The sequence below is a fragment of the Rhodopirellula sp. UH5 genome (assembly GCF_056839225.1).
This window is the reverse complement of record NZ_CM166390.1, coordinates 6,829,533-6,887,203: the sequence shown is the minus strand read 5'-3', so window position 1 is coordinate 6,887,203 and position 57,671 is coordinate 6,829,533. Positions and strand designations below refer to the sequence as shown.

At 56.4% G+C, this 57,671-nt stretch carries 41 protein-coding genes and 1 tRNA gene (2 of these 42 cut by a window edge); 20 read left to right on the top strand and 22 right to left on the bottom strand.

Annotation, left to right across the window (positions count from 1 at the left end; genetic code table 11):
• On the bottom strand, positions 1–984 hold the 5' portion of the coding sequence (locus UH5x_RS24725; RefSeq protein WP_482636069.1) for a PSD1 and planctomycete cytochrome C domain-containing protein. It extends 1,683 nt beyond the left edge of the window; only the first 984 of its 2,667 coding nucleotides appear in the window; the start codon lies at positions 982–984; its stop codon lies beyond the left edge, outside the window.
• Between the two features lie 321 nt (positions 985–1,305).
• On the opposite strand from UH5x_RS24725, the gene UH5x_RS24720 reads away from it, so the two are divergent.
• The 5 genes from UH5x_RS24720 to UH5x_RS24700 all read left to right on the top strand — a co-directional run bounded on the left by UH5x_RS24720 (position 1,306) and on the right by UH5x_RS24700 (position 9,867).
• On the top strand, positions 1,306–3,978 hold the full coding sequence (locus UH5x_RS24720; protein ID WP_482634008.1) for a sulfatase-like hydrolase/transferase: 2,673 nt from the start codon (positions 1,306–1,308) through the stop codon (positions 3,976–3,978).
• 242 nt (positions 3,979–4,220) lie between these two features.
• A complete protein-coding gene (locus UH5x_RS24715) occupies positions 4,221–4,901 on the top strand; it encodes a transposase (RefSeq protein ID WP_482634007.1) in 681 nt (226 codons plus the stop codon).
• A 292-nt stretch (positions 4,902–5,193) separates the two neighbouring features.
• Positions 5,194–6,834, top strand: a complete 1,641-nt coding sequence (locus UH5x_RS24710) for an arylsulfatase (protein ID WP_482634006.1) — start codon at positions 5,194–5,196, stop codon at positions 6,832–6,834.
• 206 nt (positions 6,835–7,040) lie between these two features.
• Positions 7,041–8,528: an aldehyde dehydrogenase family protein gene (locus UH5x_RS24705; protein ID WP_482634005.1), complete on the top strand. Its 1,488-nt coding sequence runs from the start codon at positions 7,041–7,043 to the stop codon at positions 8,526–8,528.
• Between the two features lie 46 nt (positions 8,529–8,574).
• Positions 8,575–9,867, top strand: a complete 1,293-nt coding sequence (locus UH5x_RS24700; RefSeq protein ID WP_047815172.1) for a class II aldolase/adducin family protein — start codon at positions 8,575–8,577, stop codon at positions 9,865–9,867.
• Between the two features lie 96 nt (positions 9,868–9,963).
• Here UH5x_RS24700 and UH5x_RS24695 read toward each other — a convergent pair whose 3' ends face one another.
• Positions 9,964–10,815: a lysophospholipase gene (locus tag UH5x_RS24695; protein ID WP_482634004.1), complete on the bottom strand. Its 852-nt coding sequence runs from the start codon at positions 10,813–10,815 to the stop codon at positions 9,964–9,966.
• Positions 10,816–10,859: 44 nt separating this feature from the next.
• Positions 10,860–11,141, bottom strand: a complete 282-nt coding sequence (locus tag UH5x_RS24690; protein WP_482634003.1) for a hypothetical protein — start codon at positions 11,139–11,141, stop codon at positions 10,860–10,862.
• A 274-nt stretch (positions 11,142–11,415) separates the two neighbouring features.
• Between UH5x_RS24690 and UH5x_RS24685 the strand changes: the two genes are divergently transcribed.
• The 3 genes from UH5x_RS24685 to UH5x_RS24675 all read left to right on the top strand — a co-directional run bounded on the left by UH5x_RS24685 (position 11,416) and on the right by UH5x_RS24675 (position 14,718).
• Positions 11,416–12,285: an EcsC family protein gene (locus tag UH5x_RS24685; protein WP_173442679.1), complete on the top strand. Its 870-nt coding sequence runs from the start codon at positions 11,416–11,418 to the stop codon at positions 12,283–12,285.
• Between the two features lie 244 nt (positions 12,286–12,529).
• Entirely contained in the window at positions 12,530–13,021 is a 492-nt protein-coding gene (locus UH5x_RS24680; RefSeq protein ID WP_047815170.1) for a hypothetical protein, read from the top strand.
• A 323-nt stretch (positions 13,022–13,344) separates the two neighbouring features.
• The gene (locus UH5x_RS24675) at positions 13,345–14,718 is read left to right on the top strand and encodes a prenyltransferase/squalene oxidase repeat-containing protein (RefSeq protein ID WP_482634002.1); all 1,374 of its coding nucleotides are present in this window, start codon (positions 13,345–13,347) and stop codon (positions 14,716–14,718) included.
• Between the two features lie 221 nt (positions 14,719–14,939).
• Here the strand turns inward: UH5x_RS24675 and UH5x_RS24670 are convergent, their stop codons facing one another.
• Positions 14,940–16,199: an outer membrane protein assembly factor BamB family protein gene (locus UH5x_RS24670; RefSeq protein WP_482636068.1), complete on the bottom strand. Its 1,260-nt coding sequence runs from the start codon at positions 16,197–16,199 to the stop codon at positions 14,940–14,942.
• 292 nt (positions 16,200–16,491) lie between these two features.
• Here UH5x_RS24670 and UH5x_RS24665 point away from each other — a divergent pair, with 292 nt between their 5' ends.
• Entirely contained in the window at positions 16,492–18,852 is a 2,361-nt protein-coding gene (locus tag UH5x_RS24665) for a peroxidase family protein (RefSeq protein WP_482634001.1), read from the top strand.
• Between the two features lie 113 nt (positions 18,853–18,965).
• On the opposite strand, the gene UH5x_RS24660 is transcribed toward UH5x_RS24665, so the two are convergent.
• The 3 genes from UH5x_RS24660 to UH5x_RS24650 form a co-directional block, all read right to left on the bottom strand.
• Positions 18,966–19,286, bottom strand: a complete 321-nt coding sequence (locus UH5x_RS24660; protein ID WP_482634000.1) for a hypothetical protein — start codon at positions 19,284–19,286, stop codon at positions 18,966–18,968.
• Positions 19,287–19,299: 13 nt separating this feature from the next.
• A complete protein-coding gene (locus UH5x_RS24655) occupies positions 19,300–21,303 on the bottom strand; it encodes a serine/threonine protein kinase (protein ID WP_482633999.1) in 2,004 nt (667 codons plus the stop codon).
• Between the two features lie 301 nt (positions 21,304–21,604).
• Complete coding sequence (locus tag UH5x_RS24650) at positions 21,605–22,150, bottom strand: EF-hand domain-containing protein (RefSeq protein ID WP_482633998.1); 546 nt, start codon at positions 22,148–22,150, stop codon at positions 21,605–21,607.
• A gap of 362 nt (positions 22,151–22,512) precedes the next feature.
• Here UH5x_RS24650 and UH5x_RS24645 point away from each other — a divergent pair, with 362 nt between their 5' ends.
• Positions 22,513–23,154: a hypothetical protein gene (locus UH5x_RS24645; protein WP_047815166.1), complete on the top strand. Its 642-nt coding sequence runs from the start codon at positions 22,513–22,515 to the stop codon at positions 23,152–23,154.
• 37 nt (positions 23,155–23,191) lie between these two features.
• Positions 23,192–23,755 (top strand): ECF-type sigma factor, encoded by a 564-nt coding sequence (locus UH5x_RS24640; protein ID WP_482633997.1) that lies wholly within the window; start codon positions 23,192–23,194, stop codon positions 23,753–23,755.
• A gap of 27 nt (positions 23,756–23,782) precedes the next feature.
• Here the strand turns inward: UH5x_RS24640 and UH5x_RS24635 are convergent, their stop codons facing one another.
• Positions 23,783–26,737 carry an SHD1 domain-containing protein gene (locus UH5x_RS24635; protein ID WP_482633996.1) on the bottom strand — a complete coding sequence of 985 codons (2,955 nt, stop codon included), beginning with the start codon at positions 26,735–26,737 and terminating at the stop codon, positions 23,783–23,785.
• A gap of 222 nt (positions 26,738–26,959) precedes the next feature.
• Here UH5x_RS24635 and UH5x_RS24630 point away from each other — a divergent pair, with 222 nt between their 5' ends.
• Positions 26,960–28,120 carry a transposase gene (locus UH5x_RS24630; RefSeq protein WP_482633995.1) on the top strand — a complete coding sequence of 387 codons (1,161 nt, stop codon included), beginning with the start codon at positions 26,960–26,962 and terminating at the stop codon, positions 28,118–28,120.
• A 446-nt stretch (positions 28,121–28,566) separates the two neighbouring features.
• On the opposite strand, the gene UH5x_RS24625 is transcribed toward UH5x_RS24630, so the two are convergent.
• The 3 genes from UH5x_RS24625 to UH5x_RS24615 form a co-directional block, all read right to left on the bottom strand.
• Positions 28,567–28,839, bottom strand: a complete 273-nt coding sequence (locus UH5x_RS24625) for a hypothetical protein (RefSeq protein WP_482633994.1) — start codon at positions 28,837–28,839, stop codon at positions 28,567–28,569.
• Positions 28,840–28,951: 112 nt separating this feature from the next.
• Complete coding sequence (locus UH5x_RS24620; protein WP_482633993.1) at positions 28,952–30,268, bottom strand: outer membrane protein assembly factor BamB family protein; 1,317 nt, start codon at positions 30,266–30,268, stop codon at positions 28,952–28,954.
• A 247-nt stretch (positions 30,269–30,515) separates the two neighbouring features.
• Complete coding sequence (locus tag UH5x_RS24615) at positions 30,516–31,448, bottom strand: LamG-like jellyroll fold domain-containing protein (protein ID WP_482633992.1); 933 nt, start codon at positions 31,446–31,448, stop codon at positions 30,516–30,518.
• A 237-nt stretch (positions 31,449–31,685) separates the two neighbouring features.
• Here UH5x_RS24615 and UH5x_RS24610 point away from each other — a divergent pair, with 237 nt between their 5' ends.
• Positions 31,686–33,836, top strand: a complete 2,151-nt coding sequence (locus UH5x_RS24610) for an alpha/beta hydrolase family protein (protein ID WP_482633991.1) — start codon at positions 31,686–31,688, stop codon at positions 33,834–33,836.
• A gap of 165 nt (positions 33,837–34,001) precedes the next feature.
• On the opposite strand, the gene UH5x_RS24605 is transcribed toward UH5x_RS24610, so the two are convergent.
• The 9 genes from UH5x_RS24605 to UH5x_RS24565 form a co-directional block, all read right to left on the bottom strand.
• Positions 34,002–35,798: an arylsulfatase gene (locus tag UH5x_RS24605; protein ID WP_482633990.1), complete on the bottom strand. Its 1,797-nt coding sequence runs from the start codon at positions 35,796–35,798 to the stop codon at positions 34,002–34,004.
• Positions 35,799–35,853: 55 nt separating this feature from the next.
• Positions 35,854–37,350 carry a sulfatase family protein gene (locus UH5x_RS24600; RefSeq protein ID WP_482633989.1) on the bottom strand — a complete coding sequence of 499 codons (1,497 nt, stop codon included), beginning with the start codon at positions 37,348–37,350 and terminating at the stop codon, positions 35,854–35,856.
• Between the two features lie 75 nt (positions 37,351–37,425).
• The gene (locus tag UH5x_RS24595; RefSeq protein WP_482633988.1) at positions 37,426–38,913 is read right to left on the bottom strand and encodes an ankyrin repeat domain-containing protein; all 1,488 of its coding nucleotides are present in this window, start codon (positions 38,911–38,913) and stop codon (positions 37,426–37,428) included.
• A complete protein-coding gene (locus UH5x_RS24590) occupies positions 38,913–40,253 on the bottom strand; it encodes a DUF1552 domain-containing protein (protein WP_482633987.1) in 1,341 nt (446 codons plus the stop codon). The genes UH5x_RS24595 and UH5x_RS24590 overlap by 1 nt, the downstream gene beginning before the upstream one ends.
• Positions 40,254–40,288: 35 nt before the next feature.
• Positions 40,289–43,996 (bottom strand): DUF1592 domain-containing protein, encoded by a 3,708-nt coding sequence (locus tag UH5x_RS24585; protein WP_482633986.1) that lies wholly within the window; start codon positions 43,994–43,996, stop codon positions 40,289–40,291.
• Positions 43,997–44,475: 479 nt separating this feature from the next.
• Positions 44,476–46,005 (bottom strand): transposase, encoded by a 1,530-nt coding sequence (locus UH5x_RS24580; RefSeq protein WP_482632748.1) that lies wholly within the window; start codon positions 46,003–46,005, stop codon positions 44,476–44,478.
• A gap of 217 nt (positions 46,006–46,222) precedes the next feature.
• Positions 46,223–46,468 carry a hypothetical protein gene (locus tag UH5x_RS24575; RefSeq protein ID WP_482633985.1) on the bottom strand — a complete coding sequence of 82 codons (246 nt, stop codon included), beginning with the start codon at positions 46,466–46,468 and terminating at the stop codon, positions 46,223–46,225.
• A 1,209-nt stretch (positions 46,469–47,677) separates the two neighbouring features.
• Positions 47,678–48,337, bottom strand: a complete 660-nt coding sequence (locus UH5x_RS24570) for a 3-keto-disaccharide hydrolase (RefSeq protein ID WP_236696702.1) — start codon at positions 48,335–48,337, stop codon at positions 47,678–47,680.
• 324 nt (positions 48,338–48,661) lie between these two features.
• On the bottom strand, positions 48,662–48,829 hold the full coding sequence (locus UH5x_RS24565; RefSeq protein ID WP_482633984.1) for a hypothetical protein: 168 nt from the start codon (positions 48,827–48,829) through the stop codon (positions 48,662–48,664).
• Between the two features lie 251 nt (positions 48,830–49,080).
• Between UH5x_RS24565 and UH5x_RS24560 the strand changes: the two genes are divergently transcribed.
• The 4 genes from UH5x_RS24560 to UH5x_RS24545 all read left to right on the top strand — a co-directional run bounded on the left by UH5x_RS24560 (position 49,081) and on the right by UH5x_RS24545 (position 52,298).
• Entirely contained in the window at positions 49,081–49,674 is a 594-nt protein-coding gene (locus tag UH5x_RS24560) for an exopolysaccharide biosynthesis protein (protein ID WP_047817210.1), read from the top strand.
• Between the two features lie 370 nt (positions 49,675–50,044).
• Positions 50,045–50,923, top strand: a complete 879-nt coding sequence (locus tag UH5x_RS24555; protein WP_482633983.1) for a YciI family protein — start codon at positions 50,045–50,047, stop codon at positions 50,921–50,923.
• A gap of 90 nt (positions 50,924–51,013) precedes the next feature.
• Positions 51,014–51,487, top strand: coding sequence for a DUF1579 domain-containing protein (locus tag UH5x_RS24550; RefSeq protein WP_482633982.1), 474 nt, complete (start codon positions 51,014–51,016; stop codon positions 51,485–51,487).
• A 49-nt stretch (positions 51,488–51,536) separates the two neighbouring features.
• Complete coding sequence (locus tag UH5x_RS24545) at positions 51,537–52,298, top strand: YciI family protein (protein ID WP_482633981.1); 762 nt, start codon at positions 51,537–51,539, stop codon at positions 52,296–52,298.
• A gap of 274 nt (positions 52,299–52,572) precedes the next feature.
• Here the strand turns inward: UH5x_RS24545 and UH5x_RS24540 are convergent, their stop codons facing one another.
• Together UH5x_RS24540 and UH5x_RS24535 are read right to left on the bottom strand one after the other, a co-directional pair.
• Complete coding sequence (locus UH5x_RS24540) at positions 52,573–53,832, bottom strand: RNA polymerase sigma factor (RefSeq protein WP_482636067.1); 1,260 nt, start codon at positions 53,830–53,832, stop codon at positions 52,573–52,575.
• Positions 53,833–53,964: 132 nt separating this feature from the next.
• Positions 53,965–54,207, bottom strand: a complete 243-nt coding sequence (locus UH5x_RS24535; protein ID WP_008658394.1) for a hypothetical protein — start codon at positions 54,205–54,207, stop codon at positions 53,965–53,967.
• Between the two features lie 255 nt (positions 54,208–54,462).
• Between UH5x_RS24535 and UH5x_RS24530 the strand changes: the two genes are divergently transcribed.
• The 3 genes from UH5x_RS24530 to UH5x_RS24520 all read left to right on the top strand — a co-directional run.
• A complete protein-coding gene (locus tag UH5x_RS24530) occupies positions 54,463–56,349 on the top strand; it encodes an alpha-amylase family glycosyl hydrolase (RefSeq protein WP_482633980.1) in 1,887 nt (628 codons plus the stop codon).
• Between the two features lie 550 nt (positions 56,350–56,899).
• Positions 56,900–56,973, top strand: a tRNA-Arg gene (locus tag UH5x_RS24525).
• A 307-nt stretch (positions 56,974–57,280) separates the two neighbouring features.
• Positions 57,281–57,671, top strand: partial view of a group I intron-associated PD-(D/E)XK endonuclease gene (locus UH5x_RS24520; protein WP_482633979.1) — the 5' portion only. The gene runs 2 nt beyond the window's last position; the window shows 391 of its 393 coding nt (coding positions 1–391); its start codon is at positions 57,281–57,283; its stop codon straddles the right edge of the window (only 1 of its three bases is visible, at position 57,671).

Sequence of the window (57,671 nt, the reverse complement as noted above, 5' to 3'; positions counted from 1 at the left end):
GAATCCCGACGCGACGAACTGGTCCCGGGTCGGTTGCGGGTGCAAATCGCCAGCGATCTGGTCTCGAACAAATTGATCGTACGGAAGGTTTTCGTTGAACGACTGAATCACCCAATCCCGATAAGCGACGTGGTTGCGATAGAAATCTTTGTGCATCCCGTTGGTGTCAGCGAATCGCACCAGATCCAACCAGTGGCGGGCGATGTGCTCTCCAAACTGCGGACTTGAGAGAAGGTCATCCACCAATTCTTCCCAGGCCAACTCGGGGGAATGGGCGTAGTCCGATTCGAACTGGCGGATCGCTTCTCGGCGGGGTGGCAAACCGGTCAGGTCGAATGTCAACCGTCGCAACAGAGTTCTCGCATTGGCTTCTTCCGAAGGCAGACGCTGCAGTGACTCCAGCTTTCGAAGAACGAATCGATCCACCGCCTGAGTGCTCCACTCCGCATCGCTCGTGATCGGTGGCAGCGGATGTTCGGGGGCACGGAATGCCCAGAAGTCTTCGTAAACGGCTCCGCTTTCGATCCATCGCCGAATCAGTTCCGTTTCTTCTTCGTTGAACGGCTTCAAGTGTGAATCCGGCGGCGGCATCAACATCGATTCGTCATCGCTGGTGATCCGGTGCCAGACCTCACTCTCTTCGACCGCTTGTGGTTCGATCGCGTTTCCGATGGCCCCCTCATCCCCATCGGGCTGGTCCAACCGCAAACCGGCTTCTCGTGAACCGGCATCTGGACCGTGGCAGGCAAAGCATCGGTTCGAAAGCAACGGCCGGATGTCGCGACTGAACGAAACCGATGGCTCGCTTGTAGCCGAGCCAGGGCCGGCGTTCTCCGTTGGGCGAGCGATGTCCTCGGCATGCGAACGCGAATGCAGGAGCGAACAGACGATGAATGAGCAGAGAGCCACAGCCAGCATCAAAACTCGTTGCAACCGCGTCTCGCGTGCAAACACGGATGGGAAGCGGCCCCGGTGGAATGGCATAGATGATGACCAGCGTTCGGCGGCGGGATAGTTGGCAGGATTCAATCAGTGTAGATCGAATGGGATCACTTGCTAGCACAGCAGCAAGCCACAATGGACGCCAGACTGGCACGATGCGGCAGTGATTGCCCTCGATTTTGTCCGAAAAGGCCATCCTTTTCTTGGAATCGCTGCAATGTCACGCTAGAACGTTCAACGGTTGTTTGTCACAAAGTGACTCAGCCAATCATCATGATCCATTGGCAGGTCGTTTGCCAAATCCCCCCACACCTTGCCCATCCGGCCGCAACACTGGCTGCCGATCCCACCAGGACAAACTCCATGAAACGACTTCCTCTTCCTTTGCTCGCTCTCGCGATGTGCTTCTGTGCGAGCCATTCTGCTGAGGCGGGTGAACTCGACCCTCAGCAGCATGCGTGGCATGCAAAGTACAAAGACCAAGCGAATGCTCCTTTGCCCGAGGAGATGCTGCTCAACACAGACCCCGAGCCGGATCTGTCGAAAGGTTTCACCTCGTTGTTCAATGGCAAGGACCTGAGTGGCTGGACTCCGAAGGGAGGCACCTGCAAGTTCACGGTGCAAGACGGGATCCTTGTTGGCCAAGTCGTTCCAGGTTCCAACAGCACCTATTTGTCGACCGAACGAGATGACTTCGACGACTTTATTTTCACCTGCGACATGAAGTGGGAAGAGTCCTGCAACAGCGGTGTGATGTTCCGTGCTCAATCCAAGCCAGGCAAAAACGAAACTGAAACGGTGTTTGGCCCTCAGGCAGAGATGGAGGGATTCAGTCAAGATCGCCATTGGTCGGGTGGCATCTATGGACAAAGCTGCGGCGGTTACTTTTACCCGCTGTGGTTGAAAGAGCACCAGGCAGCGAGAGCGGCCACCAAGGAAGACATTTGGAATCGCGTGACGATTTCTGCCCAGGGCAACGTCGTCAAAACCTGGATCAATGGTGTGCCAGCCGCCCACTGGATCGACGACGGATCCTACCCCAAAGGCTTCTTCGGCCTGCAGGTTCACAAAGGTGCAAAAGGCACCGTGCTGTGGAAGAACCTCCGAGTGAAAGAACTGGCGAACAAGCCCGCTGCGTCGGCAAACACCAGTGCATCGAAGCGTCCCAACGTGCTGTTCATCCTGGCCGATGACCTGGGATGGAGCGACACGACTCTGTTTGGAACGACGAAGCTCTATCAAACTCCGAACATCGAACGGCTTGCGAAACGCGGGATGACTTTCACGCGAGCTTACTCGTCCAGTCCGCTTTGTTCGCCAACACGGGCGAGTGTTTTGACCGGACTCAGCCCAGCACGGCACGGCATCACTTCGCCGACCTGCCACTTGCCGAAGGTCGTTTTGGAACCCCAAGAGACCGCGAAAGGGCCCCCCAACAAGTTCTCGACCGTCCCCGAATCGGTGACACGACTGGACACCAAGTATTACACGCTCGCCGAGATGTTCCAGGACAACGGTTATGCCACCGGTCACTTCGGAAAATGGCACTTGGGACCGGAACCCTACTCACCGCTGGAACATGGTTTTGCCGTCGATGTCCCACACCATCCCGGCCCCGGTCCTGCGGGCAGCTACGTCGCACCGTGGAAGTTCAAGGACTTTGATCACGATCCGATGATTCCGAATGAGCACCTCGAGGACCGGATGGCGAAAGAAGCGGTCCGGTTTCTCGAGCAGCACGCGGATGAGCCTTTCTTTCTGAACTACTGGATGTTCAGTGTTCACGCGCCGTTTGACGCCAAGAAAGAGTTGATCGAAGAGTATCGAGATCGCGTCGATCCGAACGATCCTCAACGCTGCCCGACCTACGCCGCAATGATCGAAAGCATGGACGATGCGATCGGCACCTTGCTGGACACGTTGGATCGCCTCGAAATCGCCGACGAAACCATCATCGTGTTCGCGTCGGACAACGGCGGCAACATGTACAACGAAGTCGATGCCACGACCGCGACCAGCAACGCTCCGTTGCGAGGCGGCAAAGCGACGATGTATGAGGGCGGCGTGCGTGGACCGGCGATCGTTGTCCAGCCCGGTGTGGTGAACGCCGGATCGCGAAGCGATGCGATCATTCAAAGCATCGATTTCTACCCGACTCTCCTGGAGATGCTGTCGATCGACGCTCAGCCAAACCAACGCTTCGATGGTGTCAGCATCGTTCCCGCTTTGCAGGGGAAGCCACTGCAGCGAGACGCCATTTTCACCTACTTCCCTCATGATCCTCCCGTGCCGAATTGGATCCCGCCTTCGGTCAGCGTGCATCAGGGCAATTGGAAGCTCATTCGCATTTTCCATGGTGGCCCAAACGGTTCGCATCGATACAAACTTTTCAACTTGAAGAACGATCTCGGTGAACGAACGAACCTGGCGGCAAAAAATCCCGATCGAGTCCAGCAAATGGATACGCTGATCGAGCAACATCTGGTTGAAACCAATGCCGTCAGACCGCTGATCAATCCAAAATTCGATCCCGCCCGATACAACCTCGCCGCGGAAGGCAAAGGCGTTCTGAAACGCACCGGCAACACACCGAAGAGGACCAAACCGCGAGTTCACCGAAAACCGGTCGCCGGTTGGTTGCCCGGTGGGACGTGTGACCTTTCCGTTTCCAACAGTGTGCTGCAAGTCGAAAGCACCGGCGGTGACCCGCACTTGAGTTTCTCGCTTCCCGAAGTGGTGAAGGCATCTCCGATGACGTTCACTGTTGAAATGCAATCGAATTCTTCGGGCAGTGGGCAAATCTTCTGGAAAGAGATCGGCCTTCCCTACAATGCGGTGCGAAGCCAGGTGTTTGATGTGACTCATAATGAAAACGTCCACACCTATTCCATCCAACTTTCGCCGAAGGGCCCGGTACAAGGCGTCCGAATCGATCCATCGAATGGCCCCGGCCAAATCGAAATCCGGCAAATGCGTTTGCTCAACGGCGACGGCGACACCATCCAAGAATGGACCTTCGGAGCCGCAAGTCACTGACCCCGTACGATGGTCTTCCAAGACCGTCGAAAAAAAACGCAGCGTCCTTTGCCCCACTGGTCGGGCTTAGAAGCCCAACCTACGAAAACGGCCAGTCTAGGAAGCCCAACTTACAAAATCGCTTGGACGCCCAACCGACAGAGTATCTGGTTTGCGTTGCCACCCGACGTCGCCTGCCAGATTGCAGTACAGTAGCCACAAGAATTCCTGCTTCCGCCAGTCACTGTCTTTGGGAGTATCACGTGAGCGAATCCTTTCACCTGGACGCTCCGCCCGGCTTTCGCGGACTGCATCCTGATTTGCCGGTTCGAATTTACCACCGGCACCTTCCACATTGGCGGCAGGCGGGAGCGACCTATGCGATTACCTTTCGACTTGCCGACTCCATTCCGCAAGGTCAACTTCGCAGCCTTCAGCGTTGGCGAGAAATGTGGGAACGATCCCACCAGGAGCCGCGGACCGAATCGGACTGGGACCTCCTGGCGAGAGAAATCACGCACCGCACCGAAGCGTGGCTGGACCAAGGGTACGGCCAATGCGTGTTTCAACATGTCGGCTTGGCGAACGAGATGGCCAAGTCAATGCAGCACTTTCAAGACCAACGTTACCTGACGTCTTGCTATTGTGTGATGCAAAACCATGTTCATCTGGTCATGAAGCCGCTGGGTAATTATGCATTGGAAGACCTGCTGCGCGACATCAAGGGGTTTGTCAGCCGAAAGGTCAATCGTGAACTCGGTTTGGAAGGGCCGCTATGGGAGCAAGAAAGCCACGACCGAATCATCCGCGATGAAGAGCATCTTTATCGCCTCGTTCAGTACATCGGCAACAACCCGATGAAAGCTGGTTATGCGGAAGATCAATGGGTTCGATGGGTGCACCCGGACTGGGAATCACTGGGATGGGGCTTCCGCGATTCGTGAAATGAACAATGAAGTCCAAGACTGCTCCAAGGCAACGCAAAAAATGTACGATGGCCTTCCCGGGCCGTCGACGTCGCCCCGTACGATGGTCTTCCAAGACCGTCGAACTGTACGTTGGTCTTCCAAGACCGTCGGAAAAAAACGCAGCGTCCTTTGCCCCACTGGTCGGGCTTAGAAGCCCAACCTACGAAAACGGCCAGTCTAGGAAGCCCAACCTACGTAATTGAGCCGGAAGGCCGCCCCACAAGACACCACCTCCTCCAATCGCAATCAACTTCCAGAGACAACGGACATGAACTTTCGAAACGTGCGAGGGATGTTTTGCTTGATGGCAGTCGCCTGTTTGGGCGTGGCTGGCAATCCCTTGATGGCATCCGAACGACCAAACTTCCTTGTCATTCTCGCTGACGACCTTGGGTTCTCGGATCCCGGATGCTACGGCGGTGAAATCGAGACTCCCAACTTGGATGCACTGGCGGCGGGCGGCTTGCGGTACACCCAGTTCTACAACACGGCGAGGTGCTGGCCGACACGAGCCGCCGTGATGACGGGGTACTACCCACAACAAGTGCGTCGCGACAGCATGCCAGGGGCGACGCGGCAATATGGCGGCGGTGGAACACGTCCCGAGTGGGCTCAGACGTTGGCGGAATACCTTCGTCCAGCCGGGTATCGAACCTATCACTCTGGCAAATGGCACATCGATGGAAAGCCGACCGACAACGGATTCGATCTCTCCGACGAAGCCACCCGAAGCCCAGGATTCTTTGACTCCATCCGCAAACAGAACCGAGATCCGAAATTCTACCGGACGACCGCGACCGCTCAGCACGCGATTGAATGCTTGCAAGACCACGCGGAGGAACATTCCGATCAGCCGTTCTTTCACTTCCTCGCATTTCATGCCCCTCACTTCCCGCTGCATGCGTTGCCGGAAGACATCGAGCGATACCGCGACCGCTACATCGCAGGTTGGGAGGCATTGCGGAAAGAACGCAAGCAACGACAGCGTGAACTCGGCTTGAACGTTGGTGCTCTGTCTCCGATCGAGCAAGAAGTAGGTCCGCCCTATGCCTTCCCCGACCAACTCAAAGTGCTCGGCGAAGGAGAGGTCACTCGCCCGTTGCCATGGGATGAAATGAGCGAAGAGCAACAACAATTCCAAGCGACCAAGATGGCCATCCACGCGGCCATGGTGGACCGCATGGATCAAGAGATCGGGCGCGTGCTCGCTCAGCTCAAAGAAATGGGCGAATTCGAAAACACCTGGATCTGTTTTCTGTCCGACAACGGTGCCAGCGCTGAGATCATGGTCCGAGGCGAAGGCCACGATCCTTCTGCGTCACCCGGATCGGCCGCGACCTATTTGTGCTTGGGCCCCGGATTCAGCAGCGCCGCGAACACTCCTTTTCGTCGGCACAAGACCTGGGTACACGAAGGAGGGACGTCCACGCCGTTCATCGTTCATTGGCCCGAGGGAATCAACGCGAAGAACGAACTGCGAACCAACCTTGGGCATGCCATCGACATTACGCCGACCGTGTTGGATCTCGCCCAAGTCGAGCTGGACGAGACCGGTGGCCCACCGATGAGCGGCCGAAGTTTGAAGCCGTCCTTCGACGATAGCGATGCTGCAATTCATAACGAATTGTGGTTCTATCACGAAGGCAACTGGGCTCTGCGGCAAGGTGATTGGAAGATCATTCACTCCAACATCTCTCGCCCCTTTCCCTGGCTGCGTTCCGAAACCGCGGCCAACGAGTCCCAAGAAGATGGCAACTGGCAACTCTATCACTTGGCGGGCGACCGAGCCGAACAAAACGACTTGGCGGCCAAACACCCTGAACGAGTCCGACAGATGGCGGATCGCTGGTGGGAATTGCGAGACCAGTTTTTGCGTGATTCGATGACGGGCAATCAGCCAAGTCCTTGATCAGCAAACGGAGTTGGCGACCACCACTCACGAACAATCGGAACGGCAGCGAGCCTTGGAACCGGTTTCCAAGGGGATCCACCCACCCAGTCTGGAGGCTGGGCGTCCCATCCAACCATCGATGCCGCGATGAAGTCCATCGACAATCGTTGTACACTGCTAGTTCACCCCCATTCACCGCAGAGAAAGTTTGAGCGAGAAAGAATATGAGCGTCGCAACCCAACACACCTTGCTTCCCGAAGTTCAATCGTTCCTGGATCAATCGCCCCTGGCGAGCTTTGTGGGCGGAAAAGCCTTCCCGAGCGAGCAAGGAAACGTGATCGCAACGATCGATCCAGGCTCGGGCGATCAGCTCGCTGAGATTCATGATCTGAGTGCGGCCGAGATTGACCGTGCGGTTGAAATTGCCAACGAAGCCTTCCCGGCTTGGGCGGGATTGTCCCAAGCAGAACGCAGCGGCATCCTGTTGAAACTCGCCGATGCGGTGGAAAGTCACAAAGCGATCATCGCGCAGATTGAGGCCCTCGATGCCGGCAAGATCGAAGCCCAAGCCGCGGGCGATGTGCAAAACTTCGTCGACACGCTGCGTTACTTCGTTGGGTTGTCTGACAAAGTCGAGAAACGCACGAAGTTGGACGTGCCCGGCCACGATGCCCACACGGTCAAACAACCTTGGGGTGCCTGTGCATTCATCTTCCCATGGAACTTCCCGTTCTTGTTGATCGGCTGGGGAATCTCGCCTGCGTTGGCCGCCGGCAACACCGTCGTGATCAAACCCGCTGAAGACACATCGCTGTCGGCGATCTACTTGGCTCAATTGGCCAAGGAAGTCGGTGTGCCCGATGGCGTGATCAACGTGGTCACCGGTCGTGGTGCGACGGCGGGTGCCGCCCTGACCAACAACGCCGAAATCAAACGCATGTCCTTCACCGGTTCGCCCGAAGTCGGCCGCTTGGTCGGCGAGTCATGCGGACGCAACTTGGTGCCGGTCAAATTGGAACTGGGGGGCAAAGGCGCTGCGGTTGTCTTCGATGATGTGGATGTCAAAGCCACCGCTCAAGCGTTGGTCGGTGCGATCACATTCCACACCGGTCAAGTCTGCTGCGATGCAACGCGTTGGTTGATCCACGAAGACATCTACGATGAATTCGTTGCGGAGTGCAAGCAGTTGATGGAGAAAGTTCGCATCGGTCACCCACTGGACCCCAACAGTGACATGGGCCCGGTTGTGAATCCGAAACAACGCGAGCGTGTTCTCGGGTATCAAGAAAAAGGCACCGCTGGCGGTGCTCAGTGCTTGTGCGGTGGTGGTCCCGCGACGGTCGACGGATTGAACGGGAACTATGTCAAACCAACTCTGTTGGCTGGACCGCTGGACAACGTCGCCGCTCGCGAAGAAATCTTTGGCCCCGTGGCATACCTGGCAAAGTTTTCCGATGAAGCCGATGCGATCGCGAAAGCCAACGACACCGACTATGGATTGGCCAACAGTGTCTGGACCACCGACACCGAACGCGCCAACCGGGTCGCTGAGGCGATGATCGCTGGCAACAGTTGGATCAACGCTCACAATGTGTTCGCGCACGGTGTCCCTTACGGCGGCGTCAAGAAGAGCGGCATGGGCGGCGGCGTGCTTTCGCCTGAAACGCTGATGGACTACTACCGCAGCACGTCGGTTGTCCGACCTCTGTAATCTCCTCCGCTGACCTTCTGATTGATCCTTCACCGACGGAAATAGAATGAGCCATTCGCGAGATGTCCAGCATCCACGGGACCGAATCATGCAAACGATGGATCGGATCTATCGTTACCGCATGACGACGACTTCGGGTGGCAATCTGTCGATCCGAGACAGCGAGGGCAACATTTGGATCACGCCGGCGAGAGTCGACAAAGGCAACCTGACTCGGAACGACATTATCTGCGTCCGCGCCGATGGATCCGTCGATGGCCCGCACCCGCCATCCTCGGAGTTTCCGTTTCACAAAGCGATCTACGAAGCCCGGCCGGATGTGAAGGCGATCGTGCACGCTCACCCGGTCGCCCTGGTCGCTTTCAGCATCTGCCGCGGGACCCCCGACACTCGGTTGTTCCATCAAGCACACAGTGTTTGCGGCAAAGTCGGATTCGCACCTTATGCTTGTCCAGGAACGGAAGCACTCGGGGCCAGCATTGCGAAGCAGTTCGAAGACGGATGCGACAGCGTGATCTTGGAAAACCACGGCGTCGTCGTTGCCGGTCAAGATTTCGCGTCGGCGTTCCAACGATTCGAAGCGTTCGAATTCGCGGGCAAGACGCTGATCAAAGCCAAACAGATTGGCGAAGTTCGATACCTCGACGATTCCCAACTGGATCAAGCCGCCCATCGAAGCGTTGACTTCATTAGCTACCAACCGCCCGCCGCCACCACGCAAGAGCAAGAACTACGTCGGCAACTCTGCGAGTTTGTGCGTCGGGGATGCCGGCAGCGTTTGTTGATCAGCACCGAAGGCAGTTTTTCAGCTCGTTTGAAAGACGATTCATTCTTGATCACGCCAACGCAGCGAGACCGTGAGTTGTTGCGAGCCGAGGACTTTGTGCTGGTCAAAGGCGAATTTCGTGAATACGGAAAACTGGCCAGTCGAGCCGCCAATGCTCACCGCGCAATCTACGAAAGGCACCCTCACGTGCAAGCGATCGTGTTCGCTCATCCGGTCAACGCAACAGCATTCAGCGTCACCAGTGTTCCCTTGGATGTTCGAACCATCCCTGAAAGCTACGTCTTCCTACGCGACGTGGCTCGTGCTCCCTATGGTGTTCAGTATTCAGGCGATGGATCGGTTGCCGATTACGTGTGCAGTCGTAACCCGGCCGCGATCCTTGAAAACGACGGCGTGCTAGTCACCGGAACAACAGTCTTGGATGCGTTTGATCGCTTGGAAGTGCTCGAATCGACCGCCGAAGCGGTGATCAACGCAAAAGCGATCGGCGATGTCTCGGTGATGCAGCAAGACGTCATCGACGAGCTGTGCGAAGAATTCAATTTGGCGTGAAGCCGAATCACGTTACGCCTCGGCTTTCATCCAACTGAGACCGTCGACTGATCGCCCAACCAGTGATGCAAGCGAAGATGGTTGAAAAGGCTGGTTCTACTCGATGCTGAGTGCGGCGGTGTCGAGCAACCAGGTTTCAATCGCTTCGTAGACTTGCTCGCGTTCATCTTCGATCAACAACGAGTGTCGAAGTCCTTCGAAGCAGACATGGTGGCAAGATCGGCCGGCTTTCTCAATGAACTCGTCGGTCGTGTCCGAATCGCACAGCTCATCGTCTGCTCCCGTCAGCACCAACAACTTGACGTTCAACTTTTTCGCGTGATCCGTCAACCAAATGCCATGGCTGAGCAATTGGCTGCCGATTCCAATCGAGAGTTTTTCGTGAATCAAATCGTCGTCCGCGAGTTCGCGTCGCGCCTCCGCGTCCTGAGTCAACTGCGTCGGCTCAATTGTCGCCGACAGACGAATGTGCGGGATGAGTTTGCCGGTCAGCCACGCCGCGAAGGCTTGCGGACGTGTGGGTGGATTGGGCGGCAGGATCATTGGGTTGGTGACAATCGCTCGCTTGACGTATTCGTGATCGCGGCCGAGAAGATGATTCAGAACGAAGTTTCCTCCCATGCTGTGCCCGAGCAACACGAGTTCGGCTCGCGGGAATTGCTGCGCCGCGAATTCGAAAGCAACTGCAATGTCATCGACCAGCGTGTCAAAACTGGGTGCGTCGCCGCGGGCGCCAGGACTCTGTCCGTGACCGTGTTGGTCGTAAACGACCACCCCTCGATCCAGAGCCGTCATCCGTTTGGCAAAGTCTTCGTAGCAACCGGAGTGTTCGCCCAATCCGTGCACGAGCACGAACGCGATCTCTGCTGATGAAGGTCCAGATCGGCGACAGTGCAGTTGACGTCCGTCGGGGGTGCTGAGTGTTGATTCTTCGATTTCAATTGCCATGAAACGGGTGTTGGAAGGTTGCCATTCGGTTTGACGAGATCTTGTTACTTTTTCTCGCGATCAATGAACTTGCAGAACCGACTGAGTGCTCCCCCGGCGGTTTTCTCCTCATGCAAAAACGCGAGTTTGGATTCCTCAAACTTGTCAAAGAAGCTGTCCCAGCTGATCGTGGACAAGTTGTCGTTGCGGCTGCCGTGAGGAAAATCGATTCGCAACAATCCGATTCCATCCTCGGAATCGGCAGTCGCTTCCACCGTTGCGGGCACACCACCTCGTTCGTGGACCCAATTTCGGATGGAATCGTGATCGGTCGTTGCATTTGCCATGAGTTTTCCTCGGAGGTGTGATTTGGGAGAGCCTTCAGCAGTGCACTCAAATGTCTCATTCGATAAAGTCTCATATGATCGATGCACGGCTTGATAACCAGAGGAAGCAACACGCGTGCCAAATCCCCGACCTGGGCGCAGCGTTTGCAAGGTAGCTGGCATGCTCCTGCCCCGTCCCCTTCAATGAAGCGTTGCCGGCAAGCGTCTTTTGTCTCAGCGAAGAATTTGCTCCCACCCGAGCGCGGCTCGTAACCTCCTCCGATTGGAATCCACCTTGAGCGACAACTTGATCACCGGAAGCCTTCCCGAGGAAACTTTGGAAGAGTTGCGTCAAGCCAAGAAAATCTTGGAACATCACGGGATCGCGGATCGGTTGACCGAGATGATCGGAACGCCAGTCACGGCCTCACTGAAGATGCTGCCCGACAGTGTCGAGTCAGCCGTTCATTCCGCCATCGAAAAGTCATTGCACGTCGCACTCGACGTCGCTTTGCGAACATTGGGAACCGACAAGGATCCGTCGAGCCCGAACGCTCGAGGCAAACCCAAACTGCTGACCCACAAATTGCTGGCGGGACTCAGCGGTGCCGCGGGCGGCGCACTCGGCGGCGCGACCGTCGCGGCGGAACTGCCCGTCTCGACGGTGCTGATTCTGCGAAGCGTCGCTGACATCGCTCGCAGTGAGGGGGAAGATCTTTCGGAGGTGGAAGCACGCCTGGCATGCTTGGAAGTCTTTGCTCTCGATCCTGGTCAGTCCTCCGACATCGACGACGAGACCGAAATCGGGTACTTCGCAGTGAGAGCCGCGATGGCGAAGCAAATCCAAGACGCGTCAAAGTACATCCTCAAGAATGGGATCAAGGATTCTGCCGCACCGCCGCTCGTACGATTGGTGACGCAAATTGGGAAGCGTTTTGGCGTTGTCGTCAGCGAAAAGGTGGCGGCGCAAGCGATCCCCATCATCGGAGCGGTCGGCGGTGCGCTGATCAACAGCTACTTCATCGATCACTATCAAGACCTCGCCCGCGCCCACTTCACGATCCGCCGTCTCGAACGAACTTATGGCGAACCGCTTGTCCGTGAAACCTATGGGCAAATGAAACTTCGTCAACGGCCACGCCGTGTTATCGGGCGGAACACTTGATTCGCCCGCTGGCTCTCGCCAAAGAGAGCAGTCCCGTTTCCAACGGTTGGTCGACGATTGACCAACGAAGAGCATTTCACGTCAATTGACGTGTCCATGCGAGGAGACTGACCGTGGCTGGCGTTGCCCAGATGAAAATTCGGTCAAGAGTTCAGCAGGAGAACCGAGAAGTTTTAAAGACGAAGCTCTCTTCAACGGTGACACGTCCTGCTCTCACGGGGGTGGGTGATATTTTGGAACGTCCATGGACGTTCCACCGATCGCCGATGAGAGAGACACGTTGTATCAAGACCCATTTGACAAACCCGCGTCCAGCATCCCACCAACAAGCGGCATCGATTCGACGGCTGATGCCCGCGGCGTAGGAATCACAGACGAAACGGCCGCCCCGATCCACGCAAGCTTTTGGAAAAAGATTTTGATCGGCGCCGTGGTCACGCCGGTGGTTGTGGGAGGCATGTACAGGAAATTCGTCGTTCGCAACGCGGACCTGAAGCTCGACCTCGACCCGCTGATGGTCGGACTGATCCTGTCGCTCTCCGCTGTCGCCGGAGGTTTTCTTGGCGCGCTGTTGGCATGGAAAGACCGTGTGGAACATCGCCTTGCGAACAACTTGCCGGTCAGCTTTCCCTCTCGTTTCCTATTCGGTTATGGAATTTGGTCCGTGATTCTGGCATGGGCTCCGATGGCATTTTTGGGGACCATCGTCGCTTTGATGCTTTCGCTATCGAATTGATTCGAACGCACAAAGTGTGACATTGCCCCGAAGAAAGCGTCCTTTGAAACAGGGGCGTGAACCGTTTGACCGCGTGACACGGATGGTTGAGGCCTTTTCTTATCAAAGGTCGTTCCATGATCCTGTCTTCCGTTGCTCTGCCGAAACGGCACTCCCGCGTTGATTCGCAGCAGCACCCCCAGCCACGAAAACGCTGGCGTGAGAGTCCGCCGAAATCCGACTCCTCTGCCAACCCAGAACCTCCGCAGACCGGTGAGGCGAATGTCACCGACGGGTCCATTCCAGCAAGAATTCGTACCTGGAGCCGTCAAACTCTGAATGAAATGCCTTCCTGGTTGGTCAGCTTGGTTGCGCACCTGGCCGTGCTGCTGGGTCTGGCACTGATCAGCCGTTCTGCTCACCAAACCGACCGCATTGAATTGCAGTTTCGACAATCGGACGATCCCGTCGCGGATGAACTGGTCGAATTTTCAATCGCCTCGGTGGCGCCCCTGGATGCACTCGAAACCTCAATCGAAGAGGACCAGGTCGACATTGAGGCACTGGATTCATTTGCTCTGATCGAGATCAGTGACGAAATGTTCTCGGCGGTGCCGAAATTGGACGCGGACCTTTTCGATCCGACAGTTTCCTCGACAAGTTCCGTGGCCAAGCCAGAGAACATGTTCGAAGGACGTCGCGGCGCAATGAAACAGAAATTGCTAAGGAGATATGGTGGCGATCAAGCGACCGAAGATGCGGTCTCGGCAGGCTTGGTTTGGCTCAAACGGCAACAGCTCCGCAATGGAAGTTGGAGCTTGCACGGGCCGTACGCCAACGGTGCTCGAGGGGAGAACCAAACCAGCGCCACCGCAATGGCAATGCTGGCCTTCATGGGTGCCGGAAGCACTCACCGCGGTGGCCCCTATCAAAAAGAACTGCTCCGAGCAGCACGTTGGCTGGTCGCAAAACAAGACAGGCAAGGGTTCCTGGCGGGATCGGAAATGGGGCACGAACGGATGTATTCGCAGGCCCAAGCGACCATCGCACTGTGTGAGTTGTATGCGATGACCGGTGATTCATGGATTCGTCCCTACGCACAATCGGCCTGCGATTTCGCAGTTGCCTCCCAGTCACCCCAAGGCGGTTGGCGGTATCAACCTCGGATGGACAGCGACACGTCGGTCACAGGTTGGTTCGTGATGGGACTGAAGAGCGGTGATGCCGGCGGCCTGGAAGTGGACCCATACATTTGGCCGAAGATCGAACGCTACTTCGATTCGGTTAGCCAAGGGTACACAGGCGGCTATTCCTACATGCCGAACCTCGCCGCCAGTCCCGCGATGACCGCCGAAGGCGTTTTGTGTCATCAGTATCTCGGTCGTCCACGCACCATGCCGGGGATGGCACAAAGCTTGGACACGTTGGTGCAAAACCATCCCGTCAAGGCAAACGAAGCCGACGTCTACTATTGGTACTACGCGACTCAGGCGTTGCACCACTATGGAGGACCGCTGTGGAACCAGTGGAATGAGGAGATGAAGGCCACGTTGCCCGCTCGCCAAGAAAAACGGGGTCGTGAGCACGGAAGCTGGTCGCCGACCGGAGACGCTTGGGGTGGCTACGCCGGTCGCCTGTACACGACGTGTTTGTCGATCTATTGCTTGGAAGTTTACTACCGCCACCTGCCGCTGTATGACCATGCGGAAGTCGACTGACTCAGAGGTCAGACGGCTTCCTTGCATCGCAGATTCCAGTGCATCAACTTCACTCACCTTCTCAATTCCCGCCGCTACTGAAGGCTAGAGAACTGGAACTCGTCGAGAGCTTCCGTTGGCACCACCATCCGCCGAAAGCCTTGACAACATTCGCTACGAACTGCCTCGAAACACCAAACTGCGGCGGCGAACTCGAATGCAGAGCGAACCGAGCCCCCTGATCACTTGCCTTCCGCGATGCAGTACAGCGATTGGTCGCTACGCAGATAGAGCTTTTGTTCGGAGACCGCAGGGGACGCATTGAAATCGGTTTTGTCGGATTCAAAGATGTTCTGGGCGATGGGACGAAAGGAATCGCCTGGGCGATAGACCAGCGTGCCGCTACGACGGGTCACGACATAGATGTAGTCACCGATGAGGACAGGCGAAGCGTAGACCGGGCGACCACTTTCCAAGTTGTTGACTCGTTCGCGGTAGATGACCTCGCCATCGTCGGCCGAAGTGCAGTACGCAATTCCGCGGTCATCGATCCAATACAGCTTTTTCTCATGCAACAACGGTGTGGCAACGTAAGAACTGGATCGATTCGTCCAACGAACGTGGGAATCCGTCACGTCATCGTCCCCGCCCGCTCGGACTGCGATGCTTCCAGACGCTCGGTAGCCACCAAAGCTGTAGACGGTGTCGCCATCAACAATGACCGAAGGGGTGACGTTGCCGGTCATGGGAGACTCTGCAAACCATTTCAATTTGCCCGTTGCAGGATTCAACGACCAAATTTCGCCGGGCACACTGATGACCAACTCCGACTCGCCTCCCTCGGTTGGCACGATCCGCGGTGTTCCGTAAGTCAGTTCCAACATCCCAGCTTCTTGACGCCAAACTTCTTTGCCGGTGCCTTTGTCCAGCGCATAAATGGACTTGGATTCTTCTGCCGCATTCACGATGACCAAGTTCTCGAACAAGACCAAACTGGCCGCTGATCCCCAGCGGCGATTGCTCGATTCCTTGCCAACGTCCACGCTCCAAAGCGTTTGCCCGTTGAGATCGAGGCAGTGAACGCCTCCCTTCCCCAGAAAGACAAAGACATTCTGCCCGTCGGTCACCGGCGTGTTGCTCGCGTAGCCATGCTCGGTGATGTATCCCTGGTAGCCGTCTTCGCGATAGTCGACTGGAAAATCGACCGCCCAAAGTTGTTCGCCACTGTTCTTGTCAAAGCTCAACACCTGGCGTTTCGTAGTGTCATCGCCAGCGACATAACAAGTCACGATGACTCGATCACCGACAACGATGGGACTCGAGGATCCACCGCCCGGCAAATCGACCTTCCAAGCCAAGTGATTTGCGTCGTCCCAGTTTGTCGGAACCACCTCGACCGAGTGCGCCGATCCGCCTGGGCCCAGAAATTCGGGCCAGTCACCAGCTGACGACAGGGACACCGTGGCGAGCGAACACAAGCAAACAAAAATGAATCGAAACATCATGAAGGTGGGTGCTATGAAGGAATGGATTGGACAATCGCGGAAAACTTGCAGTGACTTTCGCTGAAGAGGAATGCGACATCCATCAACAAATCGGGACATCAAAAACGAAGCAACAAGCCTGTTTTCGTGACTCGAAGAGCCATTCAAGCCCCTGAGCGGCATTTCCCGCCCCCGAAACGTGACATTTCGCGAAGAATACCACACCTAAAAGAAAGACGGGTCGCTCTTCAGAAACCGACGCGTCCTCGCACCTCCAATTCTTCTCTTCAAAACCCGCACAGGTGTCGCGATGGCAAAATTCTGGAATCGTTGGATCGGAGGCCCCCAATCGTCACGCAAGAACCGTCGGCGGCGAACTTCACAGCGACGTCGCTTGCGATCCGAGACGCTGGAGACCAGAAAACTGCTCGCGGCTAATCTGTTCCACAACGATGTCTTCCCCGAAGACGTCAATGAAGACGGTCAGGTCTCTGCGATTGACGCGTTGGCCATCATCAATCAGATGAACAGCGACAGCGCAAGTGGCTTGAGTTCGCAGTTGCAGGGCGCTGACAGCGAAGGGCAGCGGGTCGAAAACTCACGCCCATCCCGAGGCCGAATGACCGATGTCAACAACGATGGCCGAGACACGGCGCTCGATGCACTGTTGGTGATCAATCGACTCAACCGAGACCGGGATGCCAACAACAAAATTGACCGTCCGGATGAAGTCCCCGAAACACCAAACAACACCGATTCGGTTTCCGACGAAGTTCGTTCCATCGATGGGACGGGCAACAACATCGAGAACCCCGAATTGGGATCCACCAACACGGAGTTGTTGCGAGCCACCGAGAACGACTACGCCGATGGCATTTCAGAACCCAGCGGAGAAGACCGGCCAAGTGCTCGTGAGATCAGCAACACCTTGGCCGCCGCCGACCCTGAGGGAACCACGAATGACCGCGATTTGACTTCCTTTGTCTACGCATGGGGACAGTTCATCGACCACGACATCGACTTGTCATTGACACAGGATACGGAGGGAGAGTCGTTTGACATTGAAGTGCCAGAGGGCGACGCGTACTTTGATCCATTCAGCACTGGTGAAGCCACGATTGACCTGACAAGATCCGTGATGGCGGACGGAACCGGAACATCGGCCGACAATCCAGCCGAACAGGTCAATGCCATCACAGCTTGGATTGATGGGTCACAGGTTTATGGCAGCGATCAAGAGACCGCGGACTCCCTGCGTGAATTTGTTGGCGGTCGTCTCCTGATCACAGAGGATGGCTTGTTACCAACCGACGAGAATGAGGGCTTGTTGGCAGGAGACATTCGTGCCGCCGAAAATGTCATCCTGACATCGATGCAGGCCCTGTTCGTCCGCGAACACAATCGATTGGCCGACGAGATTTCGGCGGAGAATCCTTCCCTCAGTGACGAGGAAATTTACCAAGAGGCCCGTGCGACCGTGATCGCAGAAATGCAGTCGATCACCCTCAACGAATATCTTCCCGCCTTGCTGGGCGAAGATGCGATTTCGGAATACAGCGGGTATGACTCGGCCGTGGATCCCTCGATCGCCAATGAGTTCTCTACCGCCGCGTTCCGATTTGGTCACACGACGCTGAACGATGAGTTCCGATTTGTCGACAATGATGGCAATGAGATCGCGGAATCGATTGCACTGGCTGACGCGTTCTTCCAGCCTGAGTTATTGGAGGACACCGGGATCGACCCGCTGTTGAAATACGCTGCCTCGTCACTGTCACAAGAAGTGGACTTGGAAGTGGTCGATAGCCTGCGGAATTTTCTGTTCGGTCCTCCCGGTGCCGGTGGCTTCGATCTGGTCTCGCTGAATATCCAACGAGGACGAGATCACGGCCTGGCAGATTTCAACTCCACCCGAGAAGCCTACGGGCTGGAAGCGGTGGAATCGTTTGACCAAATCACCAGCGACGCTGACGTCGCCGCCAACTTGGAAGCCTTGTATGGGGACGTCAACAACATCGACCTGTGGGTCGGGTTGCTGGCGGAAGACCACACCGAAGATGGTTCGCTCGGCGAAACTGCAACGGCTGTCATCTCGGACCAATTCGAGCGACTTCGCGATGGCGACCGGTTCTGGTACGAGAACACGATGACGGATCGCGAAGTACGCGAAATCGAAAACACTTCATTGGGTGACATCATTGCGAGAAACACGAACGTCAATTCATTGCAGGAAAACGTGTTCTTCTTCTCGCCGACAATCACCGGCACGGTGGTCGCTGAGCAAACGTCAACGCAGGTAGAAAACAACGCCCGGGAGCGTCCTGATCGACTGAACTCATCCAGCATTGTTCCTGATGGAGATGTGGAATTGCTAGCGCGTGATCAGTCCCACAATGCGATGGGCCAAGACGATCGTCGCGGCAACAATCGAGCGGAACCGATGGTTGGCGTGGCAGTGGAATTGCTCGATCGCAATGGTGACGTGGTGGACATTGCGACCACGGACGAACAAGGAAACTATCGTTTCACTGACTTTGACCATTCCGGTTCGTACACCGTTCGAATGAGTTCGTCGGACGGCTACACTGTGCTCGGAAGCAATTCGTTGGAGGCCCAGATCAGCAATGGTGAAGAATCGCTTCGAGACATGGACTTCACGGTGCTGGTCTAGCAACACGTGAAGTCTGGAGAACACGCGTCATTCCTGTGACAACGTTCCACGACGCCGCCCGAACTGCAATCGCCCTGCATCATTCTCGATCCAGCCGAGCACTCACCGAACAGTCAGTGCTGTTCGATAAGGCTCAGGGAGGTTTGTCGAATTTGGTCAATCCGGGAACTCAACGAAGAGGCTTTGCCAGAGACCTTCCGGCAGGCCTCTTCGTGCAGCACCAGGGCTTCCATGAGATCGAACCATGGCGATGGACTGCTCAGTTGGTTCTGACGCTGCAGTTCGTCGAGCTGCCTTTCTAAAGACAGCGTCGATCGCTTCAAAGCTTGTTGAGCGAGCTCGAAATCACCTTGAAAATGGTAGGCCAATGCCAGAGGTGCATCCACCATGTATTGGGCTGGCCACCGTGAATCCGCTCCCGCTTCGAGGAACAAATCAACGGCCGATTCAAAGGCTCCTGCGCAACTCCGCCAGCCCCGTGATGAATTGACAAACGCACAAGGGAGAACTATCGGGTGGTCGAAGCCGGCCAAGGTAGTCACGTTGCCGACGCTCATCAGGCGACCCCGGATTCGCTGGCTGGGCCGGTGGCCCAAATTGACGTTCCCACAACCAGAAATGAGCCAGGTCAGCGTTTGCGTCTTCATCAATGGAATCATCGACTGAATCTCCCACCATCAAGCCCCGAATCAATAGCCAATCAGGTTCCTCCGACTCTTTCATCAACTGGACTTGGTATTGCTCTACCAACCGCTGGTATTCTTCCGGATGCCCCGTGAATCGAAACAACGCCGGGACGCCCCACCACTGAGGCTGATTGGTGCGAGCACCATTTGCGAGCGCAATCGCATAGTCCTCCGCGGCTTCCGGCCAAAGATGCAAGCGAGCGTAAAGCTGGGCTCGCTGTACCCGCGGCAAGTAGTAGCTGGGCTGAATTTCCACGGCGGCATCGTAGTCGCGGGCGGCCTCGCTCCATTGGCCCGCATTGAGATGGGCATGGCCACTGGCGACAAGCTCATTGGCCTGGGTTAAGTGAGTGGCAAACAGCTCGACCTCCTGCTTGGCAGTGATCGCCTCCGCTTTGGCGACCATCGCGCCGCGCAACGCTTCGTCCTTCGCATTTCGTTCTTGAATTGCCTGGGACATTTGCCAAAGACTCGCCGCTGTGCCCAAAACCATGGTGCATCCGACCACCGTCGCGGTGCCAATCACCACTCGATTCCGGCGAGCAAATTTCTGGAATTGATAGAACTTGCTCGGTGGTCTCGCGGTGACCGTTTCGCCCTGCAGGTAGTGCCGGATGTCTTCCGCCAAGGAGGCAGCGGAATCGTATCTGCGAGTCCGATCCTTTTCCAATGCTTTCATCACAATCCAGTCCAAGTCACCACGCAGGTCAGAACTTAAACTTCGTGATTGAGAAGGGCCAATCCCGCCGGACTGAATCCCCAAGCTCCGGATGCGTTCGGCGGTCAAGGTTGACAGCCGCGTGCTGGGCCGCGGCGGTTCTTCTTCCCGAATGATTCGCCGCATCTCGTCCAACCCCGCGGAGTCCAGTCGACCACGATCAAAGGGCGTTGCCCCCACCAGCAATTCGTACAGCAGCACACCCAGCGAATAAATATCGCTGCGAGTGTCCACGTCGAGACCGCTCATCTCGGCTTGTTCGGGACTCATGTAGAGCGGCGTTCCAATCATCGAGAAAAAACGCGTGTACACGGTTTTCTCCGTCAGCTTCTGCCCCAGCGCCTTGGCGACCCCGAAGTCGATCACTTTCGCGACCGCTTTTCCGTCGTGCAGAGTCACCATGACGTTGGATGGTTTGATGTCTCGATGAATCACACCTTTTTGATGGGCGTGATGGACGGCGGAACACACGTCGATCATCAGATTCAGACGATCGCGCACATCCAATTGCTTTTCGTCACAGAACTCGGTGATGGGTAACCCACGCACCAATTCCATGACGAAATAGGGGCGGTGGTCCGCGGTCACCCCCGCGTCGAATACCTGAGCGATGTTGGGGTGATTCATCAATGCGACAGCCTGGCGTTCGGCTTCGAACCGAGCGATGACTTCTTTGGAACCGATCCCGGGCTTGACGATTTTCAAGGCAACACGGCGACGCACCGGTTGCTCTTGTTCGGCGACAAAGACCAAACCGAATCCACCTTCGCCAATTTGTTCCCTCAGTTTGTAAGTGCCAATTTGCATCCCGATGTGATCGACGGACTCATCCATCAGTTCACTGGCCAGGGACGGCCGACTACGGTCAGCCCCGATGGGATGATCCAACAATGCCGCGGGTTGCTCATGGGCGGCGAGCAAGCCTTCCACCGATCGTCGAAGATTCAGATCCTCGCCGCAGGCAGAGTCCAAGTAGGCCAATCGGTCGTCGAGATTTTCTTCCTCAATCGCCTGCAAAAAGATCGCTCGTTCAGTCGGGTTGGTCATGACACAATCGTAGCCTCCAGGTGTGTTCTCGGCTTCTAGCCTGGGACGATTTTGTACTTCCCTGGCAGAATGCCTGTCCATTCTCACCATTGAAATCTCCGCACTGAGATGAATCAGTCACGGGCGGGGCGGAGGCAGGATCTGTCCCAGTTGCTCTGGCGTGAGGATCGACGAAAGCTCTTTATCGAAGTCATCCGGGCAAAGAAGGAGGAAGCCAATCAAGAAGAATTGAAATGGCCTCAAAGTGTCCGATCCTGCCGCTCATGGTCAAGTCTCGAGCAGCAGAGTTGGCCACGACACATCATTGAGGACGTTCGGGTCGTTGGTTGGGACGAGCTTCACCGCCGGCTTCCATTGGATTGGGTCCTTGAGGTGGCCGAGCACTTCGCAACTGAGTTTCCTGTTCGTCCGTCAGAATCGCGGCCAAGCGTCGGGTGACTTCGGCCTGCAACGCGGCAAGTTGTCGAGACTGACGTTCAGTCAGGTTCAGCGACTGTGCCACGGGATCCGGCAAGACTTGTCCGGGCTCGGTGGGAGGCCCGTGTTGACCACCGTGTTCCCCCTGCGGTGGTTGCCCTGGATTTCCAGGTCCTGCGTTGCCGTTCATGGGGTTGCCGTTCATGGGTGGCGGACCACCGCGTCCGAACTGGTTGCCGCGACTCTGGCTTTGCATCGCAATCAGCAGTTCCGATTTGGTGACGCTGCCGTCCTGGTTGGCGTCCGCCGTTGTGAACAGCTGCAAAATCATTTCGGTGGGAGGGCCACCGCGTCCGGGTGGTTGGGCCACGAGCAGATTGGGAAGACAGAATGTCCCGGCGACGGCGATGCACTGGAGTGTTCGAATCACGTTTCAACCTCAGAAGAGAAAAGAGACGACCAATCGCGAGCATGCTTGGAAGAAAATCCAACAACCAATTGCCCAGAGACCAGTCAGGTTGGAAGGGGACAAACCCACTTGAAATGCACGTTCCCTGCGACAGGAGCGATCAAAAAAGAGTCTGCCGAGAACCCAATGCGCCGCCAACAGCCATGGGGTGACACGCTTTCTGAACTTTATCTGAGGAAAGGTGCGATTCCAAAAATCATCGGGAATTCGTTGGTGCTTTTCAAAAACAGGGGCAAGAGTTGGAGTGTCCTACACCGACATCGGTGATGCGTCCATCTGTTGTGACGCCCATTTGAAGCCTCTCGTTTGAAAGACACCATGCCATGAATCTTTCTGGTCTCAGCTCCGCTGTCAGCAGCCAAACATCATCGACTCAATCGAATCGCCAAGGCCCTCCTCCGCCGAATGAAGAGCAGCTGTCCAGCGCGCTCGAAACGGTCGGCGTGGACGACACGACCGCCACGAAGGTGCTGGCTCAAATCGACGACGCGATTGCCGAGTTGAAATCGGAATCGTCGGTTGGCAACAACCCGCAAGCGTTCCGCTCTGCAGTGGAAGAAGTCTTGGACGCCAACGGGATCGATTCCGCAGAAGTCGAACAAGCCCTGAGAGCCAATGGCCCATCCGGTACAAGTGAAGCCGCTGGAGCGAGCGGCCCTGCCCGTGGCGGACGCCCCCATGGGCCGCCGCCCCCACCACCCGAAGACGAAACCACCACCAGTTCTCTCGAATCGGCATTGCTTTCTGCAGGTGTCGATGAGTCATCAACCGATGAATTGGTGAGCCAGATCATTGACTCCTTGGAAGAACTCGCGGTTGAATCCGATGGAAACGCATCCACGGACCAAATTCGCGCGGCGCTGACCAGCGTGCTGGAAGAAAATGGTGTCGACGCCGACGCATTTGCTCAGGCCATCGCAGGCGATATCAACGAAGCCGGTCTCGTCATTGATCAATACGCCTGAGCGACGAAGGCATGTCGGTTCAGCTACAATGGCCCCGATGAATCCAGACATCACGCGAATCCTGACGGCCATCGACGAAGGCGATCCCAACGCGACAGGGGATCTGTTGCCCTTGGTCTATGACGAATTGCGGCGATTGGCCTCGAGCCGAATGAATCATGAAAAACCCGGGCACACCCTGCAGCCAACGGCACTGGTTCACGAAGCTTTCTTGCGACTCGTCGGTGGCAACGATCCGCAGCGTTGGGACGGTCGAGGCCACTTCTTTGCCGCCGCCGCAGAAGCGATGCGGCGGATCCTGATTGAAAACGCTCGCAGCAAGGGACGCACCAAGCGGGGTGGGAATCTTGTTCGTCGTGAACTGGACAACGATGTCGCTTCCGTTGACACGCAAGACATCGATGAACTGTTGACCTTGGACGATGCGCTGAACAAATTGTCCGAGGAAGATCCCGCGCTGGCGAAGCTGGTCGAACTTCGCTACTTCACTGGGCTGACGATCGAAGAGACCGCTGAGATCCTCGGTGTGTCTGCCCGCACCACCAAACGCAATTGGGCCTACGCAAGAGCGTGGCTGCAACGCGAGATGAACCCGGGCTGAGAACCAGTCACGCCCGTTGCCGCAGCCTCACTCTTCTCGCAGGAAAACTTCCAAATCGCTTCCGATGGAACCGACTGCCGCGACACCGGTGCCATCCGCTGAAACGGCCAGCGATTGCACATAGCCTCTGCCGACCGGAAACCGGTGCAAGCGAGCATTGCGTTGAAAGTCCCAGACATCGATTTTGGCGCTCCCACCCGTGATCAAGCAACGGCTGTCCGAAGTGAAACGCATCGACCAAAGAATCTCATTGCCGATCAATGGCATGAGTTCACGGAAGGTCTTCAAATCCCAAACTCGCACGTTGTAACTGTCACCCACCGCCAACCACGCCCCGTCTGCCGAGAACGCGGCGGATTGCCCGGAACTCCAAGAGCGATTCAAAGGCCGTTCGCTGATTGTCTGCCCGGTATTCACATCCGTGGTGATCAATCGGTGCCCATCCGTTGCCAGCAATGTTTTTTCATCGTCTGAGATATGAACCGCTTTCAGGGCACCTTGGAACCCGCCGATCATCGCGACCTCGCGTCCAGACTTCACCTCCCAGCAACGAGCGACTTTGCCGGCCCCGCCTGAAATTGCCCAGCGACCTGATCGCGAAACTTCAATGCAATTGACTTCTTTGGTGTGCCCGGCGAACTGACCCTTTGGTCGCATCAACCCCTCCGCCGAGACAGAGAAGATTGAGATGTGGCCGGTTTGCCCTCCCGCAATCAATCGCGATCCATCCGGTGTGAACGTGCAGGCCGTCACTGCTTGCAGGATTTCTAGTTTGGTTTGTTCGGCAACGATGCTTTGGTGTTGGATGTCAAACAGCGTGATCGTTCGGTCAGGACGCCCTCCCGCCAGAAACCGTGTGTTTGGGCCAAAGGCGAGTGACTTGATGCCCCAACGCAAATCTGTGAACCTTGCTTTCGCGACCAGGTTCGTCGGCAACTCATGCGACGGATTCGCGGATCCAGGCGTGCGGGCGTTGGACGCGACCGGGCCGCGCCTCTCCGAGGGAGACATCGCACGCGAGGCACCGCTTTTCAGACGAGGCGACGATTGGGATGGAACATTTGACAGATGCGTTGAGGGCGAGTTCGTCCCATTGGAACGATCCACCGCGTGCGCTTCAATCAAACCGAGATCCACGCAAGCATCGGAGAACATTTCTTTGAAGACATCGCGTTTGATAGTGCCGCCGCTGATCTGCAACGAGCTGAAAACGCGTGCCACGCGAGAAGCATTCTTCAGGCGGTTCAGAAATTCATCGGCCTGCAGCCCGAACTCACACGCGACTTGTTGCAGGTCAATGTCTTGGATGAACCGAGCCGCCATGGCCGACACGGATTCGCCGCTGCGGCTGATCGTTGTGATCCCCAGTTCATCCAGTGCATCGGCAAATCGCTTGGCATCCCGGTCGATGATCTGGTCCAGTTCGCTCGCTTGACGATACAGAGCCAGAATGTCATCCGCATCGTCGAAGGCGGATCGGTTGGCTTGAACCGCCGGGCCAACTTCATCTCGTTTGGCGATCATTCCCGCGTAGTGACAAGACATGCACGACACGCCGTTGGTCACTGTTCGATCAGGCTGTTTCGGGTCACTGACGATTTGCGTGGGGCCCTGGTCGATGCGTTGTCCCTTTTCATCCGTCAGCAGATAGCCTTGCAAGCCGTTGGGCAGAGTGAAAATGATTTCGCCGCCGTCATGTCGAAAAGAATTCCGGCCCTGGTTGGGACCAAGCGGGTACTCAAACAGATTTTGAAAGCCCGTGTTGCTGGCAAAGTCGTAGCTCTTCCAGTACGAGCCATAGGGTGACTTGTGCCATTCGATCAAACGGTTGTTCTGCGAGACACCGGATCGATTGAACGCCGCTCGGATGGCCATTTCCTGATTGATATTGGCTTGCACGTTGACGCGCAGCATGTGCTCCAGATCCGCATCGGTTGGAGGCAGATTCAGCACGCTGTGATACAGCGGCGGCTTGGATGCGGCGAAGACAAACCAATCGACTCGCACGAATGGCATCTTGGTTTGTGTCCGGTCGGAACACGACAGCGCATGCGGAGTGGACAGACGAAGGAAGTACGGGTTGGCATCTTCGATCGATTGCCAAATCGTCTGGGTCCAGTGAACCTTTCGAATGTCGAGGCGAAAGACCGTGCGGGCAGGATCAATCGCTTCGGGAATGATCAAGTCCGCGTTCCACGACAGGCTGTTCAGCAATTTGGCAAACGCGTTGCGATAGGTCTGCAATTCATCTTCGCTGACGCCCGCGTTGTACAAATGGGTCAACGTGAAATAACGCATGAACCGTTGCGACCGCTCAGGTTGCTGCTGAAGATCTCCATCGATCCATTCAATGATTTGTTCATTGGTTACGAAGGGACGCGATGGTTCGTCGGTGAATGTCGGGGCCCCCGCAGCAATCCACTGTTCGATCACCTGGGTGTCACGCGGGCTCAATCGTGGTTCTTCATCGACCGGAGGCATCACGCTGTCATCCTCCGCGTGGATACGTTCCAACAACAACGAATCAGTGCCAGGTTCCGCAATCGTTTTCGCGAGCTTGGCCAGGTTCACGACAAAGTTGAATCCACCCTCGCTGGTTCCATCTTCGCCATGACAACGATGGCAGGCATCCCTCAACAGCACCTCGGTTCGCTCCGCCAATTCTTTCGGTGAAAAGTTCAATGCCTCCGTTGCGGCTGAACTCGGTTCAACGGCATTCATCTCGGCCGTATGGATCTCGCCCGGCTTCGCATTTGGTTTGGATGCCATCTCCTTCAAATAGACTTGATCCTTTTCGCTCAATTTCGCAACCGGAATGCTGATGATCTTTCCGTCAGGACGTTCCAGGACCACCTTGGTTCCGTGAACGAGCACCAACTTGGCTTCGATGCGATATTCCCCTGATGAGTCCGTCCACTCACGTGCCTGCAGCGCGGACGGTGCCAGGAACGCAAACACGAGCAAGAACAACAAGATTCGCATGGCATCCGAACAATTGAATGAAGAGACAGACAGAAACCTGGGGCAGTTTGCAAGCAACATCCCCCGCCTCACAACGCCCCAAAGGCAAGCGTCACCTCCAAGTATATCGCAGCACACACCACCAAGGTATTTCTCCATATGGTGCCAGCCACCTTCATTTGACTTTGCTGCGGCGATGCATAGGATGCTTTTGTCTTGCCAATCCCTTTGGAGAGCAGAGCGATGCCGCGGCCTCAGCGATGTGAGCAGTTTGATCCAAACGAAGTGGGAATCGTGCACGTGGTACAGCGATGTGTGCGACGCGCCTTCCTCGCAGGGGTCGACCAAGCGACTGGCAAGGATCACTCGTTCCGCAAAGAATGGATCCGCAGGCGGATGGAAGCCCTGGCTTCGGTGTTCGCGGTCGACGTTCTTTCGTACGCGGTGCTGAGCAATCACATGCATCAGATTCTCCGCAATCGCCCCGATGTCTGTGCTCAGTGGAGCGACGAGGAAGTCGCAATTCGCTGGCTGCGGGTCTTCCCCGGCAGACGCCTCGAAGAACACCTGGCCGAGCCGACTGAAAACGATGTTCAGATGCTGGTTCGCAACAAGGAACGTCTGGCCGACGTCCGCCACCGCCTGTCCGATATATCTTGGTTCATGCGAGCCCTGGCTGAACCGATTGCTCGAATGGCAAACAAACAAGACGAATGCACCGGTAGGTTTTGGGAGGGACGCTTCAAAGCACAAAAAATCGTCGATGAGGCAGGGTTGCTCGCGTGCAGCATGTACGTCGATCTGAACCCGGTCCGGGCAGCGATGACGGCAAGTCCCGAGACCAGCCCGCACACCAGTGCCTACGACCGAATCGAAGCTCGCAAGGGCGAACGAATCGCTTCGGCGGCCTTTGATCTGAAACCGATCCCGACAGAAGAAGCCGGACGAGAAATTCGAGAGACGCCGGTCGAGGTTCTTCAGCAAAAACGAAAAGCCAAACGACGCAATCCAACCGGGAAACGCATCCGACGAGACGAATGGTTGAGTCCACTGACGCTGAACGAAACCAAACTGTCCACCGAACCGCAAGTCCACACGAAGGGGCTCCGCAGCAGCGATCGCGGATTCTTGAACATCCGCTGGAGCGACTACAAACGGTTGTTGGACTGGACAGCGGCGCAGTCCGTCGCCGTTCGAGTCGCTGAGCTGCCAGCGCGTCTCGCTCAAACGCTGTCGGAGGTCGGAATCGACGCTTCGATGTGGCGAGACTTGGTGTGGGACTGGCAGAAGTACTTTGGCAAAACCAGCTGCATCGGTCGTCCTGAATCGATGAAAGCGGATGCCGAACGAACCGGCCGCCACCACCACCGAGGCCAGGTCCAAGCCGCAGCCTGCTTCGGTTGAGCAGGCCCGAAGCGATCGCCGGCCTTCACCGTGGTGAATGAGACGACGGAACAGTTGGGGACAACGGTTCGACTCTGATGCGCTCATTCCACCAGAATCACGAGGTCGACACCTCTCGGCAGACGATCGTTCCCGCGAATGCTCGTTGAAACCATGGGAGTCGTTCCCAATCAGCCATTGAAAACGCCGGAAGTCTCGCGACGCCAAAACCAACAAGGTGGCTGGCACCTTATAGAAACAATCCACAAAGTGCCTGGCACCCTATAAAAAAGCCGTCTAGAGAAGAGCATCCAGGCCGCTGCCAGATTTGGCTGAACAGAACCGAAGCAATCGCAGGCCTTCATCGCGGCTCATGAGGCGACGGAACAGTTGGGGACAACTGTTCTACTCTGATGCGCTCACTCAACCGCAAACGCGAGCAGAGAAATCAGAAGGTGGCTGGCACCTTATAAGAAGTGATAATTGATTGGGGGTTTCCGTGCGTCGCCATCTTTGGTCGTCGGGCGAGAAAGAAGCTCACCGGCCGCATCCAACATCTCTTGGGTGGAATGATAGTCTTCCGAAAATCGCTGCTTCTTCCACTCTTGTTGAATAGCCGCGTCGTTTGCACCAAAATGCCCGGCGTTGCTCAGGATGTAACGCAGGCCGAATGCCAGCGTGACACCTACAAGCCAGAGGAACCATCGTTCGAATCGTCTGCGGCGAACACGATCAGACATTGGGGGCAATTGAATGAGAGTTGCACCACAGAAAGGGGCCGGTACCTGACTGGGTATCATTGCGGAAAAGTTTTTTTTGCCGACAGAGGGCCTCTGTCGGCTACGTGGTTGTTCAGGGTGCTTGGATCTTGAACAGGAACTCTTTTCCACGAACGAAGATCGCGCCTTTGGAGACGGCAGGGCATGCGGAGGTCGCCATCTCTGGCACGTCGTTGGTCGCGATGATCTCGGGTTCTCGTTGAGCCTTCACGACTGTTCCCAGTCCACTTTGGTTGAAGAAGTACAGACGATCGCCAGCGAGAATCGGTGACGCCAAGTAGTCGCCGGAAATACGTTTCTTCCAAAGTTCCTGACCGTTGTTCACATCGATGCACGACAACACACCGTTGTCGGTGACCTGAAAGATGAGTCCATCGTGCTCAATCGCTTTGGCGAAACGAGGGTTGCCGCGTTCACGCACCCATTCGACGTGCGAGTCGGTGACGTCGCCTTGGGTGGACTCATCCAGCCGGACCGCGACAAGCTGCGCCCCACGGGAACCGGTGTTGATGATCGCGAGCTTCTTTTCTGGCAACCACAACGGTCGGATGCCTGCGTTGTAGCTCTTGTGTCGCAGCGTCCAGAGTTCTTTGCCGGTTTCCAGATCGTAGCTCTGCATCGCTCGAGCACCGACGGACAGGACTTGCGTTTGCTCGCCAACTTGGACAATCGCGGGTGTGCAGTAGGCTTTCCGCAGATCGCCGTCACGCAGTGGCTTGCCGTCATCACCGAGATCTTCATAGTCGGTGCTGCGATCGGTCCGCCACAGCGTTTTTCCGGTTTGCGCATCGAGTGCCGTCGTGTATTGCTGGTCGACGCCGTCAAAGGTCAGCACCAATTTGTCACCATACAAAACGGGCGACGAACCTGGTCCCCGAAAATGCTGGCACGGCAAATCGCGTCGTTGCCAAATCACCTCAGCGGTCTCGGCATCCAGCTTCGCGGTTCCATAGCTGCCGAAGTGAACGTAAACGGCCCCTGGCCCCAGCACACAACTCGGTGCCGCGTAATTGTTGAATCCGACAGCACCTCCAAGCTCTTCCACCTCCTCGTTCTCAAACAGCAATCGGTCGTGGAGGATCTCGCCAGTTTGCTCATCGATCGCGATGACAAATTGCTGCTTCCCATCCGAGGTTGCTGTCGTCAGCCAAATCTTGCCCTCACCGATCACCGGCGACGAGTGACCTTCATCGTGCAAAGGAGCCTTCCAAGCAACGTTCTTGGTATCCGTCCAGTGAATCGGAAGCGGATCGGCATCCGCGTCAGCGACAACGCCATCCAGGGTCGGTCCATGTCGATCGGGCCACTGCGCCGAACCTTTCGGTGCCGAAATGACGAGCGACGCGGCGAAGACGATCGCAAAGAGAAAATTCAAAATCAATCGAGTCATGACGGTCGCTTGCTCGAGACGCGGTGGGCAGAGGGAGGGAGGATCAACGCCAACATTGTAATCGACGTTTGACGCGAAGAGGATGTCGAGCGGCCTGCTCTCCACGGCAATCGCTCCCGAAACGCTTGACGGGCTTCGCATCGAAATGCTTCACCGCGTCACCGACGCGATTTCGCTCGGAAACGGGGAATTGAATTCCGTTCCCGGAAACGGTCGCCTGCCTCGTGAAAGAAGCGTCAACCGAGAATTACTGTTGCTTCAACCTGTCCGTCGAAAATCCAGTTTCCGTGGCCAAGGCATGCAGTTCCTCATCCTTGAGCGCACGATCATAAACGACCAAGCCCGCGATTCGCCCTCCGAAGAAGTTCCCCCATTCGTGATTGCGATCGACAGCCCCGACGGTGAATGCTTCTCCATCCGTGCCACCATCAAAAAGTCCTTTCTGGTAGCGGAATGGATTTGCGAGTGCCAGCGAATCCAAGTTGCCGTTGACGAACACGCATGAGTGCTGACCGTCGTATCGCATGGCAATGCACACCCACTGATTTTGCGGGATGACGGTGGCGCCAGTGCTGTAGGTGGTGCAGTATTCTCGTCCCGGGGTGGGGCCGCCAACGGCCGACACATGCCCGTGAACTCGGTTGCGAATCGGGTGTCGAACCAGCACACCCTCCTCCTCCTCCAAGTATGCCGCCTTGGCTCCGTCAACGAACAGGCAATACTGGCGTTTGCGACGAGTCTCTCCCCAAACACCCGCGATCGCCTGCCAACTTTCTGTTGACTGACGCTTGATCCAGGCCACCACTGTCACTTCCGCCTCCGGCCCATGAATGTTCAGACGTCCCAGTTTTTCGCGAGGAATGCTGAACCACTGGCCTCGTTTGAGCTCCGCAGCATAGGGACCAAAGATCCCATCCTCGACGCGTTTGATCGGGCCATGTTGCTCAACCAGTTCGAAATTTCCACCCCGCCGCCGAGTCCCTGCGTCTTCCTGGAAATCCCAAAATGCAATTTGTCCTGGGAGTGCAGGTAGCGAACGGGACTGGGCCGCCGGGACGGTTCCCGTCTCGCCCCCCTCGTCCGCATGCACTGAATGGAAAGCGACAATAGGCAGCAAGCTAAACGCCAATGCGAACAGGCGAAGCAGAGCTTTGGAAACGTCGTGGGTTGAACTCTTCATCAGACAAATCAATTGGAGTTGGCCAACGTCACCGAAACCGATTCGGCACGCATTCTTTGAGCCAAACGATCGTAACACGCGTCGCCGCAGTGCGTGCCCCAGTGCCCGTTCACGTTCGACAACAAACGAAAACAGGGTGGCTGGCACCATTCAGGCAAAGGGAAACGCCAGGCCGGACTCCTGTCTGATAAAATCTGCCCGCACTGCGAACCGACATGCCAACCGGGAGACACCTTGATGATCAACGCACTCTGTCTGATTCTGACGCTTCATGTTGTTGGGCCACCCGTCGTTGAGGACTTGAACGTTCTGGACGGCGGGAACCCCAACGGTCCAACTTGGATCGATTGGAACGATCCCGGACTGATGTTGGTGCATCATCTCAATGGCTTGACCCGCGAATGTTTGGCATCGCGTGAAGACGAAGTCAGCAAACTGAATACGGCGGAGGAATGGAAGGCTCGCCAAATCAAGGTTCGGCAGACGCTCGATCAAATCCTCGGACCTTGGCCCAGTCGATCGCCACTGAATCCTCGAGTCACAGGCACACTGCGGAAAGACGGCTATCGAGTTGAAAAGATCGTCTTTGAGTCGATGCCCAATTTTTACGTGACGGGAGCACTCTTCATCCCGGAGGGACTCAAAGAACCGCGGCCTGCCATCTTGAAAGTCATTGGACACTCTGCGTCTGCTTTCCGACGAGACCTCTATCAAAACGTCATCCTGAACCTGGTTCAAAAGGGGTTTGTGGTGTTCGCGATCGATCCGCTGGGACAAGGCGAACGGCTGCAATACTTTGATCCGAAAACCGGGAAGTCGACGGTGGGTTCCGCCACCAGAGAACACTCGCATGCTGGCGTGCAGTGCTTTTTGACGGGACGATCGATTGCTCGCTACTTCATCTGGGACGGCATCCGTGCGATCGACTACCTGACAACTCGGCCCGAAGTCGATCCAAATCGCATCGGTGTCACGGGATTGTCGGGAGGTGGCACGCAAAGCAGTTACATCGGGGCGGTGGACGAACGGGTTCTCGCCGTCGCACCGACCGGCTTCATCACCAGCATCAGTCGCCTACTGGGATCGATCGGGCCGCAAGATGCCGAACAAGTCTTCTATCACGGGCCGATGCTGGGAATCGATCATGCCGATTTGCTGGAAGTCCGGGCTCCCAAACCGACGTTGCAAGTCACCACGACGCGAGACTTCTTCAGTATTCAGGGGGCTCGTGAAACGGCCGCCGAAGTGCGTCGGGCCTTTCAAATCCTCGGTCATCCCGAGCGATTTGATCAAGTCGAAGATGACTTCGGACACGGATTCACGAAGCAGAACAACGAATCCACCTACGAGTTCTTCCAGACGTTTCTGGACCTGCCTGGCAGCGTGGAAGAACAATCTTATCCGTTTTTGACGGAGGCGGAATTGACTGTCACGGAAACCGGTCAGGTTTCCACGGCGTTCGAAAGTGAGAACGTTTTCAGCATCAATCGGCGGGAGGCCAAACCGCTGCTGGAGAGACTGAAAGAGAGCCGGCGAGATTTGGACCAGCATCTCCCGCAGGCGTTGAGCGAAGCGACAAGGTTGTCCGGCTATCGCAACCCCGAGGCGGCAGTGGCTCCGGTCTTCCGCGGCCAATACCAACGCGAAGGTTACCGAGTTGAGAAATGGGGAGTGCCGGGTGAAGGCGAAACTATCATTCCGACGTTGGTGTTTGCTCCCGATGAACCCGGCACTCGGCCGGCGATCATCTACGTGCACGGCGAGGGCAAGACGACGGATGCCGCCGCGGGTGGAAAGATCGAAGAACTGGTGCGTCGCGGGTACGTGGTCGCGGCACCGGACCTGCTCGGATACGGCGAGACAACGTACAAGTTCCGGCAAGGGCACGCTCCCGTGCAACCATTCTTCAATGCGTTGATGTCCGGCCGAAGCGTGGCGGGAATCAACGCGGGAGACGCCGTACGCGTCATGAATTTTTTGCAGGACCGTGACGACGTGAAACCAGACCAAATCGGTGCCATCGCGATTGGTGATGTGGGGCCGGCGTTGTTACACGCGGCGGCGTTTGAACAGCAAATCCAATGGTTGGTGCTCGCGGATTCTCTGATGGATTACCAAGGCATCGTCAATCATGAACTGTATGACGTGAACGCCAACTCGTTGGTCGCTGGAGCTTTGACCGCCTACGACTTGCCCGATTTACTGGTGAGCATCACGCCACGACGTGTCGCGGTTGTGCAACCGCGAACGCACCAGCAAGAAACGGCCACAAGCGATCAGATCGCATCATCACTGGGCTTTGTCCAGAAACATGCGAAAGATCGGTTGCGCGTTGAAACGGAAGCAACCGATCTTTTGGAATTGGTCCAGTGGTGTGTCGCTCCCTGATGGTTGACTGAACGAACGCCACTAGTGGTCTGTCAGGACTTGTTTTTAGGGTAGTGGACGAGGCCACGAGTCCTGAACTGGCGTAAAACCCAAGGACTCGTGGCCTCGTCCACTACGATCGACCCTAACTTTTAACTTTGACGGACCACTAGAACTCTCTTGCGATCAATCCTGCGTCGTCAGGAAGACTTGGTGGACGCCAGCGCTGATGGAATCAGACAGGGTCACCGAGAGAGTATGCGGGCCTGCCGGTATCGTTGCTTCCATGACATGACCACGCCGTTCGCCCGGTGCGACATCGAAGGTGTGCGTCTCATCATTCAGGTGGAGCGTTGCGGTTCCGCCGCGATGATCTTTGTCGGTCAGGATCAATTCGACTTCGTAGCGTTTCTCCTCCGGAGCGTCCAACAACCAGAAGCCAGTGGAGTTCTTCGCCCAGGGACGACCGCTGGAGTGTCGCCAATCTTGCCGTGTCAAAACCGTTTGCGGTTCATGCTCGGTGCCGATGACGATCCGAGGCGGTGCGTAGTTGTCAGGACGAGTCGAGGAAACATCATCGAACCACTTGGAATAAGCCTCTTTGAGCCGCTGAACGATCTCAGGATGTTTGTCGGCAAGATCGTTTTGCTGCTTGGGATCCTCTTCCAAGTTGTACAGTTCGAACTTGGGTTCGCCTTCAAAGCGTTCTTTGCCAAAGCCACTGGGGTGAACCAATTTCCACGGATGTTCGTGCATCGCAAAGTGATGGAATTTCTGAGGAACGTTGCCTCGGTGAGTTTGAAAGGCAATCGATCGCGTTTCCCACTGGGAGTCGTCCATTTCGCCGGTCAGCAATGGTAGGAAACTCTTGCCATCGAGTGCGGGCGATTCCGGAACCGCGACTCCACAAGCATCGAGCAACGTCGGCATCAAATCGATGTGAGCCAACATCACGTCCGACGTATCACCCGGTTCCACTTTCGCTGGCCAATGAAACAACAATGGAGAACGAATGCCGCCGTCATCCACCTGTGTTTTGCTGCCTCGCATGTTGCCGACAAAGCGACGCGAATTGGGACCGTTGTCATTGAGGTAAAGCACAATCGTATTTTCGCGAATTCCGAGTTTGTCGAGTGATGCGAAAAGTTTGCCGACGTTTTGATCGATGTTGGTGATCATGGCAGAGATCCGAGCCAGTTTATCGAACTCAGCCACGCGGCGTTTGGCGGGAAGTTTGTTCACCAGGATCGGCGAGAAATCGATTTGCTTGTACTCTTGATAAAGTTCCTCCGGCACATCATGGAACGGGCCGTGCGGTGCGTTGGTCGCGATGTACGTGAAGAAGGGCTTGTTCGAGTCGGTTTGTTCGCGAGCGAAGTCAATCGCAGCGTCGAAGAAGATGTCGGTGCAGTAACCTTCCATTGCCACTTCGTCGCCGTTGTGAACCAGCGTTGGGTCGGTGTACTTGCCTTCGGCTCCAATGGGATCCGAAGGCTGCCCGATACCGCCGCCACGGTGAATCAAGCTCTCGTCGAAACCTTGGTCCATGGGCCGCATGGGGTAGTTGTCGCCCAGGTGCCATTTGCCAAAGATGCCGGTTTGGTAGCCCGCTTCGCTGAGCCGTTCTGCCAGCGTGACTTCGTCCGGATCCATCATCGCTCGACCAACATACGTGTCGATGCAACGCGTTCGGTAGTTGTATCGCCCCGTCATCAGACTGGCTCGAGTCGGGGCACACACGTTGCTGACATAGAACCGGCTCAAGTAGCCGCTCTGCGTTCGCATTTGATCCAGCGAAGGCGTGCGAATGATCGGGTTGCCCATGAACCCGTAGTCACCGACTCCCTGGTCATCGCTCATGATCACGATCACATTGGGACGATCTGCTGGGTTGGAATCGGCCGCTGAAGCCGCCGGAGATGGCAGGACCGAGCAAGCCAACAACACGACGCTTGCGGAGGCCAAAAGAGAGATGGTTTTCATATGGGGACCTGGTGAAAATCAAAGGTGGGAGGCGTTGTTCAGAAGGGCGTCGAGTTCAGCGACTGCGGCCATCGTCGACGATCTGTTTCATGCGTTTCTGCAACCGCTGAACGATGTCAGGATGGTCTTGGTAAACGTTGCTGGTCTCGGCGGGGTCGTTTTTCAGGTTGTAAAGTTGACCAGTCGGGCCACCGGGCTGCGGCGGGATGCGTGATGGTTTGGAAAAGCCCCCTGACCCCAGTCCGGTGATCCATTTCCAATCGCCTTCGCGAATGGTCATCGTGGATTTGCTTCCAGCTCGCATCACGAATTCGGTTCTCTTTGTGCCTTGCTGGAATGGCTGTTGAAGCAACGCCGGCAAAAAACTGTGGCTGTCCGGTCCAGCGTCCCGGGGAAGCTCCGCCTTCCAGATATCTGCAAACGTGGCCATCAAATCGGTGAAGCAAACCAGATGATCCGTGCTGCTAGATGCGTTGGCGTGACCTGGCCAGCGAACGATGAACGGCATCCGGTGCCCAGCCTCCCAGGCGTCGGCTTTCATTCCTCGAAAACCGCCGGCCGAATCATGCTGGAATCGTTCCGTGTCGTTCTCGTACCAGACCGGCCCGTTGTCCGAAGTAAAGATAACGATCGTGTCTCGTTCCATGTCCTGCTGTTTCAGCGCATCCAGCACGCGTCCGATTTCGTGATCGACCATCATCACAAAATCGCCGTACGATCCCACTTGGCTCTTGCCAGCAAATTCAGGACTGGGCAACCAAGGTGTGTGGGGAGCGGGATAAGCGAGATAAAGCATCAATGGCGTCGCATCATCAGCGTTCGGATGAGCTTCGATCGTGTCGATCGCCAAGTCCGTGAAGTGTGGCAAAACATCGGACAGTTCCAGATCCGGAGCAATGCCGCCGGCTCGCCAGAACGCACCTTGAATCGGCGACCATCCTTCGCTGTCGTTGGCCTCGATGCGATCCGTCGGCGGATGCACCGCTTTCCGATCGTTGATGTAGAAGTAAGGCGGAATGTCGGTGGAGGCTCGGATGCCAAAGAAATGGTCAAAGCCGCGGTCCACGGGGCCACCCAACAACGGACGGTCGTAGGTTTCGTTGGCACGTTCTTCAAATCCCAGGTGCCACTTTCCAATCATCGTGGAACGATACCCCTGCGATTTCGCAAGCGATGCCAGCGTGACTTGATCGGGTTCGACCAAAGGTTCACGTGGCCAAACGCTGACGTTGGTCCGAAACGGATAACGTCCCGTCATCAGCCCATACCGTGACATGTGACACAGAGGTCCCGGTGCGTGGGCGTTGGTGAATCGCATCCCATCGCGAGCAAGCGAATCGATGTTCGGCGTTTCGATCTTGGAGTCGGGATTGAAACATCCCGGGTCTCCATACCCCATGTCGTCCACCAAAATCACAACGACATTGGGACGTTCGGCAGCAAAGAGAGCCGACGAAACGAATGCAAACAAAAGCGTGAGGAAGAAGCGATGCACGGGATTGGTAGGTGGGAGGGAGGGAAGGTCTGCGATCCAAATGAGCCGTTTGGGCATTAGCCCCGGTTCCAAGCTGCAATCGCGGGTGACGCCGAGCCATCGATCAACAACCGAGAACTCGACGATCCCGACTTAGAAGCTAGAAGCTTCAATCGCTTCTTTCAAAGCTTCGATTGTTGGCGGTGACGGTTTGACGCTGCCGGGACGTTTGCCACCGGCGATGTCCAGCGGTGTCCAATCACGTTTGTTCTTGTGGTTCCAAACATTGGGATCCGCGCCGACCGAAGTCAGCTTTCGAACCGCGGTCGGAAAGGTTCGCAGCGCGGCGCCGTGCATCGCGGTTTCTCGGTTGCGATCGACGACATTGGGATCGATCCCGAGATCAACCAGCATCTCGATCGCGCGGTCGACCTCTTCCGGCGTGCCCGGTTCTTCACCCACCGCGATCACCCCGACTCCTGCCGCAGCCATCAACGCGGTGGTTCCATCGTCATTGGTGATCGTGGGGTCGGCTCCGAGTTCCAGCAACAAATGCATCAGCTCAACGTCAGCACCGCGAGCGGCCAACAAGAACGGCGTGGCGCCCTTGGGATTGAGGCGTTGGCCACGTGACTTGCCGTTTTTCAGTTGCAGATTCACGTCGGCACCTAATTCCACCATTTGGCGGACAAAGTCCAAACTGTGAATGGATCCCGTGATGCGAGGTGCCGGGTCGCCTTCTGGGTTGTCGCCCAATTCCGTTTTGCGAACCCAAGTGATCGCGTGCAGTGGAGCGTATCCGCTGCGTTGGTCGTTCGGATCGGCACCGCGACGGACCAAATCGCAAGCCAACTGAAGGTGCCCGCTTTCCATCGCGAACATCATCGCCGACATTCCGTTCCGCGGATTTCGGCCGCCGCTGCGTTTTGGTTTCGCGACGGTGTTGACGTCCAAACCCGAGTCGAGCAAACGCATCACCACCGCCGATTGTCCGTGTCGTGCCGCGAACATGAGTGCTGACAACCCGGACTGCTTCAGTGTTGTTTCAACGTTGCATCCCGCATCGATCAATGCGTCGACGGCATCCAGGTTGCTGGCCGCGGAGGCCCACATCAACGCGGTTTGCCCACGGGCTTCTTTGTCTTCCATGTCAGCTCCGGACTTGATCAGCGACCTGACCACATTCGCGTTGCCCTGCCGCGCCGCCAACATCAACGGCGATTCGCCGCCGCGTCGAGCCGCGTTTGGATCGGCCCCCGCGTCCAAAAAGGCTCGCACTGCTCTGAGATTGCCATACTCACACGCCAGGCTCAGTGGCGTGACCTCGTACAGCGTTCTCGCATCCACGTCCGCACCGGCAGCGACCAGTGCCGCGATACTGCGAGCGTGATTGTGGTAGGCCGCCCAGTGCAACGCCGTCATCCCATCGGGTTGAGACGCATCGACGTCCACTCGATCGCCAGCCAACGATTCTCGAACCAAATCCCAACGTTGCTGTTCCGCCGCGGCAACCCACTGGTGATCGAGTGCTGATTCCTCGACGCCAGCAACCGCGGCCGCATCCCGATCGGATGGATCCGCCGCGACGACGCCAAGACAAACCAGGAGCGATCCAACGATCGGAAAAATCATTCGCAACATCACAGTGTCACCGGATCAAAGAGGTCATCGACCGTTCCCGTGCTGTCCGCGAACGATTCCAAAGGCACACCAACTTTGTTGAGCAACGTCAGGTGCAGGTTCGACAGTGGCTCAGGGTCTTTGAACCGAAGGTGACGGTTGCCACGCATGTTTTCGGCGGCACCACCAGCCACCAAGATCGGCAGATTGCTGTGGTCGTGCGCGTCCGGATCGCCCATGCCACTCCCGTACATGTAGAGCGAATGATCGAGCAATGTTCCGTCGCCTTCGGGGACTTCGTTCATCCGCTTGAGGAAGTCAGCGAACAAGGAAACATGGAACTGGTTGATCTTGGCAACCTTGGCCAGTTTTTCCGGATTGCGACCGTGGTGAGTCACGGGGTGATGAGGATCAGGCACGCCGATCTCAGGATACGTTCGCGTACTGGCCTCGCGAGCCAATTGGAAGGAAACGACTCGAGTGATGTCGCCTTGGAAAGCGAGCAACTGCAGGTCGAACATCAGCTTCGCGTGATCGGCGTACGCGGTCGGCACACCCACGGGACGATCCAAATCGGGCAGCGGATTCACCTCGCTGTTTTGTTCCGCCAACTGAATCCGGCGTTCGACTTCGCGAATGCTTTCGAGGTAGCCATCGATCTTGTTGCGATCCGAGGCACCCACGCGATTCTTGATCCGCTTGATTTCCAAGTTGATCGAATCCAGCAAGCTGGCTCGTTTCTGCATCGCGGCGCGTCGTTGTTCAGGCGTCCCGCCTTCGCCAAACAAGCTTTCAAACACGATTCGCGGGTGAGCTTCGGATGGCAACGGCTGCGTCGGAGAAGCCCAAGACAAACTGTTCTGGTACACGCACGCGTAACCGTTGTCGCACTGGCCGACGGTGGACAGCAGGTCCATCGACAGTTCCAAAGAAGGTAACTGGGTGGTGGAACCGATCTTCCGAGCCGCGACTTGATCGACCGTGGTCCCGTTGTAGTAGTCGCTGCTTTCGGTTCGCTTGGCTCGCGCCGCACTCAAAAACGCCGAGTTCGATGTCGCGTGGGAACCGGGATATGCGTTTTGCAAATCCGTGTTGGAGATCACGGTCAAGTGATCCTTCACGTCTTCCAGTGGCGACAAACTGGACGGCAAATCGTCCAGCGTTTCGCCTTCGGGAGTCCATTCGGCCGGGTTGTATCCCATCGGTATGTAGATGTAACCGATGCGTTTGAGGCGACTGGGGGCGGCTGCCGTTGCCGCGGTTGCGGTCATCGCCGGGATCATCGCGTCCAGCAGTGGCAACGCGACGGCGGCACCGGTGCCTCGCAGCAACGTTCGACGGGAAAGATGGGATCGTTTCATCGAGCTTCCAGTTTAGAAGTGGGCAGCGTGACGGATCATCGGGATGAGTGGCGGTTGTTCGGTTCAGACGCGATTTCTCGGTACCGAAACGGCTCGCTCAGAACGATGCCGTTGACCAGAGAAGCCAGCGTGTAGTTGGACTGCGCCGCACCACGAACGATGCGGCGAATCGCCGGTCCATCGTGTGGCTCAACAACTCGCCCGAGTGCGTATGTCATTAGTTTCTCAGAGACGGTTTGAGCAAAGATGTCCGGGCGAGCGACGATGCCGGCTTCCAGTTCATCGACCGATTGCAACTCGGTACCATCTGGGAGTTGGCCCGACGAATCGACATCCAGCGTGCCTTCAAATTGTCGCCAACGCCCGACCGCGTCAAAGTTTTCGAGTGCGAACCCAAGCGGATCGATCAAGTCATGGCAACTCGCACAAGTCGGATTGGCTCGGTGCATGGCCAGCCTTTCCCGGACGGTCATCGCCGCGAGCGTGTCTTTCTCTTTCAAATTGGGAACGTTCGGCGGTGGTGGAGGAGCGGGAGTTCCGAAGATGTTTTCCATCACCCAGTTGCCGCGAATCGTTGGCGAAGTTCGTGTGGCGTACGAGGTGACCATCAGAATGCTGCCGTGCCGCAAGATGCCGCCCCGGTGCGACTCCGGTGAAACTTTGACGCGGCGGAAATGGCTTCCGGCGACGCCTCGGATCCCGTAATGCGTGGCCAAACGTTCGTTCAAAAAGGTGTCTTGCGAAGCGATCAAATCGGTGACGCTTCGATCGTTCGTCAATACATCCTGAAACAACAACTGAGTCTCGCGTTGAAAAGATTGCCGAAGGTTGTCGTCGAAGTCGGGGAACAAACGCAGGTCAGGCGTGATCGAATCCAAGTTGCGTAACTGCAGCCACTGCGAAGCGAAATTCGTGACGAGCGAATTGGCACGAGGATCACCCAGCATTCTTGCGACTTGTCCGGCCAGCACGTCATCGTTTCGCAATTGCTTGGCGTCGGCGAGGTCCAACAATTCTTCGTCGGGCAAACTGCTCCACAAGAACGACGCCAATCGAGACGCCAACTCATGATCCTTGACGGCGACAACATTCTTTTCTTGTGTTGCCGAGGCATCCGGATCAACGGATTCAATCCGGAACAGGAAGTTTGGGTTGACGAGCAACGCGGTGAGAGCGGACTCGATGCCCTCATCAAAGTTGCCGGCTGAGAAACCGTCATCAAAAAAATCCATCAACAACGCCAGTTCCTCATCCGTGGCGGGACGGCGATAGGCTCGGCGAGCCAACCGTGTGAGGATCTTTTGGGCTTCGTCCCGGTCGTCGTTTTCGCCGGGCCAGTTCTCGCCGAAAATGGCTTGGCGGCTGATAGTGTTGCCGGGACCGTCAGGAGCAAACGGTCCCACGATCGAAACCTGATAGATCGCTGGCGTCAGTCGTGGATGGCGGTGTCGATTGAAGTTGGCATCGAAGGGCTGTCGTTTGCCCTCGGTCAGCGACGAGAAGGTCTTCGGAAACGTGACTCCAATCGAATGCCGGCCGGCGTCGAAGTGCAGACGCTGCTTCAGGTGAGAATCCGAATGCGTGTAATCGGGACCGCCGTACTTGCCGGTCTTCTTGGGTGGATACACCTTGAACTGGTGCACTCGAGCACGATCGACCAGCACATCGATTTCGTGTTCGCGATGCAAACCCTCGACTTGTTCGTCTCGGTCGCGAGTCAACTTCAACTCGATTTCGTACTCGCCCGCTTGCGGGAAGTGTTGATCGAACAACACGCCGCCGCGGGTTCCAAACGGCAAGCCTTCAACATGCTTTTCTTGCGAACGGTCGGCCGGCAACCGAATCGTCACTCCGGCGGGGCCGTTTCCCAAGCCTCCGACGGCCACGCGAGCGATTTTTTGCGCGGCCGACACGTAGCGGTTCAGGTGAGTCGGAGAGAGTTCCTCGACGGTGATGTTGTCAAAACCGTGACTGGATTCGTCTTTGGGAAGGTAGTCCGATGCATCAATGGTCACCGCCAGCAAATCACGGATCGCGTTCTGATACTCCACGCGGGTCATCCGCCGCATCGCTCCCACTCGGCCCGGTCGTGGGAACTGCTGGGCGTGATGATTGAGAACAGAAACCAACGAAACTGTCACTTGAGAGTAGGTTGCTTCGTCGGGTTGGCCGTAATCTGGCGGCGGCATCTGCCGGGTGTTGATGCGTCGAAGGATCTTTTCCCACTCCGCCGTCGCAAAGTCAGGATGCGTGAACTGATCGGCACCGAAATCAAACGCCTGCAAATCCAATCCCGCTTCGGCATCGTTTCCCGTGTGACAATCCAGACATTGACCGGAAACGAATTTGCGAATCGCGGAAAGATCGTCTGAAACAACTTGATTCGCTTGCGGCGCGGGTGGTTGAACAGGATCGTTCCCAGCCTCGGCAGTTCCGGCTGTGCTGACCTGAGTCGTCAGCCACTCGCTAGGCAATGTCTCGGCGGATGCGACTTCACCGCGTAACAACTGAGCCGCTCGGCCGACGATCTTGAGGTAGTGATCGCTGGGCAAGCCTTCGTAGGTCACGAATTTTGCGTCGCGTCCTTGGGGTGGATCGCTGGTGCACTTGAAGATGGCGGTGGCTTCATCAACTTCGTCAAACATTGCGACGTACAGCATCTCGGCCCCGGCCTTCTTCGCCGCGATGATTTGCGACCAAAGGAATTGGCCTTTCAGTCGCGGGATGTCATCCAGGGGTGCTTCTCCGTTGCGAAGATTGAACCAGCTGAAACCGGGGAAGACGACGGGCAAGTAACCTTGGCCGTTGGCACCGCATTCTTGTTGATCAGGTTTCCAAGTTTGCTCGCCGTGTCGTTGGGCTTGCGCTGGAGTGCGATAGCGTCCGGGCGTCCATGGGCTGATCACATCCGCCATTTCAAAGATTGATCGAACCGCCGGATCGGTCACGCAGTCTCGGTTGAGTTCTCGCCAGCCGGTCGGGACCCCCAGCATGATGCTGCAACCGGCTCTTTTCAGTTGGGCGATCAGCGTTTTGCAATCATCCAGCGTGTAAGCACCGGGCTGGTGCCGTTCGGCGAACCCGACACCCCAAATCGCGACGAGGGGCATGCCGTTGTGATGCAGGTAAGCGTCGCTGCTGGTGATCGCTTCTTCGTTGACCAGACGAGTCCAGTCTTGTTGAACGACGTCGAGTTCTCCTTCTCGAAGCCCCGACAAGTCATACATCACCGCGAAGGCCCGCCCGTTCTCTTCGGAGCCGCGACGACAGTGATTCAAAATCGCGGTTCGATTCGCGAGACTGGCGGGAGATCTCAGCGAAGTTGCGAAGCGTTGGACAAAGGCACCATCGATTCCGTACTCACGCATCCATTGAAAGTGACGGCGAACGGTTTGTTCGTTGGCGCTGCTGAACACTTCCGCGACGCTGCCGTCGGAATGCCGGAACTTGGTGGCAAAGCGTTCTTCCGGTGAGTACTCCGACATGTCCGGCCAAAGGTCGACCGTGACATTGACCGGACCAAGTGGCTTTTTCGAGTCGCGTCCCCAATGTCGCCAACCAAGTCCGGCGCCGTCTCCCTCGCAGTTGAACCAGCCTTGGTAGCCGCACATCACCTTGCCGGTCAGCGTGCTGCAATCGACCGCTTCGGTACGTTCGGATTGTTCCGGCGAATCGTCCCCCAACACGGGATCGACGAACCCGAATATCAACGCGGCGGCAACGACAAAGGCGGGACGAAGCAAAGGAGTTCTCTTGGGAAGGATCCAAAAGGATGAGACGAGAACGGGAATGGCCGGGGAGTTGCCGGATGCATTCTGCTCGCCGGTTTTCGGGCAAGAGTGTGACCGCTGTCACGACCAAAAGTTCACGGTCCATCGTACTCGATCAGCGAGCCGAACGCACCCGGAAAGGGGCGACGTCACCCCTTGCCCTCGCCTCGCGGGACTCCGTTTTCCTTTGCGCGCGACTGCTTCGATCGCCCCACGCCTGGTTTTCTCGGATGCGGAGCAGGTTGGCAGCAGTCTTTCGGCAACGGAACCGTTTTGAAAACCTCACGCTTCCGTCGGAAAACCGGGACGAAGGTTGGACCGCGAAAACTGGACGGGTCACACAGACAATGTGGCGTCGGTTTTGGTTCTGTCCCACGCCCCAATGGGCTGGCCCCTACGGAGAGCACTCGAAGAACACTAGGACCGCCCCGTTGGGCAACGCCGTGAACGATTTAGGCGACGGTACAAAACCCCAGTTTTTGAAGTCGATCGCGATCTTCTTTCGTGGCGCGAGTGACGTTGGGGAGACCGCAACGAGGCTTGTCTTTCTTGTTCGGTTTATACCTCGCCTCCTTGCTCGACTTGCGTTCGTAATCATCGATCAGCGCATCCCTCAGCATCTCCGATAAGCTCGGTTCCTCGAGATCGGTCTCGTTGAGGTTCTCAAGAATGCGTTGGAAAGAACGCACCACCCCTGCGAAGCTGATTCGACCAGGCATCGCGACCGGATCACCCCGGCGACGTTTCTTCGCGAGGTGTACTTTCAAGGCATACAGCTTGACGATCAGAATACTGAGGATCGACCAATGCAACTCCACCAACGCCCGGACGCTCTGGCGGCAGCGAAGTTGTCGTCGTCCATACGTTTGCTTTAGGTTGCGAAATTCCAATTCGATTCCCCAGCGGCTCTTGTAAATTACCAGTGCTTGCTCGTCCGTGAGCTTCTTCTCATCCAAAACGCTCGTTAAGAGAACTGCCTCTTTGCGGCCGAGTTGGATCTGAATCATGCGAAGCTTCAGGGGACGCATGCCCTCACGGCGTTTGTCCTTGGGCCAGCAGTAAACAAGGTTGTCTTCGCCAGGCTCGACATCGTAGCCGAGGCTATGCAGCAAGTTGACGTTCGCGCCGACGCGAACGAGAAAGTGGTGTCCCCCATCGATGATGCTCTTCCAAAATTCGTAGCCAACGAATCCCGCGTCACCGGTAAACAACGTTTTCCCCGGGAATTCGCCGTTTTCTAGCATCTCTTGCACGTGTGCTCGTTCGGACGCATTGCTAGGCCCAAGTTTCCAGCACCAAGTCAGTTGCGTGGCAACGTGCCAAATCTTTGTGATCCAAATCTGGGGTACTGGCGGTGCCGGTGGATTCTTCTCGATGGCCTGACGGCGCATTCCTTTGGTCTTCTTTTTTCGATACCGAGCCGTTGTCCCGTGACCATGATTGGGAGCGCAAAACGCTTTTTCGTTACTCAGTGTTCGCGGCGTTGTGTTTCGAGAACCATCGACAGCCATGACGACCCAACCAGTCGTCCTCCAAAGCTTGCCGGCGGTTGCCTCGATTTGCTTGTGAATCCGAGTAAGCAAAACCTCGGACAACCAGGGAGTCCATCGAACCAGCGCCTTGATCAGTCCAGAGTAACTTGAAAATGCGATCCTCCCGTGGACCTTTTTGCATTGCCGGGTGCCTGAATCAAAAGCATCCTTGAGCTTGTCCTTGTCAGAGAAGATCCACAGCAAGGCTTGGATCATCAGAGTCATTGTCTTCCAGCCAGTGTTGCCGTGGGCCTGCGTCGGCACTGCCTGCTCGTCACCCAGCACCCAATCGATCGCACTGCGGAACTCTTTGGCGTTGCGCGTCTGGGCTTTCCGATAACGCTCTCGCTGAGATTCGATCTTGACCTTGCGCTTAGCTCGGTTGGATTTCCTTTGTCGAGCATGTTCTTTGGCCTTGCTTGATTCGTGAGAATCGAGTTTCTTTGACACAGCCGGATTCCTTTCTGACTGAAGTGTTTCAGTTGGTTGGTAGGGGGATCCGGCTTTTACACTTCAAGGGCAGTTCAGCAAAACACCACAAATCGCGGCCTCAAAATCGTTCACGGCGTTGCCCGTTGGGGCTTTGCAATCTTGGTCCCGCCGTAACCCAGGGCGTTGCCCTGGGCTTTCATAGGTCTGCCCCTTTGGGGCGAATGTTCAGCGAAAGCTAATGGATGCCAAACGCATCCGACCAGGAGTTCATTGATCCTGCGACATGCACATCGACTCCCGATTCGGTGACCTCGGCCGCGCTAAAGACAACGACGGTTTGACCGGCGATCTCGGTTTGTCCTTCCAGTTCGACGTGCAGACTGATCCGGTTGTCTGAATCAAACGGAGGCACTGCATCCAGATCATTCAGGTCCAAGTCAAAACCATCGACCCTGAGTGTATCTTCCCAAATACTTTCCATTCGTGAATCGCAGATCCAATCCAGACCTTCGCCGCCATCCATTCGCGAGATTGCAGAGCCTCCATCGAGAGCACGCCTTCGCGACGTCGGTTCTTCTTCCCGCGGCAATTCTTTTTGTTCACGGAGCCGAGAAATCTTCCCCGCCTGCGGTGACCGCCTTCTAAACTGGGGGGCACGCGACTCAAGCTCTGCGCTGCAATCGACTGAACTCGTTCGTCTTTGTCACAAACGGATTGAATTGCCATGCCTAGGTACAGACATCTGTTTTTCCCGATCGCCTTCGCGTGCTTTCTGCTAGGCTGCGAGCGAGTTCCGCCAGCTCCGCCGGTGGATATCTCTGAATACGAAGCTCAGTACTATCTCTGGCGTGGCAGCGCCGAACAGCAGTTGGATGAGCTCAGCTCTTGGATTTGGGGAGACAACGAGCTGAGGGTAGAACTAGGTAAGCAAACCGACGAACGCCATGTTCGATTTTTACACACCCAGATTCAGCAAGACATGCATTGTGCTGCACTGCTTGCGAAGACGCAGCTTGGATCCGATGAGCTTCGTGAGGCAGTGAACCAATCGAGCTCACCCGTTCAAACTCAAGTGCTCTGGGTCAAATGGTTCGCCGAACGCGACCCGGATGGAGTCTCGCATCCAATCACAAGGTCGCCAACCGACCGCTTGATCATCTCGAGGATCGATGAAGGCCGGAGGAGATACCAAGGAAACAGGTAAACGGATTTGATTCGGCAACCAAACGTGTCACCGGAAAACTCCATGACCTCCTTCGGCGAGAGGGATGACAGGTTGTGTTTTCGGTGCTGTTCAGGAAGAAATGTTGCATCTGCTCTCAGACTGCCGATCGCAAAGATTGGTTGGCACAGTCGAACGCTCAGCGGTTCAAGTCATCATCGGCTCCCGCTTGCCGGCTTTCGAATCAACGACAGCGGTTCACGGCGGGGACCGCCGTTCTAAGCAGGTCGGCAGGAATGATCGGGTAGAACCTCACGTAGGCGAGTCTCTCTGAAACTCGCAAATGACAGCGTCTCGAAGAGACGCCGCTACGTGATCAAGCCCAATGACTCCCGCTCACGTGCTTGCAGGTTGTCGAGCGTCCGAACCTGTAGCTCGGTGGTACCCCACAGAGTCCAGCCTGAATTCACTGCGAATGGCCAACGCTGTTTCTAAAAATCGCTACGGCAAAGCAGCGTGGTTGGACGACTAGTCGTCCAGTGGCATGACTTCCGATTTTCGGATGTGGACGATGCTGCCCGGGTCGTGTTGCTGGAATGCGAAGTGGCCGGGGCCGTAGGTCTTTTCAAAGTCCATGTATTCGTACAGCTCGTTGCCATCGACGGTGATCTTGATGCGAGTCATGTCGCGTCCGCGCCAGTTGTCGTCTTTGACTTCGATCTCGTAGGTGAACCAGGTGTCTGGTTTGACCAGTTCCGGGTAAACGTGGCAGAAACCGTACAGCGAACCGGTGCGGATTGGGTCGCTGTGCGTGCTGTCGACTTGGGCTTCGTAACCATCCATGAAACCGGGTTTGCGTGTCGTGCGAAAGTAAACTCCCGAGTTGCCGCCGTCATTGATTTTGACTTCCGCGCGGTAGCGGAAATTCTTGTACGGGCCCGATGTGTTGACCAACATCGACACACCACCAGTGCCTTTGATCACGCCATCGACCACTTCCCATTTGCTGTCGTCTCGCCCGACTTTCTCCCAGCCTTCCAGCGATTCACCATCGAACAGAGTTGTCCACTTGGCCGACTCGTCGCCTTTCGCGTCGTCTTCCCCTGAAACGCTGAGGCCTGCAAAAGAGACGCACAGTGCGAGAGCGAGCCCCATCGGATAGCGGAGCGAATGAACAAGGTTCTTCATGTTGTTTCTCTGATGTGACTGAGTTGGATAGGCGACTTGCCTGAGACACGTTGTCGAGCAGGCCGATGTCGAACGATTAAAACTACCGCGGTTGCGTTTGTCCATAGACTGGCGGGCGAACGCGAGGCAGACATGCGAGATTCATTCGGGAAAGTGTTGATTCCGAGGGCTCTTGGCGGTACTTGGGGACAACCGGGGCTAACGCCCAAACGGCTCACATGTTTTTCCCCGAAGCTTGCTGACAAGCAACTTCGCGATGTTCCGTTGGATTTTTTGTCAGACGCAGATTCCGACAGATCTTCCGCGGACATGCGAGCAGCAATTTCAGTCGTTGGCCGGTGGCTCAGTGACTTTTTCCAATGGTTTGCCGCAGCAGCGAAATTCCGGTTCGCAGCCCTCGCAGTCACAGCCCTTGGTCACATGAATCTCCATCTGGCAGTTCACGCATCGATACATGTCGCCGACTTGAGGTGAGTCTTTTGAAACGGACATAGAGGTCTCCTTGGAGAAAGTGTTTCGATCCTGATCGATTCTCGACCAGCTTTTCGAAAGACACCCCAGCGATTTCCGCGCCAAGCAGATGTTCAGGGTGTCCGCCTCGTGATCAATGAGCGTCGCCATGAAGCCAAAATCCGAGCTTGCCGAAAGCGTGCGGCAGAGCGAACGGCGTCTTGGTTCACCGTTTGCACGGACTGCCTGGTTCAAGAGCCCTTTCGTTCACGATTGCTTTCAAAGGATTGGAGATGAGTACCGATCACAACGCCCCCATCGAACAAATCATCCATCAGATCGATGAAGTCGCCGAGAACAACGAACAAGTGAAATTCGGCCAGGTCATGGACGCTGTTGGACGAAAGTCGTTCGCCTCGTTGCTGCTGATTGTGGGCGCGATCATGGTGTTGCCTGGCCCCGCAGATATTCCGGGCGTCCCCGTGTTGCTGGGTTTGCTGGTGGTCATCCTGTGCGGCCAAATGCTGGCTGATGCCGACCACGTTTGGATCCCTGGTTGGATGGAACGATGGGAGATCGGTCAAAGCAAAGTCCAGAAAATGTTGGACTGGTTGCGGAAGCCTGCTTCCTGGATCGACAGCATGACCGCTCAGCGATGGACTTGGATGATGAATCACGCCACGATCAGCACGCTGGCGGTGGCCGCGATTCTGGTGGCGATGAGCACGCCGGTTTTGGAATTCATTCCATTCAGCGCCAACTTGGCCGGAGGAGCCATCTTCGCGTTCGCGTTGTCAATCTTGGCTCGCGATGGTTTGCTGGCGGGAGTTGCTGTCTGCATCGCGCTGGCCACGTTTGGCTTGGTGGGATACCAGTTGCTTGGGTGAGTCACCTTTGCCAGCCTAGTGGTCTGTCAAAGTTAAAAGTCAGGGTTGTTCGTAGTGGACGAGGCCACGAGTCCTTGGTTTTGACGCCAGTTCAGGACTCGTCGCCTCGTCCACTACCCTAAAAACAAGTCGAGACAGACTACTACCACGCCGTGGCGTCTGGGCACTGGCCACGCTGATTCACTCGTCCTCCGGCCGGAACCACCTTCGCAGAAAAAGTTTGCTTTCTTTTTGCCGCTGATGTCGATCGTCGACAGACGAAATCGACTATCTAAGAGTCACCGCCAAATCCACTGGGTTGGGAAGGTGATTCATTCGGTTCACGTGAACATTTTTCGAGTGAAGCAAACATCCCGAGGGAGGAACATCAATGCGAGTCATAGTGATGGTGAAGGCGTCCGAAAGTTCAGAAGCGGGGAAGATGCCCGACGAAAAACTGCTAACCGACATGGGGAACTTCAACGAAAAGCTGGTCGAAGCCGGGATCATGAAAGCCGGTGAAGGATTGAAGCCGAGCTCCCAGGGAGTTCGCGTCCACTTTCAAGGAAGCGACCGAACGGTAACGGACGGACCATTCGCGGAAACGAAAGAACTGATCGCTGGCTATTGGATCTGGGAAGTCAGTTCGATGAGCGAAGCGATCGATTGGGTGCGGCGTTGTCCGAATCCGATGATGGAAGACTCGGACATTGAGATTCGTCCGATCTTTGAGATGGCAGATTTCGGCGACGAGATGACGCCGGAGTTGCGAAAGCAGGAAGCTGCCATTGAGCGAAAAACGCAAAACGACGCGGAAGCCGACGTACGACGAATGGTTCATCAATGGAACACGGCTTTGGAAGCTCGCGACTACGATGGTTTGGTTGCCAACTACACCGAAACCTCTGTGCTGTACGGGGGCATTCCACCGTACCAGACCGTTGGGGCACAGAACATTCGCAAGCTTTGGGAAGGTTGCTTGCCGCACTTTCCTGAATTCAAATCGGTTCACCAAAATCTGACGTTCGAGGTCGGCGACGATGTCGCTTTCCTTCATGGCTTGCATCAATTCCAAACCTCTCCGGCGGATCATCCTGCCGGGCAATCCTGGATGAGAGTGACGACTTGTTTTCGGAAAATGCACGGGCAGTGGAAGGTGTTGCACGAACACGTGTCGTTGCCCTTCAATCCGATGACCAATGAGGCATGGAAGATCAAAGATCCCGCTGTTTTGGACGAGCCCTCGTATGGTGCAGATGCCTGCACTTGAGAACCGACGATCGTGACGCACCGAGTCCGTGTTGCGATGGTTTGAATGGTTGTTTTTGTTTGCCCACCTCCTTCAACATTGAGTCTGTTTATGTTTGCCAAACCACAATCCGAGCACCAATGGCTCGAGCAAATCCTCGGCGAATGGGAATTCGACCACGACTGCAAAATGCCGGATGGTTCCAGCACGACCACGCACGGCAAAATGTCCTGCCGATCGCTGGGAGGCATGTGGGTGATCTGCGAGAGCGGCGGTGAATCTGCCGAAGGCGAACCTTGGTCGTCAATCATGACGCTGGGGTTTGACACAGCGGACGGTCACTACGTCGGGACCTTTGTAGGATCCATGATGTCGAACATTTGGCCGTACGAAGGCTGCTTGGACGAGTCCGGCCAAAAGTTGCTGCTGAGCTCGCGTGGTCCTGCTTTCGACGGGGCAGGAAAAGCGAACTATCGAGACACGATTCACATCCTCGATAAAGACACGTGGATGATGACCAGCGAACTGCAAGACGAAAACGGTCAGTGGGTTGAGTTCATGAGTGGCAAGCACACACGTTGCTAGCGGGTTGTTGACTTGACGCACACACATTCAAGCGAAGTGAGAGAATGACATGAAATACATGTTGATGATTTACGGGGCGGAGCAAGGTTGGACGGAAGACGAGCGTGAACGCTGCATGCTGGATTCGATGGGGATCTGCGATGAGTTGGCGGTGGAGGGCAAATGGCTGGATTCTTCGCCGCTTCATTCCGTCACCACGGCAACCAGTGTTCGTGTGAGAGAAGGCAAGTGCGAAGTGACGGACGGTCCGTTCGCAGAGACGACCGAGCAGTTGGGTGGGTACTACATCATCGATGTGCCCTCGCGCGACGAAGCGGTCGCGATCGCGAGTCGGTTGCCACCAGCAAAGAAGGGAACCGTTGAGATTCGTCCCTTGCTGCCAGTTCCAATGCCGATGCCATCGTTGAGCGAGGATCTGATTTCGCTGCGAACGAAGGAGACCAATACCGGGAAAGACTACATCGTTCTGCTTTACGCTGCCGAAGGAGCCTGGCCACCGGAAGAACACTCCGCTGCGTTGGAGGAATCCATTCGTCTGTGCCATGAACTGCACGAACAAGGCTGCTATCGAGATGCGGCACCGTTGCAGTCGCCGACGACCGCGACATGCGTGCGGGTGCGCGGCGGCATTCAGGAGGTTGTCGACGGCCCATTTCCGGAAACCAAGGAACAACTCGGCGGCTACTTCTTGATCCACGTCGGGGATCTGGATCAAGCGATCGCGGTCGCGTCAAAGATCCCGGGGGCCAGACGAGGCACGGCGGAGATTCGGCCACTGTTTCCGCTGCCGGTGCCACATCGGTCAGGTTGAGTTCGGCTCGTTGCGACAGTTCAAGCGTGCGTGGTGGGACGAGTGATCGAAGGCGGTTATGAGAGTTGTGTGTGGGAACCGGGGTCTATCGCCCAATGGCACTTGCTTTAGAACCAATCGAGGGGATTTTGTTAGCGAAACGGCGCAAATCGTCTGGTAAATCGTGGGTGTTTTCCGGCGTGTCACCGGACGGCTCGCGCCGTTCCGCTACAAAGTAGATCGCATTCGGCTATCGCCCAACGGCTGATGTAGGCGTTGATTCTCGGATGCGTGATCAACTGCCGAGGGCGCCTTTTAGGATTGCCAGCTTCTGACTCAAGAATCTTTGTTCCGGGGCATTCATTGCTAGCGAGAGTGCTTGTTCGAACGCTTGAATGGCGTCTTCAGGCTTGCCCATCCTTCGCAGCAATTCGCCTCGCGCGGAGTGGGCCAAGTAGTGATCGCGAAGATGGCCGGCATCGAGAATTGCTTCGATTTGCTGCAAGCCTTCCGCTGGCGTGTCTCGCATTGCAATGGCGACGGCGCGATTGAGTTCGACGACCGGCGAGGGCTGGATTCGCAGCAACACGTCGTACAGCGCAACGATCTGTGACCAGTCGGTCTCACTGGCTCGTACGGCTTCGGCATGCACGGCCGAGATTGCTGCCTGAATCGTGTAGGTTCCAATCCGCCGAGTACGGAGCGAACTCTGCAACAACTGACTGCCTTCTTCGATCAAGTTCCGGTCCCACAAAGAACGATCTTGATCCTCCAGCAAAACGATGTCGCCGTCTTCATTCACTCGTGCGTTGCGACGCGACTCGTGCAACAACATCAACGCGAGCAAACCTGCGACTTCGGGATCGGGCAGGAGTTCCAACAACAGCCGAGCCAACCGGATGGCTTCCGCTGACAGATCGGCTCGCAGCAGCGTGTCGCCGCTCGAGGCGGAATAGCCTTCGTTGAACACCAAATAAATGACGGACAACACCGCGTCCAAACGCGAAGGCAGCTCGGACAGTGTCGGGATCGAAAATGGGATCCCCGCGTCGCGAATTTTGGCTTTGCCACGGACGATCCGCTGAGCCAACGCGGACGGAGCGGTTAAGAACGCTCGCGCGATCTCCTCGGTCGTCATCCCACAAACTTCTCGCAAGGTCAGCGGGACCTGGACTTTTTGGTCGATCGCAGGGTGGCAGCACGCGAAGATGAGTCTCAATCGATCGTCCTGAATGTCCTGCTCGGCGACCGCATGGTTGGCGGATTCAATTTGGTCGATTCGCCGAACCAGTTCCGGTTGCAAATCATCGAAGCGTCGTCGGCGGCGAATGCGATCGACTGCCTTGAAACGCCCCGTCGATATCAACCAAGCCGCTGGGTTGTCCGGAATTCCATCGTGGCCCCACTTCTCCATCGCGGCGGCGAAGGCGTCGTGCATCGCTTCTTCCGCCAAGTCAAAATCGCCCAAAACCCGAACCAGCGTCGCGAAAACTTTTCTCGACTCGGTTCGGTAGATGCGATCGATTTGGTTGGAGACTGCTTGGGCGGAGCTCATCGGCGGCGGGACTTGCCGTCCTTCCGGTGTCACGGGGCAAAGCGATGAGCATAGTCCAAACGCGTGTTTCAACGCGAGATCGTCCGCGGGCTTGAAACCTCATCGCAGCCAGTTGTTTCCTAGAAGATTCGACTACGGGTTGGTCTCAACTGGTTCGCGATCGATGCTGGCGTCGATATTTCCTGCCGCACGGTCGATTGCGTTGGCGGCACCGTCAGCAGCATCTTTGGTTGTCTCGACGAGGGACGATGTGTCTTGCTTCATTTTATCCGTGTCGACTCGAACCGATGGATCGCCATCGTCCGATGTGAATCGCAACCAACCAACGACCGCCATCAGCAGAACGATTGCGACAACAAAAATGAGGGCACGCATGGGATTTCTCTTGGTGAGGTAGAATGGCTGGCCGCCGAGGCTTTCTCGGTGGCCGATTTTGATTCAGTTTGGAATGCGACGTGACGACGGACCGCCACGCTCGAGGTTCGATGCCAATGCAAGTGGCATACCAGCATCCGAATCCGCGGATGCGATCGATTCCGTTCCGAGGAAGTGACGCGGTTGCAAAGACGTGGCACGAGAATTGCCATCTCCAATCCGGCTCGAGAAAATTGGCTCCGGTTGAGTCGTGCGATGTTTGATTCGCTGCACCGGACAGTTGCTCAGCGTTTGATCGTCATTGAAGGGCGTGAGATGGGACAGACTGCGTTGTTGGATGGAATGGAAGATAAGGCGGCTGAACCGTCGCAAGTCGCCAAGTCAGGAATGGGGGCCATCGTCCACGACGACGGAGTTGCGTTCCGAGTCTGGGCACCCAACGCGGATCGCGTGAGCGTGGTCGGCACGTTCAACGCTTGGCAGGCAGACGCCACGCCGCTGAAGCGAGAAGAGCACGGGACTTGGTACGTCGACGTTGCCAAGGCGAAAGCGGGTGACGAATATAAATACAGAATCACCCGAGGCGACAAATCCTTTGATCGCATTGACCCGTACGCCCGCGAAGTCACCAACTCCATCGGCAACGCGGTCGTCTACGAAGACACATTCGATTGGAAGCATCCGACCTTTCACCGGCCGGCACAGAATGAGTTGGTGATCTACGAGATGCACATCGGAACGTTTCATCGAGACGATCCCGATCAACCGGGGACGTTCTCCGATGCGGTTGCGAAGTTCAAGCATCTCAAAGAGCTCGGAATCAACGCGATCCAGATCATGCCAGTCGCCGAGTTCGCTGGCGATTTGTCGTGGGGATACAACCCAGCGCACATCTTCGCGGTTGAGCAGGCTTATGGTGGTCCGGACGCGTTGAAAGCGTTCGTCGACGCAGCACATCAAGCTGGTTTTGCGGTGATCATCGACGTCGTCTACAACCACTTTGGCCCCAGCGATTTGGATTTGTGGCAGTTCGACGGTTGGAGTGAGAACGACAAGGGCGGCATCTACTTCTATCAAGACCATCGCTCCAACACGCCTTGGGGCGACACGCGACCCGACTACGGTCGTGGCGAAGTTCGCCAGTTCATCCACGACAACGCAATGATGTGGATGCGGAAATACCATGCTGATGGTTTGCGGTATGACATGACCGCCTACATTCGCACGGTCTCCGGTATCGGCAACGACGACATCGCGGAAGGCTGGGGATTGATGCAGTGGATCAACCGCGATTTGCGAAACGAGTTCCCGGGGTGTTACTTGATCGCGGAAGATTTGCAGACCAACAACTGGTTGACCAAGACGGAAGATCAAGGCGGTGCGGGCTTCACAACCCAGTGGGACGCGGCCTTTGTCCACCCGATCCGTACCGCGGTGCAAGAGATCGACGATGCACATCGAGACATGTGGGCGGTGCGAGACGCGTTGTGTCATCGATACAACGGCGACGCTTTCCAACGAGTCGTGTACAGCGAATCGCATGATGAAGTCGCCAACGGCAAGTCTCGCGTTCCCAGCGAGATCGATGCGGAGGATCCTGAAAGCCGGTTTGCAAAGAAACGAACAATCCTGGCAGCAGCTTTGGCTCTGACTGCACCGGGAGTTCCGATGTTGTTTCAAGGCCAAGAGATGTTGGAAGACGACTGGTTCGAAGACACAGATCCGCTCGAGTGGGAACGGACTCGCCGCCTTCGAGGAATCAAACGTCTGTTCCGTGATCTCATTCAATTGCGATTGAACAAAGACGGTTTTTCAAAAGGATTGACGGGGCAACACATCGTGATGCATCACGTCAATGAAAATGACAAGGTCGTCGCGTTCGTACGGCGGGCTGAGGATCCTCAAGACGACGTTTTGGTGCTGGCCAACTTTGCCAATCGTTCTTGGGATCAATACGAAATCGGTTTTCCCGATTCAGGGGATTGGCAATTGAAACTGAACACCGATTGGTCGGGCTACGATCAAGACTTCGACGATCACCCGGTTGAACATGTCGATGCGACGGACCAACCGTACGACGGTCTGGGTGCGAGAGCCGAAGTTTCGTTCGGTGCCTACGCGGTTTTGATCTACACGCGCTGAGCTATCCCGGCAGATCGGCTTCGTGCCGCGTTTTCTGGCGTGGTGTCCGGCTGGGTTTCGGAACCAGGAACCTTTCACGAAGAAATGAAATGTCGGGGAAGGTTGCGCGACGTTGAGGAACGTGGTTCAGGCGGACGCGAGGGAAAGGGCCCTTGCAGGGACGCTGGGTGGTGCCTCGCTCACCGGCTTGTTGATTCACCGGCTTGTCGATTGAGTCGTCAACGAGGTTTCAACGCATGTAGGATGGGCACTCTTGCCCCGTCACAGTTGCGGATGTCGGCCAAGAGAGGCCAACCGACAGCAAAATCGACACCCCGTCACGCTTCGGGTTTCCATTGTCTGGCTTGCTGGAACGGGGGGAAACCGCTGACGTTGCCCAAAATGGGGAGCGTCGATAGACTGTCGCTGCACCGCCCGAACACACCATTCGGGCCGTGTTCCGCCTTGCCAACTCGACCATGGTTTCACTCCATCTGTCGCGTTGGTTTGCATTCGCTGGCTCCTTTTGCCAAGCCGAACGCTGTGCCCATCCAACGCACAAGCCGCACTCGCGCCCATAGCTCAGCTGGATAGAGCAACGGACTTCTAATCCGTAGGTCGGTGGTTCGAATCCACCTGGGCGTGCTTCTTGCGCTTGGATTTCTCTCTCTCCGTGGTGTCATGGCGGCTCGCCTCGCTCGCCCGACGCTTCTGATCTGGCTCTCACAACCATTCCAGACCGCAAAATCGGAATTTGTTCCTTGGCGATCCTGGCACCTCAGGTCTCCCCGAACAGGATTCCTTTTTCCTCTCTTGAGAGGGGAAGGTAGGTTTGCGTGCGACCGCATATCTGCCGGTCAGCCTGTCATCCGTGGATGATTTGCGTTCGACGGTTTCTTGGCGAATCGGTCCCGCGTGAATCGAGACACTCAATGGAAAGCGCACCCAATCCTTGCCCGTTCGCAAAACCACGATTCTCGCCACAACTCACCAAACACTGAAGAACATCGCGGTCGAGAGTTTGATTGCTTCTTGGTTGATGCACGATGGCTGGCAGGTTTTTAGGCCGATGCTGGACCATGCGCACAAAACAGATCTATTGATTTCAGACGGCCCCCATTTCCATCGCATTCAAGTGAAAACGTTCGAGAAAAAAAAGGGACAGGAATTCACCAACTGCTGGTCTCCTTGCCCGGTCGATTACGTCGTCTTCATGGTTCGCAATGGCAACTGGGGCGTGATCACGCCCGGCTTCACTGAAAAGCGAAGGCCGATCGATCACAAGGAACACCGCAAATTCGAGAAGAAGAAGCGTGACTTCTTGTGTGCGTTTCATCAGATCT

What these genes read in the sequence shown, in the direction of transcription:
- UH5x_RS24720 (WP_482634008.1), top strand. Translation starts at nt 1,306, where the DNA reads ATGAAACGACTTCCTCTTCCTTTGCTCGCTCTCGCGATGTGCTTCTGT.
- UH5x_RS24710 (WP_482634006.1), top strand. Translation starts at nt 5,194, where the DNA reads ATGAACTTTCGAAACGTGCGAGGGATGTTTTGCTTGATGGCAGTCGCC.
- UH5x_RS24705 (WP_482634005.1), top strand. Translation starts at nt 7,041, where the DNA reads ATGAGCGTCGCAACCCAACACACCTTGCTTCCCGAAGTTCAATCGTTC.
- UH5x_RS24700 (WP_047815172.1), top strand. Translation starts at nt 8,575, where the DNA reads ATGAGCCATTCGCGAGATGTCCAGCATCCACGGGACCGAATCATGCAA.
- UH5x_RS24695 (WP_482634004.1), bottom strand. Translation starts at nt 10,815, where the DNA reads ATGGCAATTGAAATCGAAGAATCAACACTCAGCACCCCCGACGGACGT.
- UH5x_RS24690 (WP_482634003.1), bottom strand. Translation starts at nt 11,141, where the DNA reads ATGGCAAATGCAACGACCGATCACGATTCCATCCGAAATTGGGTCCAC.
- UH5x_RS24680 (WP_047815170.1), top strand. Translation starts at nt 12,530, where the DNA reads ATGGACGTTCCACCGATCGCCGATGAGAGAGACACGTTGTATCAAGAC.
- UH5x_RS24675 (WP_482634002.1), top strand. Translation starts at nt 13,345, where the DNA reads ATGCCTTCCTGGTTGGTCAGCTTGGTTGCGCACCTGGCCGTGCTGCTG.
- UH5x_RS24670 (WP_482636068.1), bottom strand. Translation starts at nt 16,199, where the DNA reads ATGTTTCGATTCATTTTTGTTTGCTTGTGTTCGCTCGCCACGGTGTCC.
- UH5x_RS24665 (WP_482634001.1), top strand. Translation starts at nt 16,492, where the DNA reads ATGGCAAAATTCTGGAATCGTTGGATCGGAGGCCCCCAATCGTCACGC.
- UH5x_RS24655 (WP_482633999.1), bottom strand. Translation starts at nt 21,303, where the DNA reads ATGACCAACCCGACTGAACGAGCGATCTTTTTGCAGGCGATTGAGGAA.
- UH5x_RS24645 (WP_047815166.1), top strand. Translation starts at nt 22,513, where the DNA reads ATGAATCTTTCTGGTCTCAGCTCCGCTGTCAGCAGCCAAACATCATCG.
- UH5x_RS24640 (WP_482633997.1), top strand. Translation starts at nt 23,192, where the DNA reads ATGAATCCAGACATCACGCGAATCCTGACGGCCATCGACGAAGGCGAT.
- UH5x_RS24635 (WP_482633996.1), bottom strand. Translation starts at nt 26,737, where the DNA reads ATGCGAATCTTGTTGTTCTTGCTCGTGTTTGCGTTCCTGGCACCGTCC.
- UH5x_RS24630 (WP_482633995.1), top strand. Translation starts at nt 26,960, where the DNA reads ATGCCGCGGCCTCAGCGATGTGAGCAGTTTGATCCAAACGAAGTGGGA.
- UH5x_RS24625 (WP_482633994.1), bottom strand. Translation starts at nt 28,839, where the DNA reads ATGTCTGATCGTGTTCGCCGCAGACGATTCGAACGATGGTTCCTCTGG.
- UH5x_RS24620 (WP_482633993.1), bottom strand. Translation starts at nt 30,268, where the DNA reads ATGACTCGATTGATTTTGAATTTTCTCTTTGCGATCGTCTTCGCCGCG.
- UH5x_RS24615 (WP_482633992.1), bottom strand. Translation starts at nt 31,448, where the DNA reads ATGAAGAGTTCAACCCACGACGTTTCCAAAGCTCTGCTTCGCCTGTTC.
- UH5x_RS24610 (WP_482633991.1), top strand. Translation starts at nt 31,686, where the DNA reads ATGATCAACGCACTCTGTCTGATTCTGACGCTTCATGTTGTTGGGCCA.
- UH5x_RS24605 (WP_482633990.1), bottom strand. Translation starts at nt 35,798, where the DNA reads ATGAAAACCATCTCTCTTTTGGCCTCCGCAAGCGTCGTGTTGTTGGCT.
- UH5x_RS24600 (WP_482633989.1), bottom strand. Translation starts at nt 37,350, where the DNA reads ATGCCCAAACGGCTCATTTGGATCGCAGACCTTCCCTCCCTCCCACCT.
- UH5x_RS24595 (WP_482633988.1), bottom strand. Translation starts at nt 38,913, where the DNA reads ATGTTGCGAATGATTTTTCCGATCGTTGGATCGCTCCTGGTTTGTCTT.
- UH5x_RS24590 (WP_482633987.1), bottom strand. Translation starts at nt 40,253, where the DNA reads ATGAAACGATCCCATCTTTCCCGTCGAACGTTGCTGCGAGGCACCGGT.
- UH5x_RS24575 (WP_482633985.1), bottom strand. Translation starts at nt 46,468, where the DNA reads ATGGAAAGTATTTGGGAAGATACACTCAGGGTCGATGGTTTTGACTTG.
- UH5x_RS24570 (WP_236696702.1), bottom strand. Translation starts at nt 48,337, where the DNA reads ATGAAGAACCTTGTTCATTCGCTCCGCTATCCGATGGGGCTCGCTCTC.
- UH5x_RS24565 (WP_482633984.1), bottom strand. Translation starts at nt 48,829, where the DNA reads ATGTCCGTTTCAAAAGACTCACCTCAAGTCGGCGACATGTATCGATGC.
- UH5x_RS24560 (WP_047817210.1), top strand. Translation starts at nt 49,081, where the DNA reads ATGAGTACCGATCACAACGCCCCCATCGAACAAATCATCCATCAGATC.
- UH5x_RS24555 (WP_482633983.1), top strand. Translation starts at nt 50,045, where the DNA reads ATGCGAGTCATAGTGATGGTGAAGGCGTCCGAAAGTTCAGAAGCGGGG.
- UH5x_RS24550 (WP_482633982.1), top strand. Translation starts at nt 51,014, where the DNA reads ATGTTTGCCAAACCACAATCCGAGCACCAATGGCTCGAGCAAATCCTC.
- UH5x_RS24545 (WP_482633981.1), top strand. Translation starts at nt 51,537, where the DNA reads ATGAAATACATGTTGATGATTTACGGGGCGGAGCAAGGTTGGACGGAA.
- UH5x_RS24540 (WP_482636067.1), bottom strand. Translation starts at nt 53,832, where the DNA reads ATGAGCTCCGCCCAAGCAGTCTCCAACCAAATCGATCGCATCTACCGA.
- UH5x_RS24535 (WP_008658394.1), bottom strand. Translation starts at nt 54,207, where the DNA reads ATGCGTGCCCTCATTTTTGTTGTCGCAATCGTTCTGCTGATGGCGGTC.
- UH5x_RS24530 (WP_482633980.1), top strand. Translation starts at nt 54,463, where the DNA reads ATGTTTGATTCGCTGCACCGGACAGTTGCTCAGCGTTTGATCGTCATT.